The organism is Bacillus sp. N13C7 (assembly GCF_026790065.1).
GTDB lineage: Bacteria > Bacillota > Bacilli > Bacillales > Bacillaceae > Bacillus.
Genome location: NZ_JALAMO010000005.1, coordinates 171865 through 229535, shown reverse-complemented (window position 1 = coordinate 229535; position 57671 = coordinate 171865). Strand labels below are relative to the sequence as shown.

Sequence of the window (57671 nt, the reverse complement as noted above, 5' to 3'; positions counted from 1 at the left end):
TGTAACGAATTCTATATTCCCATGTTCCATTTGAATGTTTGCGAAAACTTGCCATAAAAACGATCACCTCTTATAAGAATATACGTTCGGTTTGATGGTTAAATTTTTTTATTCAGAAGTCTAAAACAATTCAATAACCCCTAGTGGTTGAAAGCATAGTGTTACTTCTCCCACCTTCTTAAATAACCCGTATTCCTCAATGTATCTTTTAATCGCTTCATCCAAAAATTTTTCAGTTACGTTCAAAAACTCAGCCAGCTCATAACGATTTCTGACACCCGATTTATGAGCTTGAACAATTTTATTTAATGGTACTAATTTTTTGTAAGCCCAGTTTCTTGCTCTCAATTCTTGTTTCCTGTTTTGAACAGTTGTTTGATCGAGAATATGTCCAGCTGTCGTATAATGGTGTCCTAATTCCTCAGCTAGAATGACTCGTTTTTCTGTATTGGATAACTTTTTATTTATCCAAATGATTCCATCTGCATATAAACCTTTTATACCTCGACTAAGTTTTTTTTCGTATACTGATACGGCTGCTTCTTCTGATTCTATTAAAAGGTTCTCATAACTCATTTGTAGATTACTCCTGATTGTTCTTTCTTTTTGATTTAACAAATTCTTTAAATCGGCGAATTTCTTCTAACTCTTCTTCTGTCCAATCTTCATCATCATGATGTGCTGCAATTGTTTCTATATTCCCTTGGTTTTTTGATTGTAATGGTTTAATTTCCATATCAGATATACCAACTAAATAATCAGATGAGACATTAAAATAATCTGCAAGAATGCGGACCACTTCCATCTTCGGATCTGATTGTCCGTTCTCGTACCTAGAAATCATACTTTTACTGATATTTGTTTCATATTTCTTATTCAAATCTACGACCAGCTCATTTATACTCTGTTTGTTCTTGTCCCGTAACGATTTCAACCTTTCGCCAAATATGTTCATCCTTTTATCTTCTCCTATTCGATATTCCTCGTACGGGAATATTTTATATTATATGTTCCTTAAATGCAACAAGTAATCCAAAAAGGATTCCTAAATAGGAACATTTTTTGTTGACACAGGAAATAAAGTGTTTTATATTTGAGTTGTTCCTAAAAAGGAACGGAGGGGGTGAGGAATTGGAAAGAAGAAATAGACAGCCATACAATAAAATCAAAGCTTACTTTGTAGAGAATGAAATAAAACACAAAGATGTGGCTGTTCTTTTAGAGGTAAAGCCAAATACTATTAGTAAAAAGCTAAATGGATTTGGCGGAGATTTTTCTTTGGAGGATGCAAAAAAAATGCACTTTCACTTTGGCGTGCCAATCGCCTATTTTTTTGAACCTTCTGTTCCCAAAAAGGAACGAATGCTTATATCATGAGGAGGTGGGTACGTGTTCTCTGTTCAAGTAAATGAGGAAGAAATTAAGCAACTTTGTATTCGAAAAATCGAAGAAGCGTTGAATGAAGTAAGAGACTCATACACTTTTTGGGATATGAAAGAATTGTGCAGGCAAACAAATATGAGCCTGAATTTCATCAAAGAAACGTTTTTTTATGATGAAAGATTCCCGAAATATCGCGTAGGTAAGAAATGGTTGTTTCCTGAAAAGCAATGCAAAGAGTTTTTACTTAAATGGCTTTCGGAGCAGCCAAGAAACTAGAAGGGGAGAATGAAAATGGTGTATCAACTTCCAGTTAAATTAAAAAAGGGACAAGCACGAACTTCAGTCTGGCTTAAAGGATTTGAGATAAAAAACAAAAACTCTTTTGATGAGGGTGAAGAGAGAGAGTCAGCTCAAAATCGAACTGACCTTTCAAAGTAATGATTATTCCACAGAGAAATATAACTTGTTTCTGGATGATTTTAATAAGTTTCTTATTGAGAATGGATGGATTGAAGGGAAGAGTTATTAACTCAGACCAAGCTTTTTTTTCAGATAATCTTGAGCAATTCCGGCCAGCAAAGTCATGGATACACTTGTAAGTTGTTTGGTTTTTTCTTTAGTAGCTGCCCATACAGCTGTATCTCTAATATTATCGAGAAAAACATGTCCATCCCAAGTGAGGCTCGAAATACCAATACCATAAATCGAACCACCGGAGAATAAGGGTTTACCGTTTATAAAATTTGCTTCAATTAATTTTAAGATTGTGTAAAAAGTTGTTTCTTCTCCGTACTGTTCGTAAGTTTTAAGCTCTCGAATCTCACTAATATGTATATGGTCCGTTAAGGTGAGTTTCTCTTCTAGTTCTAAAAGAAGCTCCCTCACACAATTTTGATCGAGTTTCATTTATATTCACCTCCTATTATTTGATAGGAACATTATACCAGTAAATTGGAAGGGGAAAAACTATGAATCTTAATTACTTCCTTAAACAGGATAGAGAATTAGCGAAACGGAAATTGGGTTCTGCTCAGTTCTTGCTACAGGAACTTTTACCGGACGAAATCAAGGATAACAATTTCGATGAATGTATCGATCTCTGTTTGTCAGCTGCTGAAATGTTCAAGGAAATCAAACGGATGCATCATCCTGAACAAGTAGTTCAGCTACATGAAATTGCAACTCAATTTCTTAGTAAAGGTCTTGATGTCTCAATCGTAAAGAGGCCAGTATATGAATCTTGAGCATCCAATCATAACAGAAATTAACCGTTACGGTTATCCAAAAGAGTATCTCCAGTATGACCGGGATCGGGAAGAGGATGCCGATGAAGAAGTAAATAAAAAAAGCCCACACGGCAATGTGGACTAAAAACAAACAAGCAACTTCATTTTAAATGGAACTCTCAACAAAATCAAATAGAGGAAGGTGTCTCATATGAATCCATTGCAGGATTTTGAATTAAATGAAATTAACAACGGCGAACTGCCGGGGAACCGTCCACAGTTTGAAATCACTGATATGAACAGCCTGAACTGGGCTTTCCGGAAAATAGCTGCACTTAAGTCGCAGGAAAAAGAAATCAAAGCGCTGGCAGCCACAGAAAAACAACGTATCGAAGAATGGGAAAGGCAAGAGCTTAAGCCTTTAGCAGACAGTCTTTCATTCTTTGAAAACCTGGTGAGTGTCTATCATACAAAGCAGCTGCAGGAAGACCCGAAGGCAAAAACACTTTCCACACCTTATGGGAAATCTAAAAGCCGGAAAACAAAAGCAGCACCTAAAGAAGTGGACAAGGAAAAACTTCTGCAGCATGTGAAGGATGCCGGTATGGAAGAGTTTATAAAAGAGTCTGTGGCATGGGGGGATCTTAAAAAGACACTCACTGTCACCGAGCTTGAAGGTAAACCAATAGTAATAGATTCAAATGGACAAGCTGTCCCGGGCGTAGAAGTGCAGCCGGAAACAGTCAGCTTCAAAGTGGAGGTGTAAGGGATGTTTCAAGTAACAGACGCGCAGCGTGAAAAGGAAAAAGCAATTGTGGGTTTTATCGGTCCGAGTGGTTCCGGTAAGACGGCCGGCGCCCTTCTGGTAGCTTACGGAATGATGCGTGAGGCATATCCAGAAGCAAACGACGAGGAAATCTGGTCAAAGATCGGCGTTGTCGATACTGAGCACCGACGCGCAAAACTGTACGCTAATTTACAGTTTGATGAAATTCGCATCGGTAGCTTTAAGCATATTGATTTTACACCGCCGTATACAACTGAGCGTTATCAAATGGCTGTAGAAGCGATTAAGAACGCCGGTGCTGAGGTTGTCGTAATTGATTCACTCTCACACAACTGGCAGGGTGAAGGCGGAATAGTTGAAACACATGGCAGCATGTCCGGTAACTCTTTTCAAAACTGGGGCAAGCTTGCGCCGGAAACAACCAAACTCATTAAGACGTTAACGCAAAATGACGTTCACATCTTAGCGACATTGAGAACAAAAACAGAGTATGTAGTGGAGCCTGATAATAACGGCAAAATGGCTCCTCGTAAGGTTGGGACAAAACCTGTACAGAAAGATGAAATGGAATACGAGTTTATGCTCAACTTTAATATTGACATTGATCATATGGCTGAGACCTCAAAAGACAATACGCGAATGTTTGAAGGCTCTTCAATCAAGCTAAATCCGGAAGTCGGCCGCAAACTTTATCAGTGGCTTGAGCTCGGTATTGACGTAAAGGCGGAGGAAGAAACAGAACGCATCGGGTTGATTACTCACATCAAAATGATGATTGAGAGCAATGAAAAGGCTGCGCAAATGATTGAGGAGTTCCAGATCAAAGCGAATCAGAAGCTTGAACAATGGAATATCAAACTTGCTAATGCTGCTATTGATAGATTAAACAGCGTTTTGGGAGGTGTGCCAGGTGAAAAATGATTCAAAGCTAGAAGAGATTCGGGGGCATGCGACTATATCTGATGTGCCCTGGTTAATTTCAGAGATTGATAGATTGAATAGTGGCATAGACAGTGTAATTTATGATTTGCGAAATGAAGACATCACCGATCCGTATGTAGTGGATTCAATTACTCAAAATCTTGTAGCTGTACTAAACGGCAAATAAACAAAAATTGGAGGAATTAAATATGTTCACAGTAGACCACAGCAAAGGCGAAGCTTTTGAACCAATTAAACCAGGAGAATATGAGGCAACGGTTATTAATTTTGAGGAGAAAACAGCAGCTTCATCCGGAAATAAGCGACTTGTCGTAGATTATGAAATCCGTTCTGACGTTGAACAGGCATGCCAGGGCCAGAAAATCCTATACGACAATTTCACTGTTACAGATAATGCAATGTGGAGATTTCATCAAGCATCAAAGGCCGCGGGCTTCCCGAACGGAATGAAATTTAAGGATCATATTGAATGGGCCAATGCTTTCCTCAATAAACCGATCCGCCTAGTTGTCGGAGAAAGAGAGCATAACGGCAAAAAATATCCAGAAGTCAAAGCGTTTAAGCCGTCAGAAGCGCCGGCGCCCGATACCGGCTCAATTACAGTGAGCGATGAAGATGTACCATTTTGATCACAAGAAATACATTTGAGGGAGTGTATAGCTCCCTCGTTTTTAAAGGGGAGTTAATACATGTACTACGACTTTAAAAATATACCGCAAGAGCTAAAAAACGCCCCTCAGTGGATTCTATGGCGTTCGGAAGAGCGTAACGGCAAAAAAACGAAAGTGCCATATCAGATTGACGGCAGCATGGCTCAATCAAGCAATAAGCGAACCTGGTCCACCTTTGCAACTATCATGAAGTTTTTCAATGAACAGGAGTATGACGGTATCGGCTTCATGTTTTCTAAAGATGATCCTTTCATCGGAATAGATATAGATCACTGTGTAAATGATGGTGTTCTGTCTCCTTTCGCTCAAGAGATTATCCAGACGATCAGCAGCTATACTGAATACTCTCCGAGTGGTGAGGGTGTTCATATTATCGCGAAAGGTAAGCTTCCATTACGCGGACCGGGCACAGGGAGAAAAAATATAGATAAAGGCCTGGAAGTATACAGGCATGGTCGTTATTTCACGTTCACCGGAAACAGTCTTGATGTTGGACCTGTGCAGGAACGATCGGAAGAGATCAAAACCATCTTTGATAAGTACCTGACAGGGAAAGAAGAAGCAAAACCGGTCAGCACCCGATCACAATCAACAAGCGATATGAGTAATCTTTCAAATAAAGAAATTTGGGAAAGAATGTTCAACAGTAAAAATGGAAAAAGCATTCAGGACCTTTTTAACGGCCAGCTGATTAATGGCGATCATTCTTCCGCGGATATGGCTTTATGTAATCACCTGGCATTCTGGACGGACAAGGACGCATCAAAAATGGATTCTATGTTTCGTGAATCAAATTTGTTTCGCGAAAAGTGGGACCGGCAGCATTCAGCTGACGGAGCTACATATGGAGAAATGACTATTGCTGAAGCTATCTACTCGACCGGCCCCACAATATCCGACCTGATAGAGCAGCAAGAGCAGCCGTATGAAGTGTATTTCTCGCAGTCGCAGGCCTCACAGGTTGCTGACACAGAGGAAATCATAGACACGCCACCGGTCTTTCACCTGACTGAGCTAGGCAACGCTGAAAGGCTTGTATATTACCATGGCAAGAATATCAGATACTGTAATGAGCTTGACTGGTTAATCTGGAACGGCAAGATGTGGGAGGAAGACAGCAAGAGGCAGATCGAGGCATTAACTGCCCAAACCCTCCGGGCCATTTACGGGGAAGCGAAAGCCACGGAAGACGGCTACAGAAAAAAGCAGCTTAACGATTGGGCTAAAAAATGTGAGCGTCGCAATATTCGAATGAACACCATCCTGGATACCCGGCCGATGGTTGCTGTTAGAAAACAAGAACTCGACTCTCATAAATATCTGTTTAACTGTGAGAATGGTGTGATCGACTTAAAGACTGGGGAACTGCTGCCACATGACCGTGATTTTCTTTTCACCAAAATTTCCTCTGTGGCTTATCAAAAGGATGCCGACTGTCCAAACTGGAAGGCATTTTTAGAAAGTATTTTTATAGATGAACAAGGTCAGCCAAACTATGAAATTATTGATTTTATGCAGAAAGCTATTGGCTATTCATTGACCGGGGATACTACGGAACAAGTCATGTTCTTTCTGTTTGGTAATGGCCGTAACGGTAAATCGACGTTTATCAATACAGTCCAGCAACTGCTGGGAGACTATGGCCGGCAGACAAATAGTGACACATTCATAAAAAAGAAGAATGATACCAGCATCAACAATGACATTGCCCGGCTCGACGGGGCGCGCTTTGTGTCAGCCGTTGAAAGTGAAGAAGGACAGCAACTGTCTGAGTCGTTGGTGAAGCAGATCACCGGGGGCGAAAAGATGTCCGCGCGTTTCTTGCGCCAGGAGTATTTTGAGTTTACGCCAGAATTTAAAGTGTTCTTCACGACAAACCATAAACCAATTGTAAAGGGCAGCGATGAGGGTATCTGGCGTCGTATCCGGCTTGTCCCATTCACTGTTACCATTCCGAAAGAAAAAGTGGACAAAAAGCTTCCGCAAAAACTTGCAGCAGAAATGCCGGGCATTCTCCGGTGGGCAGTTGATGGCTGCTTGGAGTGGCAGAGGGAAGGGCTTAAGGAACCAGAAGTGATCCGAAAAGCTACGGAGGGTTACCGTGAGGATATGGATATATTAGGGCCGTATATGTCAGAAAGATGTGTTGTTCATCCTTCCGCAAAAATTGAAGCAAAAGAGCTCTATAAGGATTACAAAAACTGGTGTTATGAAAATGATGAGATTGAACTCAAAAATCGTGCTTTTTATAGACAAATTGAAATTCGAGGGTTTAAGAAGGAAAACGGAGCGAAAAATAAAGTCTTCTTTTATGGTATAGGGCTAAACAAATATCAGAGCCACTTGAATTTTTCGGAAAGGGTTAACGAAGGGGTTAATGAATCAAATGCAAACAGTGACTCCAAAAAGGTTACTTCTATAAATAGAAAAAAGCTATAAATCCTTTAGTACCAAGGGGTTAAGGCTCTATCTATAGATTCTAATTATTTTTAGGGTTAATAAGGGTTAATGATTTTGTTTGTTCCCCTCACATGAAAATTAATTAATAAAAAAATAATATATATATAGGGCTTTAATACAAAATGCATTAACCTTCGTTAACTCATTAACCCGTTTTGATAAAAAGAGGTGAGAAAATTGCACCCAAAACAAATTTGTTCCGATTTAGAGGTATTAGGCTCTCGTTTGGTTCTTGATGGAAACGATCTTTATATTGAGAAACCAGAGAAAGTCTATCCGGAACTTGAGGCGTTTGTCCAATCTTATAAAAAGCGAATTATCCGGTATTTGAAAGGTGAATACTCGGATCATGAACATAATGTGAAACAGACAATAGATAAAATCATTAATTATTTCATGGGCATTGATCAAGATATAAATATAAAAATAGATGACTGGTTCAATCATGATTATGAATCAGTTATGAAGGTGATGAAATTGCTTGTTCTCTTTTGGGAGAACGGCTGGAGGGAGCTAAAGGAATCCGTTTCAAACTTTGAAAGTGAAGAAACGGACCGGCTTTCCATAGAAATCTATGATCGGGCCATGTCGTATTTTAAGGGGAAGAAAGCATGACAATTATTCACTATAACTATTCGGAAACTGAGTTAAAAGAGATTCTGGACAGCATAATCATTATTGTGGATACGAGGGAGCAAAAAAATCAGCATGTTCTTGATTATCTCCGTAAAAAGAAAGTGGCAATCAAGTTCAAAGGAATGAAAACCGGCGATTACTCGGCCATGATTCCCAAGAATGATGAATTTGGAATCAGCCGCGATATGTATTTGAATGCAGCTATTGAACGGAAAAACGGAGTGGACGAGCTGGTGCAGTCGATTAAAGATCGTTCCCGTTTTGAAAATGAATTGATTCGGGCATCCAGACATCCGTTCACCCTTCTTGTGGAAGACCTGGAAGGATACCAAAAGATACTCAACGGAAAATATCGTTCAAAGTATGAACCGAAAGCGTTGCTGGGCAGCTTGAAAACATTTGAGGTTCGTTACGGCTTTTCAACGGTTTTTATCAGTCCTAACGCTACCGGCAATTACATTTATCATCACTTTCATTACATGGCTCGGGAACTGCTGAAAGGCGGGCTTGTGTAAATCTAATAAAACAATCAAAGGGAGGAAGCAACATGGCATTTGTAGGTTTTGAAGAATCGAAGGAAGTACGGCAGCTGGCTGAAAGCATAATTGACGAGCACCACCCACATTTAAGAGACGCTAAACAGCAAATAGGTTTTTATCTCCGTGAGGGTAACAGCAAATGGGCAGGAAAGGCGAAGAAATGCACGGCTTTTGAGCGCCATATGACCGATTACATGCTTTTCGTGTTTATCAATAAGGCTGCATGGAAGACGATGCCGGAGGAACAACGCGCTGCTCTGGTAGATCATGAGCTTTGCCATTTTACTCGAGAAGAATGGGAAGAGCCTGACCCGCAAGACCAAAGTAAATGGGTGACTGTATACGGCGCTGCCACTGATCCAGACAGCTGGGGAATTCGCGAACATGACGTTGAGGAGTTTTCGGAAATCATTGAGCGTCACGGCCTTTGGGAAAAAGGGATTGAATCATTTGCAGCGGCCGTCCGAGAGGCTGACTATCAAATGAATTTTGATGATGTGAATAGACTTCAAAGGGTGAAATGATGGGAGGCGACGGAATGAGAGAGATTAAATTTCAGGCATGGGATTTAGATGCTGAACAAATGTATAACTGGGAGAGTATTAAACAGCTTTTTCATGAGCATTTAGCTCATCCAAGGGTAAAGGTTAGAGTATACACTGGGTTAAACGATAAGAATGGAAAAGAGTACTATGACGGAGACATTCTAAGAAATGACAGAGGCGCTATTTTGGAAGTCGTGTTTGTTGAAGGTGGTTTTTATGCTGAAGGTTACGATCCCCTCTGTCGACGTGTTGTACGTGAACCATTATCCGCATTTGCAAGTTGGTCCGAAATTATTGGAGACAAATATAGAAAACCTGATCTATTGAAGGAGGCGGAAGCCGGGGAGGGGGAGTTATGATTTATCTATTTATAGGGTTCATCATTATTGCCGCTCCGTTCATCTGGATGGAAATTGCGGAAAGACGGATTCAAGAATGGGAAAAAGAAAAATGAACGAATGGAGGGAAAGGGTGTCAAAGGAACAGCTATCTTTTCTAGATGATGTGGATGAAAAAGCCGTCCGAAAAATAGTCATCAAAGAACTGAAAAATTACCGCGCTCTTAAAGTCCAATTAGAGAATAAAAAAGAATGTTCGTCTGCCGGCATAAACATTTTCCCTTCCCTCCGGGATTCATTTACTGTTAATGAACTCAAAGTCAAACAGATGGAACGGGCTTTACAAAACAGTTTGGACGATGAGGAACGTTTGATTATCGAAAAGAAATACCTGACGGCTGCCAGGGTGAAAGACATCAATATTTATATGGAACTCGGCATGAAAAAGGATACCTATTATGAAATAAAGCAACGGGCAATCTGCCGTATAGCAACAGCACTCGGAATTATCTGAGTGCTTTTTTCATCGAGAAAAACCCGACAAAAACCCGACAAAATCCCGACATTTTTCCGATAATCGGGAGGATAAAGAGGGGGAATTTTTATGTGTGATTTATCGATAAGATTTAATTATCAAGAAATAACGGGATACGCACCATTCCCTTATCAAGGTGAATTCGGATACTCAAATTAAGGCGATGAAGAATGAAGCCACACGGGAGGAACATTCTGAGCCGGATCGCGCTAGTCTTGCGGCTTTGGTATCGGGAGATTGTAAAAAGTATGTTCTTTGGACATGCCGCCTTACAATACTTGGCTTCCTCCCGGAGTATGTGTAAGGTGCAATTTCAATGAGTGTTTAGCGTAAGGGGGAATCATTTCATTACTTTTATAAACTATTCATTATCACTCTCCTTGTCCTTTTCATAAATTCGGGTATGTAGTGTATAAAGAAAAATCTTTATTTGAAATAATATTGACTTACCCAAAATTGTGATATTATGGATGGAAAGACTATATAAAAGGAGTGTGAAGAATGGATCAACAAGGATTACAACGTCCTAGGTTAAAAAAGTTAATTATAAAGAACTTTCGAAGCATTGGTAGGGTACCAGTAGAAATCGAATTAGATGAAATTGTGGTATTGGTAGGTCCAAATAATGTGGGAAAAAGTTCGATATTACGAGCGTATGAAGTAGTTATGAGTGACGGCTCTAAAAAATCTCAACTAACTTTAGATGATTTTCCAAATGGGGAAGTTAATTCTGAATTTCTTCCAGAAATAGAATTACAGACAATAGTATACGATAACACCCCAGGGGAAAAATGGATTGATGATTCTAGCGGGGAGAAATTAGTCAGGGAATGTTGGACGTGGTCAGAGCCAGGAAAACCTAAAAGAAGAGGTTTTAATGTTATAAAAGGTGATTGGGATGATGATTCTGTTCCTTGGGGAGCTGCAAATGTAGCCAATTCAAGACGTCCACAACCTCATAGAGTAGATGCTTTTCAAGACCCTATTGATCAAACAAATGAATTGGTAAAAATGATAACCTCGATATTACAGGACCGAGTTAAATCTTTAAAAGTTTCCAAAGAAGAAAGTGATTATGTTAAATTATTAAACTCTATTAAAGAAATTCAGAGAAAAATAATTCAAGATTCCCAAGAGGAAATAACAAGAGCTCAGGACGGAATATCAGAAATATTAAAAGAAGTCTTTCCTGGTTATAAGGTTATATTCGATGCGAGGCCAGAAGAAGATCTGGATAAAAGTATTAGTTTATTTAAAGCAGGATCAAAACTTCTGATAGGTCCAGAAATAGGATATAGAAGTACAGTTGACAGGCAAGGAAGTGGAGCAAGAAGAACGCTCCTTTGGGCATCACTTAGATATATTTCTGAATCATCAACAAAAAATGACCGTCCCCATGTATTATTATTAGATGAACCCGAATTATGTCTACACCCAAATGCAGTCCGAGAAGCATGTAAGGTACTATATGATCTTCCTAAAAAAGGGAATTGGCAAGTCATGGTTACTACTCATTCACCTGCTTTTATTGATTTATCTCGTGATAACACGACAATAATAAGAGTCGAAAGAAATACGGAAGGGGATGTTGAAGGTACTACAGTTTTTCGACCAAGTAAAGTACAATTACATGATGAAGATAAGAAGAGACTAAAACTCCTTAATATTTGTGATCCTCATGTCACAGAATTCTTTTTTGGGGGATATTCAATCATAGTAGAAGGAGATACAGAATACACGGCATTAAAGCAAGTAATAGCTAGCAATGATAGCTATAAAGATATACATATAATCAGGGCGAGGGGAAAAGCAACAATTGTTTCATTGATGAAAATTTTAAATCATTTTGGTTCAAAATACTCTATCCTACATGATAGTGATTACCCGACATTAGAGTCAGGAAACCGTAATTCAGCATGGACCGTTAATCTAAACATTTTAAATGAAAAAAACAATCATATTGATCCTTCAAAAATTCGATTAATTGCATCAATGAAAAACTTTGAGAGTGCTTTTTTAGAGAAAGAGGTTAAAGAGGATAAACCCTATAATGCTTTGGTGCAACTAAATCAAAACCCTAAAACTTTTAGCGAGGTAGAATTGTTATTAAAAGCTTTAATTGATCATGAAGAACCAGTGCCTTCAAATTGTTTGGAGTGGTCCGAGATCGAACAGCTTGAGAGATTCTATCTAGAGTGGGAGCAAAAAAGGTTATAAAGAGAAATTGAATAAATATAAATTCCAAGCGCTTTTCCAATCGGGAGGCGCTTTTTGTTCAAACAAATTTTGCAAATGGTTCCCCTAAGACACTCCTTATCCGATAATAGATTTGGAGGAGATCAGTTATGGATGATAGAAATGAAATCATGAGAGAAACAATTATTAATTGGGGTTTGCCTGATGCACTAAGTGAGAAATATAATGTTGATTTTAAATTTGATGATGAAGTCTTTAACAATGATAATACTAAGGGTGAGAGAGGCTATCATTGTGAAGATGGAGATGTGAAGTTTTGTCTATTTGATAAAGATACAAAAAAGATTTTGTTTTCTATGCATTTTTTCAAAGTGCATAATCGGTTAAGGAATGAGAAATATATAAAATTAGAACTCCTTTATGTTCATGATGAAAAACTAAGGAACAAGAAAATTTCCACTTATTTTATTGACAAGCTTATTGAATATGCAATTAACGACGAGGAAGTTGAGTCTATAAAAGTCCTTGCAAATGCAAATGCGAAAAACTTTAAAAAAGATAGAAAGAAGAATGCGTTAAATCAGAAAGAACTAGAGGAATTTTATAAAAAGAAAAGTACTCTGGAGATGCCTATAAAATTATTAAAGCACACTCTGTAGGGTGTGTTTTTAATTTCTCTGTAAACTGATCCGATAAATCGTTCGACAAATTTCGCCTTACCTTTCAATTGGTTATTCAATACCGATAAAAATAGGTGGGGTGATTATATGCAAAGCGTATCTGAATATTTAGCTGAAAAATATGGAGAAAGCTATAAAGAAAGCATGGATATTCAATGTTTATTTAAAGAGGCAGTTAAAAGGGATCATAGCATTGATCAATTAGAGCAAATGATTAAAAGATTAGATTATGAGGTGTCAGCCTCGAAAGATAAATCTTATTTAAGCACAGTACCGTTTACGATTTATACATCTATACTCACTTCTATTACAACCGTTATAGTTAGTTTTTTTACCTTTTTTTATAGTACTGCTAATGCTTTTTCTAATATGGCAGTATCTAAAGATGATGATGGTAAAATTAATCCTTCCGAACTTCTGATTGATATAACAGAAGGTGCGGAAGGAATAATTAATATGATTATTTGGACTATATTGATTATATTTTTTTCTATGATTGGATTGTGGATTATCATTGATAAAAAGCATAGTAATTTTTATATTAGACATCATGGTTATAAGCTTTTGTTAGAAGAAGCTTTATTGGAGTTGGAAAAAGAAAGAAAGAGTAAATTTTCTCAGCATCATTCTATATGAATGATGTTTTTTATGTTCTTTGTAAACTGCTTGCGGTAAATCTCAGGATAGACAATTGGCGGTTAACGGCTTGAGTGTGGCGGCAAATATGACAGGAGGAAACATCACGCATGAATCGATTAGGTGAGCTGGTAATCAACACTAATATTGAAATTGAAGGTGGTAAGAAACGTACTATGTCAACACGTGTGAGTGATCGGGATGTAGTGAGAATCAGTGCTAAAGAACTTGAGGAAGACACTTGCAATGATTCAGTAACGAAAGAATCAATAAAGGATGAGGTTTATGCCCCTTAAGCCTCTAAGAATATGCGCCGCCCCTGGGTGCCCCAGCCTCACCCGTGGTCGGTACTGTGATGCACACAAGACACAGCAACAAGAAGAAACAAAACATTACAACAAACATTCAAGAAATAAAACAATAACAAGATTTTATAAATCAACAGATTGGAAACGAACAAGACAACTTGCTTTGATAAGAGACAATTATCTTTGTCAGCATTGTTTGAAAGGTCAATGCTTCACTCCGGCTGACATGGTGCATCATATTGTGGAAGTAAAGGAAGATTGGGCGAAAAGATTAGACTTGGACAACCTTGTAAGCCTGTGTAACGCCTGTCACAACAAGGTTCATGGCGGTAAGGGAAAGTGACCCTCCCCCCTATCCAAATCTCTGGAAAGGAAACGCTTGGAGAACGGCGCCCCCTCTTCTGCAAACAAACACCGCTTTTCAAAGTTCCGGAAAAACAAAATACCCTCCCGGCGAAATTGCCGAGAGGGCTTGGTACGACTGGTTTTGTTGTTAATTCCATCGTATCACGATTGGTGAAAAAAACAAGCAAAAAATGCAACTTTTTGATGTGAAATGAGGTGAGAACATGCCGAGACCTGCAAAATCCGCGACGCTTCAATTGATACAGGGCAACCCAAATAAAAAGAATACGGAAGAGCTGGCCGCCCGGGCTGAGCACGAGAAGAAAATGAAAATGCGATCCGATAATATAAAACCGCCATCGTGGTTGGATAAGGTCGGGAAAAAAGAATTCAAACGGGTTGCTGCTCTATTAACAGAAGTTGAAATCATCACGGAAGCGGACATCAGCATGTTGGCTGCCTATTGTAATGCATATTCGCAGTATGTATCAATTTCTAAAATCATTGAAGAAGACGGGATCATGGTCCATACAGAAGGAAAAGACAAAGACGGCAACCCAATAAAGCTTGTTGGTGAAGAGCATCCTTTGTTAAAGCGGCAAAAGAATTATTTTGATCAAATGAAATCAGCAGCGAATGACTTTGGCCTTACACCGTCTGCTCGGGCAAAACTTGCTATCACCCGTACCCAGGAAGAGCGGGAAAAGACGGCTGCGGAGAAGGAGTTTAAAAACGTATGAAGACAATCAAACAATTTCTCATTGATTACTCGCGCGATGTGATATCGGGTGAGATTGTGGCGTGTGAAAAACACATATGGGCCTGCGAGCGTTTTTTAAATGATGTGAGTCGGGAAGGCACAAGGGAGTTTCCTTATGTGTTTGATGATGAAAAAGCCCGCCGATTTCTATACTGGATGACCCAGTTTAAACATACAAAAGGCCCTTTGCAGGGTGAAAATATTGTACCTGAGCCTATTCAAATATTCATCTTTGGCAATGTGTACGGCTGGGTGCATAAGGATACCGGCTATCGCCGATTTAAAAAAGTCTATTGGCAGGTAGGTCGTAAAAACACCAAAACGCAGAGTCTGGCTTGTGTCGGTTCTTATGAGGCAATGGCAAACGATGAATATATGTCCGAGGTTTACATTGGTGCCACAAAAACGGAACAAGCAAAAATCTGCTGGAATGAAATTAAGGCGCAGATTATGCAAGCTGACCTTTTGAACAAGCCGGAGAAAAAATATCGAATTGCATATGGAAAAATCGAGCATCCAAAAACTCAATCTAAAATCGAGGCGCTTTCCAAGGATGCTGGGAAAACAGGGGATGGTTTTAACCCGCAATGCGGCATTATCGACGAATACCACGCGCATAAAACCTCAGAGATTTATGACGTCCTGGCTTCCGGTATGGCTGCCCGTGCTCAGCCATTGATGCTGATTATTACTACAGCCGGATTTGAATTGAACAACCCTGCTTATCGTGTTGAATATGATTATGTATCCCGCATATTGGACCCGAATAAGGTGGAACAAAATGAACAGTATTTTGTAATGATCAATGAGCTTGATAAAGGTGACGACGTCAAAGACGAAAAGAATTGGATTAAAGCAAATCCGATTGTTGCGGCCAATGAACACGGTTTGAATTATTTACGAGGAGAGTTGGAGGTCGCGCTTGCCGTCCCGGAGAAAATGCGAAATTTCATGACAAAGAATATGAATATCTGGGTTAACATGCGGGAGAATGGCTATATGGATATGCAGGCATGGACAGACTGCGGATCTGATCAACTTCCAGACTTGAAAAACCGAGAGTGCTATGTCGGCATCGACTTATCAAAAACGATTGATTTGACGGCAGCCTCTTTTATCTTTCCGTTAGATGACGGCAGTTTTGCTGTAGAAAGTCACGGCTTTATGCCAGAGGATACATTTCATGAACGAATGAAGACTGATAACGTTCCATATGACTTGTGGAAGAAAAGGGGATGGTTAACGACAACAGACGGTGCAGTTGTTGACTATGACTATATCAGAGCCTACATTAAAAAAATGGAGAGAGAAAACGGCTGGCGAATCAAGGAAATAGGTTATGATCCATACAACGCCACACAGTTTGCTCAGCAAATGGAAGCGGATGGATACACAATGGTTGAAATACGGCAGGGCGTAGCGACGTTGTCCGAACCAACAAAAGATTTTAGAGCTAAAGTGAAGGCGAAAAAGATCATTCATCCTAAAAATGATTTGTTAACATGGGCGATGGGTAATGCGGTAACAAAAGTGGACGCCCAGGAGAATATCATGCTTGATAAATCCAAATCAACTCAGCGTATTGATCCGGCAGCAGCTTTAATTAATGCGTATGTGCGCGCTTCTCAGATTAATAATGAAGTTGATTTAAATGCTTATATTCAGTCAGCTTCTTTCTCTTTCTAAAGGTGGTGTAAGAGTGAAGAAAATATTGAAGAGCTTTCTACTCTTTTTGAATGATTTTCTATTTATCATTGGAGCTGCTTTTGTTCTGACTGCCGCATATCGTTTAAACGCAAACACCGGTCTTATTCTGACGGGTGTCTTTTTTATGTTTTATGCTGCGCTTTTAAGCAAGAAAAGGGGGTGATTAATTGTTTTTAGAAGGATTGTTTTCAAAAAGATCAAACGAATCTGACCCCTGGAACCTTGCTGATCCACCAGAGTGGATAGTTGATATGTTTGGCGGGTCCAAAACAGCAAGCGGTGAGCGTGTAAGCGAAGCTACTGCACTGGTTCATCCTGATGTGTTTTCCTGTGTGAATGTCTTATCCGATGATATTGCTAAACTTTCGATTCATACATTCCAGAAGGTTAATGGAAATATCGAAAGCGGGATGCATCATCCTATTGCTTCATTACTTTATCTAAAACCGAATCAATACATGACTGCTTTCACTTGGAAGAAGCTCATGATGACCCATGTTTGTACTTGGGGCAATGGATATTCGTATTTAAAGCCTGATAAAAATGGTTTTATTACTGATTTGCTGCCGTTAAATCCGGCCAATACTCATCCCTATGTGGACCCGAATACAGGAATTTTGTGGTATGAAACCATCATTAATTCAAAAAGAGTGGAATTGTATGCTGACGAGGTTTTGCATTTCAAAGGTATGACTGAGGACGGGATTAACGGTAAAAGTCCAATAGGCGTTATAAGAGAGCAAGTCGGAGCTCAATCAGCTGCTACAAAATTTAACGCGAAGTTGTATAAGAATGATGCTACTCCCAGGGGCATTCTGAAAGTGCCTACCTTGTTAGAGGAAGGCGCAAAGGACCGAGCAAGGAGAGAATGGGACAGGGTAAATGCTGGGAGAAATATTGCCATTATTGATGCCGGGCTTGATTATCAATCAATTTCAATGCCTTTGCAAGAGGCACAGTTTGTAGAATCAATGAAATTTAATAAGGCTCAAATTGCCTCTATTTTTAAAGTTCCTTTGCATAAGATCAATGAGCTCGATCGGGCGACGTTTAGCAATATCGAACACCAGTCTATTGAATATGTAAAAAATACACTTCAGCCGTGGTTAGTATCGTTTGAACAAGAGTTCATTACTAAGCTGTTTACCGATGACGATATTAAAAAAGGGTACTATACCAAATTTAATGTTAATAGCGAATTACGCGGTGATGCAAAATCAAGGGCTGAGTATTACGAAATTATGGAACGCATCAGCGGTTTGAATATTAATGAAATCCGAGCATTAGAAGAGAGAAATGCCATAGAAAATGGAGACCGTCATCTTGTTTCTCTCAATTACACGTTCTTAGATACGCTTGAGCAATATCAAATGAGTAAAGTAAAATCAGTTAAAGGGGGTGAAAACAAAAGTGAACAAGGAAGTACGTCATCTGACAACGAAAATTGAGTTACGCTCTGCCGGTGAAGGCGAAGAGAAAAGGCATTTTATTGAGGGGTACGCTTTGAAATTCGAAAAATGGTCCGAGCCGTTGGGAGGATGGTTTAAAGAAATCATCAGCCGGAACGCCCTGGATTCTACAGACCTTTCTAACGTAGTCGCGCTTTTTAATCATCGTCAGGATTATCCCTTAGCGAGAAATACCGTTTCTGAGGACGTTGGGAGGCTTGAACTAGAAACAGATGCAATAGGTCTCAAATTCCGTTTTATCCCTACAGACACGTCGTATGCGAAGGATTTAATGGTGAATGTTAGAAGCGGAGTCGTTAATCAGTGTTCTTTTGCTTTTTCTTTGGATTACAGAAATGGAGAGCCGGATGAGTGGCAGCATAATGATGAAGAAGGAGTTTATGAACGGCGAATCAATGCTATAGATAGAATCTTTGATATATCTCTGGTCACAACACCTGCATATAGCGATACGGAGGCCGTTGTTAGTGAACGAAGCTTGGCTAAAGTGGAGCAGTTAAAAGAAATGCGTGCTGCCCCAATGGAAAAATTAAAAATGGAGCTTGAACTTTTAGACCTGACAATTTAGGTCTATTTTTTATGTCCAAATTCAAGGAGGAAATACGAATGACAGTTGCTATGACGAAAAAAGAACGTGAATTGAGACAAAAATTCACACAGAAAAAACAAGAGGCATCCAATCTTTTAAATGAAGGGAAGTCGGAAGAAGCCCGCAGCATGCTTGATGAAGCCAAGGCGCTACAAAAACAAATCGAGCTTATGTCAGAAGAGCGTGGCTTGGAACTGCCGGCATTGGGTGAAGAACGAAACTTTGTACCAGAATTCGAACGAAAGCCCGATGAAGAACCCGAACAGCGCGATATTTTAACAGCTACAAAAGAGTACCGGGATGCTTGGTTTAAAGTGCTGACCGGACGTAGCCATGACCTTGGCGAAGAAGAAAGAAGCATGATGCAGCGTGTTCTAAAAGAAAATCGCTCTTTGTCTGCTGGAAGTGATAAAGACGGTGGATATACTGTTCCGGACGATATTTCAAAAGAGATTTTAAAATCCATCAAGGAATTAAACTCTGTTCGGAATCTGGTTCGCGTTGTGCCAAAAACTGCCCCATCAGGGAGTTATACAGTCCGAAAAGGTGTGGCTGGAAAACTCTATAATACAGCCGAGAAAGAACAAATTAAAGAACTGAAAAACATGGAATTCGAACAAATCTGGTACAACGTCAAAAAGTTCGCCGGATTTATGCCTGTTTCTAGCGAGCTATTAAATGATTCATTTGTAAACTTTGTTCGTGAGATCGTGGACTGGCTCTCTGAATCTGCTGTAGTGACAGAAAATGATGAAGTCTTTTATGGAAAAGGCGGCGAAACAAATGTTGAGGGGATTATCACTAGTGAAAAATATAAAACCCTTAAAGCGCCTTCTGTAATTACGATTAAATTTCTACGTAAGGTTAAAAACCAGATTAAACGCGGATATCGTAAAAATGCAAAGTGGGTTATGAATACTGAAGCGTTTGAAACCCTGGCAAACATTGAAGATAAAAACGGCAGAGGAATCTTAGCTCAAGATCCTAGAGACGAAGACAGCTTCCTTTTGTTCGGACGACCGGTTGAGGTTTATGACGAAATTGTAACTGACGACAAGACACAAAAGACTCATATTCTTTTCGGTGATTTTGAACGTGCTTATTTCATGTTTGACCGTGAAAAATTTGAAATTAAATCAACTGACGTGGGCGGAGACGCATTCCTCACTGACCAAACATATTTCCGAGGTATTGAGCGTTTCGACGGGAAAGTTGTCGATCCAGAAGCTGCCGTCATCGTTACTGACCTTGTTGTTGGAGAAGAGGCACAAGTGGAAACACCGTCGACTGAATCTGCGGACTTAGGTAAATAAAAAACGAAAGGATTGATTTAACATGGCAGATTTTTTAAATGAAAGTAACGGAGCAAAAACATCAGCAAGAGACAATGGATCAGGGGAACCAATTACAGATGTCTCTATCGCGGACAACAGCGAACAAAATCCTCTCTATGTAAAAGGCCTTCAAGGCGAACCCGGGCCTCAAGGTCCTAAAGGGGATACCGGTCCGCAGGGACCAAAGGGAGACAAAGGAGATACTGGTCCTCAAGGTCCAAAAGGAGATGCTGGACCACAAGGTGAGCCAGGTCCCCAAGGTCCAAAGGGTGACAAGGGTGATCCTGCTGTTATCGGTGAACAATCCATCTCGCATGAAATGCTGCAGGAAAAATCAGTCCGTAGCATTAACATTGGAACGGGCAGCGTTATGATGGACCACTTAAATAGTGAAGTGAAAAACGTATTAGATGGGCTTCAAAAACAAATTGATGAGCTGAAACCTTTAACTTCTGCTGAATGAAAGACAGGTGATGTCGAGTGACAGAAGAAGAGAAAGTTGAATTAGAAAAGGCAAAAAAGTTCCTCCGGGTTGATGGTGACCTGGAGGATGATTTGATTTTAGACTTTATTGCATCCGCAAAAGAATACATTGCTTCGGCTACCGGTCTTACATTCCCGAATAAATCAGCCAGGGCGGCAATGTGTGTGAATGCATTCGTTGCTCACTGGTATGAAAATAGAGAAATTGCCGGTACAACTTCTAACTTGGACGGCGTGCTGACTACCATGGTCAATCAGCTAAAATATACTTTGCCGGAGGCTGCTCCTAATGCTGAATGATATGAGATACCGGATTCAATTTCAGAAAAAGAAGCCTACTGGCCGCCTTCCTGTGGATGGAAAGGACAGCTGGCAAACGGTAATTGAATGCTGGGCTAAAGCTGAAGGTTTAAAAGGCCGAGAGTATTATGCTGCAGCTGCGATCCAGAAGGAAAAGACAGTGGAATTTACAATTAGACATCGCGAAGACATAGACGAGCATATGCGAATCATCTTTCGTGAAAAAGCTTATGAAATAGAGTCGATCTTGCCTAACTATTCGCGTCGGCACTTCATTACAATTAAAGCAAATGTGGTGAGCTGATGAATTTTGAGCTGGAATTGAAGGGTTTTAAAGAACTGGAATCTACATTCGCGGACTTAGCCCGCAAGGACGAAAAAATCCATAAAGCAACTGTTAAAGCAGGCGGTGCTGTATTGGCGGAAGTAATTAACGATAATGCTCCGCGGTCAGCTATCGGGGGGAGGCACCCTCACATAGACGAGGACATTATTGTTGGAAATAGGATAAAGCGAGATGAAGACGGAGAAATATATGCGGTTGTCGGCCCAACAAAGGACACTAAATTCCGTGTTCACTTGCCGGAGTTTGGGACCATTCATCAGGCAGCAAATCCTTTTATTCGAAACAGTATGATTCAGGCAAATGATAAGATGCTTGATGCTATGGAAAAGGTCATAAAGGCGGGGTATAAGCTATGAGTCTTTTAAACCTCATCGAAAGATCAATGCAATTAAAGGACAAGGTATTTGAAGCGCTGGAAACCAATCCGGCGCTTTTAGCGTTGATAGAGCCTGCAAATATTTATGAGCTGGCTGTACCGGAAGGAGTAGAAAGTAATCCGCCTTATATTGTGGTCCAAGAATTGGACTATAGAACAACTAAATGGGCCGATGGGAAGCCCATACAAGACAGCGCTGCTTATCAGATTGATGTGTACCACAATAGCTCATGTGATCCTATTGTGGCACCTATTGTGGACGTAATGAGCGGCATGGACTTTCAGACAACTGTCCCCATCAATGAATTTTTACAAAAAGAACGTCTTATTCGAAAAGGATATCGGTTCGAGGCGAACATTTTACTATAATTGGAGGTTTTAAGATGCCTGAATACAGTTCGGTTACAGGTTTGAAGAATGTAAAATTCGCACCTTTAAAAAAGGTGGGTAAATTTTTTGTTACCACGGAAATTCTTGACTATGAATTTGCAATCAATATGAAAGTTGAAACAGAAACATCCACAGAAAAACAATATGCGGATGACAAACTTGTCGATCTTGCAGTTTCAACCGGTTCAACTAAATTGGACATTGAAATGCGAGACCTGCCAATGGAGATTCTCTCTAAATTACTTGGAATTGAACAAGATGAAAACGGATTGTACTTGTTTAAGAAAAATATCATTCCTCCATGGGTTGCGATGACGTTTCAAGGGCCTAAAGCAAACGGTAAGTCACGTCATGTGGGCTTGGTAAAAGGAAGATTCTCTTTGCCGGGTGATGAATGGAAAACAAAACAAGATAAAACGGATTTCCAAACAATCAAACTTTCAGCGGAATTTGTAGATAGAGAGCAGGACGATGTGTTCAAGATTGTTGCGGACGAAGATGGAGAAAAATTCAATCTAGATCATTTTTATAAGGCAGTTTTTGGTGATGCCTATCAAAATGAACAAGGCTCAGAAGGAAATGTAAGTGCTGATCTTGGGAAATAAAAGGGGAAGCTGAAAAGCTTCTCTTTGTTCAGACAAAATCCATTTAACTAAAAGGAGGAGTCATCATGGCTCAAAAACATATTTCAATAAAACTGTGGTTTGAAGACGAAAAAAAGTTTAAAACATTCATTGCACCGCGGACAAACACGAAAGCACTTATAGAAGCGTTAAGGCTTAATGCAGAGGCTGAAAAAACGGCAGATGATCTTGAAAAAAGCATTAAGACACTTGAAAAACAAATGCAGTTCATCGTAAGTATTTTCCAAAATCAATTCTCATATGAAGAATTGTTCGAAGGACTTGAGTCTTTTGAAGTCGGTAAAGAAGTCAGCCGCATTCTCTCAGAGATAGCAGGTTATAAGGAAATAGAGGCCTTTGACCAAGATTTTTTGCAGGAGAAGACGGAGAAGAGTACACCTACGAAAGAGGAATCCAGCAAATAAATGAAATTTATTCTACTCTGCTAGAACAAGGGTGGACAATGACTGAAATAGATAACATGGACATTTACCATTACTTAGAGGTTTTGGCTGAAAAGAATAAACCAAAAATTAAGACGGTAACAATTGATCAAATCTTTTAGACAGGTACTCACCTGTCTTTTTTTATTGAGTTTATGCCAGGAAAGCGGGGTGTTTACATATGGCTCAACCAATAGGAAACATGGTTGTCAAAGTAGGTCTTGATGATACAGGTTTTAATCGAGGTATTGAAGGCCTAAAAAGGCAAATGCGCCTGGCAAACTCAGAAATGAAGGCGGCCGGCAGTATTTATAAAAATACCGGTGACCAAACGAAGCTCCTTCAGTCGCAAATGGAAGGGCTAAACAATAAATATAAGATTCAAGGCCGTTTAGTTCAAGAACACCGTCAGAGATATGATGAATTGGCCCGTCAAAAAGGAAAGGACAACCGCGAGACACAAATCCAAGCTCGGCGGTTAAATGATGCAATAGCTGTTCATCAAAATTTAGGAAGAGAACTGCAGCAAGTCAGCAAAGAATATGATACCTTGTCAGGAAACACTAGCCGGGCTGCAAGTGTTTTCTCTGTCTTTAAAAAGGATTCACAAGAAGTATCAAAAGAATTAAAGGCTGTCTATAATTCAGCGACTGAAACAGGGAAGGCGCTGACAGCTATAGGGGCGGTTGGAGCCCTTGGCATTGGGGCAACTGTTAAGGCTGCAGCCAGCTTTGAAAAGGAAATGAGCCGGGTTGCAGCGTTAGCAAATGCAACAGATGACCAAATGGCCGCGCTTACTGAAACTGCCCGTCATCTTGGGGCCGTAACACAATACACAGATGGGCAAGTAGCCGAAGGGATGCAGTATTTAGCCATGGCTGGCTATAAAACCAATCAAATCATCGGTGCAATGCCTGGTTTATTGGCAACTGCAGCAGCTGGACAAACCGATTTAGGTGTTACTGCTGATATTGTCTCAGACATCTTAACAGAGTTTCATATAAAAGCAGAGGACACTAACCACGTTGCTGACGTTATGGCTTATACGTTTACCAATTCGAACGCTAGGCTTGAAGAAATTGGGCAAACTATGAAATATGCGGCTCCGGCAGCAAAAACCGCGGGCGTGAGCATGGAAGAATTGGCCGCCGCAACCGGGATCATGGCGAACAGCGGGATTAAAGCTGATATGGCCGGAACAGCTTTGCGATCAACATTAACTCGTTTGGCTGCGCCTCCAAAGCCAGCAGCATCGGCAATCGAAGAGCTCGGGCTTAAAGTGACGGATTCAACTGGGAAAATGCGTCCGTTAGCAGACATCATAGGGCAAATAAACGAGAAAACCAAAGACTATACGGAGACAGAACAAATCAGGATTGCCAAACAGCTTGCCGGACAGCATGCTCTATCAGGATTTATTACCTTAATGCACGCTGGAAAGGATAAACTCCAAGACTTCACAAAAGAGTTGGAAAACAGCGGCGGCACAGCTGAGAAAATCGCTGATAAGCAAATGGATAACTTAGCCGGTTCATTTGAATACCTAAAGTCGGCCACAAATAATGCTGTTATTACACTTGGAAATCAATTTATCCCAGTGATACGTGCTACAACAGACGTCATAACAAGTGCTGTGACATGGTTTGATTCCTTGCCTTCTTCAGTGGCGAGCACAATTGCCATTACAGGTGCAGCGGTCACTGTATTCTCGCTCTTGGGCGGTGCGTTCCTGCTCACATTAGGTTCTATTCCTAAAATGGCTGCAGGGTGGAATATGCTTCGCACAGCTGGTGCGTATTTAACTGGAAATGTGAACCGTGCTTCTACGAGTTTAACCGTTTATTCTGCTGAGGCGATTGCGGCCGGCACAGCTTCAAGAACAGCGGCAGCGGGGATGACTGTCACTTCAACAGCAGCGGCAGCAGCATCCACAAGGATGGATCGATTCCATCAAACCTCTGCACTTGCCACAACCAGGGTAGGCCGGCTTGAACAAACGACAACCAGAAGCGCAAGAGCGATGAGTGGTCTTAGCGGCGCTTCACGTGTGGCTGGTCTTGGCCTGAGCTTGTTTGGCGGACCAGTTGGAACGATCGCCGGATTAATCCTTTCTTTTGCTCCTGAACTGCTCAAGTTCGGTTCAGGGATCATCAAAGCTGGAGTGAATGCAGTAAAAGGCGCTGGCGGTTTTATGCAGCTTGCGAAAAGTGGGTTTGGTCTATTTAACATTCTAAAAAAAGGTGCCGGGATTGTTGGTCTTTTGCGCGGTGGACTTAGTTTACTTGGGGGACCGATCGGAATAGCTGTTACTGGTGTCACCCTTCTAGCTGATGCGGGATTTAAGTATTATGATAACTTGAAAAAAAGGGTGCTGCCGGCGACTATCGACTTTGGCGATAAGGTGTCTGAATCTACTTCAAAAGCGATTAATGCTTATGAAGATATGAACACCAAAGTCGGTGCCAAGCTGAATTATTACTATTTAACCAACAAAAAGATTACGAAAAAAATCGCTGATAACATGTCCAGTGAGTATGAAAAGATGGGCCAAACCATCCTTGATGGCTATCAAAAGAGCACTGATAAATCTTTGAAAGTGTTAAGTGATTTTTATGCTTCTAATAAAGAAATGTCAGAGAAAGAGAAGACAGAAACATTACAGAATATCAAAGACAACAATAAGGACAAGCATAAAGAAATATCCGGGTATACCAAGCGCATCAAAAAGATTTGGGAAAATGCTGCTAAAGATCACCGAGATATTACAGATGGCGAACGTAAGGAAATAGAACAGATTATAAAGAAAATGAATAGGCATGTTGAATCTGCTCTTACTAAAAGTAAAGAGGAGCAGACAATTATCGCTGGAAAACTAAAAGACAACAAAACTCAACTTTCTGCAAAAGAAGCAGCGGCCACAGTTAAAAACAGCAAAAAAGCAAAAGACAATGTGGTCAAGAATGCTGAAAAGCAATATAAAGAAGTGGTGAAAAACGCTGATCTAGAGTATTACGTCAAGGGTTCTATCACTAAAAAACAGCATGATGATACAGTTAGCTCTGCGAAGAGCCAAAAAGATCAGGTTGTGAAACAGGCTGAAAAAACTCATAAAGGCGTGGTCAGTGAAGCGAAACTGCAGGCTGCTGGGCATTTAGAAGAAGTAGATTGGGAGACAGGGGAAGTGCTAGGGAAATGGGATACTTTTCTCGTTGATCTAGCAGGAGTTGTTAATAAAATTACCGGCGGGATCAACACTGTTCTTGAGTTCATGCACATTCCTACCATTCCTGATTGGAAGCCTAAAGGATACAGCGGAAACTCTGAAATGCAAGTAGCGCCAGGCAGGGCCTATGCAAAAGGGACAGACTTTCACCCAGGCGGAAGGGCGTTAGTCGGTGAAGAAGGATTTGAGCTTGCTCATACACCAGGCATCGGAACGTATGTGGTTGGAATGGGCGGCCCGCAGGTTTGGGATTTACCGCGTGGTACATCGGTTCTTCCACATAGTCAGTCAAAAGAAGTAATGGCAACCGGTCTTCCTGGTTATGCAGGCGGTGTCGGGAGCTTCTTCAAAGACGCCCTTAATGGCTCCAAGAAGCTTGTAAAAGGAGCCATTTCAGCAGGGAAGGGTGTTGTCAATAAAGCGAAAGATGTTGCATCGGGTGCTATGGAAATGATCTTGAATGGCCCCGAGAAAATGATTAAGAACTTGTTTAAGGGCTTTATCCCTTTTAAGTCAGGCAAAGGTGTAGACTCATTAGGAACTGGAATCCTCCAAACATTAAAAAATGGGGCTGGTCAGTTTTTAAAAAGCATTCTTCCGGATGCCGGGCTTTTCACAGCAGATGCCTATAAGGGAGCGACAGGGTCTGCCCAGGTTCAAAAATGGGTAGCGGAAGCTGTGGGCATTGCTGGTGTACCATTCTCATGGGTTCCTGGCTTGATCACCATTGCAATGAAAGAGTCTGGCGGAAATCCCAATGCCATTAACCTTACTGACTCAAATGCAAGAGCCGGTCATCCTTCTCGTGGGCTGATGCAGACTATCCCGAGTACATTTTCATCTAATGCGTTTCCTGGACACAATAACATTCTTAATCCAGTTGATAATATACTGGCTGCAATCAATTACATTAAAGGTCGCTACGGGGATATATCCAATCACCCTGGATTGAAGTCAATGGCTCGCGGCGGCCCGTATGTGGGATATGCAAAAGGAGGGACTTCACCAGGGCGGGGCGGCTCTAAATGGGCAATTCTAAACGAACGGGGCTTTGATGAAACCACAATTACAACAGACCCGACGTATCGGGAACGCAACATCGGTTTATGGGCGCGTGTAGGACGTGAGCTTGGTGTTCTTCCGTCACTTCAACAAGGGATGATTTCAAAGGCCCTTGTACTGCTTCAAAAAGCTTCAATGGGTAAAGCTGAGGCAGAGCCGCAAACCAATGTGAATGTGGACATGAGCCGTGTGGTGGAGAATCAAGAGAAGCAAATCAGCATGATGAGCCAGCAAATTGATGCTCTACAGCAAAACATTCAGCTTTTGCAGCAGCTTGTTTTGAAAGACAATCACACGTATATAGACGGGACTAGACTGGATCAAACCAGTGCGGACCGATATAACAAAAAACGTTATAGAAACGGGGGTAAGCCTGCATGGTAAAACTGTTTATTGATTTCAATAACGGATTAGGGGAGCAAAGCCTTGACAGCTTACTCCCTCAATTTGAAGTATTAAGCTTTGTGCCGGAAGCTCCGAATATTAATCGGGAAACAATTACGATCCCTCGGCGGCACGGTTTGATTTTACCGCAGCATCCACGCGATGTGACTTACGGGGAAAGAAAAATAAATGTTGAGTTTTATTTGAATGCGCTCAAGCATGAAAATTTTTATATGTACCGGCATCAGCTATATGCCCTATTGGTTAAGCCGTTTCCTTATTACATTTCTTCTGATCTTTGGCCGAATCGTCGTTTCCTTGTCACTTGTGACGGGAATTTCAGCATCCAAAAAGAGAAGGAGAAAACCTATAACGATTTCTCTGTTGAGTTCACTAATATTACAGGGATCGCGGAATCAACTTTTACAACAAAAGATAAGCAGTATTTCACTAGAGCAAAGCGGACTTTTGGAATGAACATCCCGCCTAATGATCAATTGAACTATTCTTTTAAGAATCAGAAACGTTTCTATGTGTTTAATCCCGGTGATGTGCAGATAAATCCACTGGATCATGATTACAATGTCCTGTTAAATGCTGCAGGTAAAAATGTAATATTGATCAATCATACTAATGACGAAAAGCTTACGATTGAACAGGAACTAAAGAAAAGTCAGCAGGTTTCTTTTCTCAAACAATATACAATCATTAATAACACGCCGATTAAAACATCTGGCCGGCTGCCGAGTCTTGAAATAGGATGGAATGAGTTTGAAGTTCAGAACACAAGTGACTTCACCATCCAATTCGATACTCGGCTTTATTATTTGTGAGAGGTGGTGGTTTTTTGGCTAAAGAAGATTTCATTAAACAAATAGCCGCCGACGCTCAAAGAGTTTATAAAAACCATCAAATTCTTGCTTCGTTAATCATTGCCCAGGGCTGTCTTGAGAGTGCATGGGGAACAAGTGAACTTGCAACAAAAGGACACAACCTATTCGGAATGAAAGGCGAATACAAGGGACAATATGTCACTATGATGACATGGGAAGTCATCAACGGTGAAAATGTTCAGGTTCCGGCAAAGTTTAGAAAATATCCCTCTTGGAAAGAGTCAATTGATGATTTAGCTAACCTGTATCTCAATGGCGTAAGCTGGGATAAAAATCATTACAGGGCCGTTGTCGGAGAGACGGATTATCAAAAAGCCACAGCTGCCCTCGTAAAAGCTGGATATGCAACTGATCCAAATTATGCAACAAAGCTCAATAGCATTATTTTCACGTATAAATTAACCAAATACGATACAACTGAGGGGCTGCCCGACAATCCGGATGAACCTAGTAATCCTGATCCGATCGTAGACCTGCCGAGCAAAGAGTATGACGGAAAAGATATTACGCTAAATCAGAGCCTTCCTAAAGATGTATATTTTCCAAAGCTGCATGTGGCGAGTCAGGACGATTCACAAGCTATTGAAGTCATCGGAGCAGACCCGGACTTATTAGACGATACGACAGGGAAAAAGGACATTGAATTTACGATCACAAGGACAGCAGATAATGGCACAGAATACGACTTGCTTGTGAATGACAATATTCTTTATCTTGATGAGAAAAAATTCAATCATCAAAAGTATTTCATCACAGATATTGCAATTAACCAGGAAGGAACACTTTCTAAAAAAGTAACAGCAAGCCACGTTTATGTTGTGACACTAAACAACCACTATGTAGAAGATACGATCAGCGGGACGTTTACCGTCAGGAAGATGCTTGATTTTGTTTTTAAAGGCACAAAATTAAGGTACATCTTTATGGACAAAGAAAGTGAGTTCTCTAGCGTTGAACAAGAGAATTTCGGTGACAGATTCGGAAATGATCTGATGGATGAAATTGTGGAAGACTATGGCTTAGAATTAGATGTCGATAATTATAAAGTCTACGTGTATAAGAAAATGGGCAAACGAATAAATCATACACTTGATACTCGATATAATATGCCTGGTATCACAATCAAAACCTCTACTCAAGGGTGCTCCACAAGGGCGAGGGGATTTGGTGCCATTAAAGAAAACAGCAGCACAGACAGCAAAAAAACGGAATATGTTTTTGAGCCAGTTTTGTACAAGCATCCTGATGAAGATAAATTCCTCATTGATGGCATGCCGAGATGGGCAGAACCATTGAGGGATGAAAAATATAAAAAAGCATCCAGTATGTTGGCGGCTTTGAAAAAGTATGTAAACCCATATCCACAGACAGAAATAGAAGTGGATTATGAATACATCTACGAGCCGAAGCTTTTAAAGATACAAGAGGATTTCTGGAAGGGTGACACACTGCATATTTTGGCTGACACATCATATGGCGTAACGTACGAAGATGATGTCCGTCTTTTGGCCATTCAATATAAACCATTAAATCCTTACGCAAAACCGACACTGACTTTTGCTAATTTCCGAAAAGATATTCAAGACATACGGATGGAGCAAGAGAAGAGATTGAAAGATCAAAAGCGATATATGCAAAAACTAAGAATGATGATATGAGCACTCTTACCAGGGTGCTTTTTGTGTTGTTCTTGAAAGGAGAGTGATCTCATGGTGATCAGATTAATAAAAGATTATGATTCTACAAAAGATTCACTATATCTTGCGCAGCAGCGGGATGACCTGGAAAGCATTGAAAATGGATTAAATGGACTATCCAATTCCATTGCCAATCATAAATCGGCTGTCACTGCTCATACGTCTTCTCAAGTCGCTCATGGCGGCGGGCTGACAGTTTATGAGGAAATTGAAATAGCGAAAGCTCGACTGCGAAACATTATTTTAGAAGCAGATGGGACCAATATAAAAGAAACCTTGGATGCTCGTGTAGACAAAAGAGGGAAAGTCTATCCATCTTTACGTGATCACCTTGTCGCAAACGAAACTGATCTCGAAAACTTGGATTCAATGATTCAGAAGGAATTGTCTTTTGACTTTACAACCGTTACGCCGGTTTATCATACAAACTTGAATTTAGCAGATAAAACGGTGCTTCAGTGTTTTGTCATTGATGAATTGACAGGTGACATCTACGCCACACAGGTTGCCAGCGGTAATAAAGATAAAAGTGAAAGTTTCACCATTACCCGGATGAATCAAAACGGGGTGATGCTGGACAGCATGACGCTCATTCACGGTGGTCACGGCACCACAATTGGATTGGAACGGGAAAACGGGAAAGTGTATATCTGGTCCAACTATAATGTTGTCGATTCAAACGGAAACACTGTTGGCAACGATCTTGTGCGTTTTCCTTATACGGCAGGGGTCACATTGAACGGCGGCAGTGGAGGCATTAAACGCTATAACAAATTCAACGATTATTATACGATTCCTGTGATTGATAGAGAAAATGGCTTTATTGCATTCCGAATCAGATTACAAGACGATAATAGTTTGGTAGAGCTCAGGAAATTAAGTGATGTAAAAAACGGCGTAAATAAAGTGCTGGGGAAGGTAATCATTCCGAGTGACTTGTTTTATCTCCAAGGTTTCACAATAGATGGCTATGATTTGTACTGGTACACCGGAGATACAAACAACAAAACATATCCATGTGAAATCACTCAATTTAGCTTTAAGGATGGAAGCTTGAAAAAGCGTATCTCCTGTAATTTTGGCTATGGGCCAGATGGCAAATACGAAGATGGTTTCCGAGAGCCTGAGTCAATCTTTTTATATAAGGACCCGAAGACAGGGAAGAAATCGCTATTCGCAGGTGTGGCTACGGGAGCCGTCGGAAAAAGACTTGCCAAGGTTTACGCCTACCATTCTAAAGAGAATGCAGCCAAATTTGGTATTGATTTAGCCCAAGGATATCAAGGGTATAAACTTACTCAAAATAATGGCTATTCAAAGCGGCTCCCGGACGGCTTAAAGTCTTTAAAAGAATTCAGGCAGCCCGGTTTTTACTATATGCTGACGACAGAAACAAAGACCCTTTCGGATCATCCGGACAGCGGTAACGCCGGATGGTGGTTAAACATTGCGCCGGCCGATCGCGCCGGATCAGTCATTCAAACGTTAACCAGAAACGCAACAGCCCGGCCAATTAAAATTTTAACCCGAGTTGTTACAAATACGGGTAATGTAGGCGATTGGTCAGAGATTTCAGCAAGTGGAAAGCTGCCTTGGGCAGACCTGCCTTTAAAGAATGGTGCAAAGAATCCTGACAGCAACTATCGTCTACAATTTGCAGTACAGGGAGGATTTCTTTTTGTAAGGGGCCGAGTTACCATTCCGCAGAAAGACGGCGTTGATTTTGCGACATTGCCTGCCAGCGCCCGGCCTAAAAAGAATACCTATAAAAGCTGCCCTGTAGCCGGTACAACAGGAGATAGAAAGATTGTTTTTCGATCAAATGGAAATATCTCTGCACTCGGGCTGTTTGCAAAAAGCGCATCGAATGCAACATACACCTATATTGATGAAATCATCAAGCTGGATTAAAAAGGGGTGTCTCATATGGAATATAAACAAATGTGGGCTTATCAATATGATGAAAACTATATTTATGATTGCCCGGTTGAAATTCAATACATCGAAGATGATGACGGAAACGTAAAGCATGTTGTTCCGGAAAATGCAACCGAGATCAGTCCGGGTGACTTGGTGCAGGCCAAATGGACGGGAACAGAGTGGATAGAAAGCGCATCGGCTGAATACATTGAGTCGCTTGAGACAGCTGATTCAGCTGAAGAAAGCGATGGGACAAAGGCGCTGAAAGCTGTTGCCGATATACTTGAAACGATGGTAAGGGGTGATGCGGGATGAGCAGCCCTTTTTATAATGCCATCAAGACGTGTTATCTATCAGGGTATTGGGACAGCAAGGAGGAGCTTCTTTCTATGGCTGTGGATCAAGGCAAGATAACAGAAGAGGAAATGAATGAGATCAAAGGGCTCCGACAGGCTGACAAAGGATCTCCTTCTATAGAAGAGTAAAGGAGGGACACTATGCCATACAAAGATGAATCACTTACTTTTACGATCAATGGCCGGCGCAAAAGCCCGGTACAAACAAACATCCAATATACAACTCAAGACAAAGGAACAGCAAAACTGTCATTCCAGCTTATGAAAGACGGGGTTCCCCTTCCGTTATCCGCGGCAGTGGTGAAGCTCGTCCTTTTAATGTCTGACGGCAGCCGATTTGTTCGAAATATTGAAATCACTGATAAATTGAACGGCAGGCTGTCGTATGTTCTATCTGATGAAGAAATCAGACACGTTGGGACCGTTCAAGCTGAGCTTGATGTCTCCTACACAAATCAGCAGACCATGTCGATCCATGAGTTTTCATTTGAGATTAAGAAAGCACTTATTGACACTGATATTCTGCCGAGCGTGGAGTACTATATAGATGATTTTGAGTCCTTAAAAAATAAGATCAACGAGCTTTATAACGAGACCATCCAGACGGTTGAAGAGCTGCGAAAAAAATTTGAGGATTTAGAGAACATTGAAACGAAAGACGGTGCACAGAAAAAGGCTGATGCTGTTCAGGCTAATTTAGATACCCATAAAAATAATAAGTCCAACCCTCATGGTGTTACAAAAAGTCAGGTAGGCTTAGGGAACGTCGAAAACGTAAAACAAGCGTCAAAGACTGAATTTGATAACCATGTAGATAATACATCAAACCCGCATAAAGTGACTGCTGATCAAGTAGGCTTGGGAAACGTTGATAATGTCAAACAGGCTGATTATTATGAGTTTCGACAACATAATTTTAACAACGAGCGCCATGTCACAAAAAACGATAAGGACAAATGGAATGCCGGGCAGCTCTATAAACTAACCCAAGATAATGGGAGGGTATTTTATAAAGCCAGCAGTGAAACAACGGATTATAATGAATTAACTGATACCGGGATGTATCTAATATACAATGCTGGTTTACACGGGCCAGGCTTGACCCAATGTTTTCTTCTGGTTATGAGTTACGGAAATACGCTCGTTCAAACTGCGTATGATGCCACGAATGGTTTGAAATCCTTCAATCGAATCCGTAAAAATGACTGGGAAACTTGGACACCTTGGATTGAGATAGAAACTGTAGAAGGAGCCCAAAAGAAAGTTGATGCGCATGCCAATAGAACAGATATCCATTTATCAAAAGCCGAAAAAGATAAATGGAATGGGAGCCAAATTCATAAGCTCACAGCAGATGCGGGACATCATCTTGTTGGATTAGCCGATAAGGACTTATTTACGGAACTGGCAACGAAGAGAACAACAACTTTTTACTCGAATTACACAACAATAAACCAACCGCCTGTTAGTAGTTCATTCCGCGGTCTTCAAATCGGGCAGGATGGTTTTGGTGAAGTTTTAGCGATGGGAAACGATGGTTCTACTTGGAGAGTATCCAATGTTGACGGATGGAAGACTTGGAAGCGGCTCATTACGAATGAGGATTTTGAGTTGGTAACATGGCAAAATGTCACATTAAAAAATGGTGCAGCGAATGGAGACAGGCCGTTTCAATATGCCAAGTGGGGGAAACTGCTTTTACTAAGAGGTCACATCACAGCACCTCGGGAGGTTGTAATTGGTTCAATTCCTTCTTCTGTGGTGCCAAGTAATGGAGCAGTTGTATTGGTATCAACATCAGGAATAACAGGGATTTGCAAGCTCATTGTTTATGGCACTGGAGATTTAAAATTGACCGGTTTAATGTCCAATGATAATAGCGCGGTAACAGGCTATCATATGGACGTTAACCCGATCCCGTTAGATTAAGGAGGGGGAAAGTTGAAACAGGTTTATAAGTATGATGAAAATTTTATGTTCGTTGAGCCGGTTCTGGTTTACGAAAAAGACGACGTCGGTAATTATGTTATTCCGGGCTTTTGCACAGAAATTGAACCTCCGGCCACTCCTTCCCTTTTTAAACCGAAATTTGATCCGGTCTTACGGGGGTGGATTGAGGGTGCTACACAAACAGAAATAGATGAAATTCTGAATCATGCACATAGCGTGGAAGGTCAATCCCCTATTGAAGTGTTAAAAGCTCAGAATGCCGCAATCATGGTCCAGCTGGCAGAATCGCAAAATCAGGCTGAGACTCAGGCGAAAATGATCGCGGACTTATTAATGATGCTGGCCGAAGGAGGGGAAGTGTAATGGATTGGTTTGCAAATGTAAAAACCATCTATGGATGGGGCAGACAGTATTACACAAACGCTGATGTCGCCCGTTTTGTTATCTTAAATAGAATTACAGAAGAACAATATAAAGAAATCACCGGACTGACCTATCCAGCTACAGAGCCGGTTGTCATAGATTTAGGAAGTTAACCAACACCCGTGGAGGTGTTTTTATTTTGCCTCTAAGGAGGTGATTAAAAGAAATGGAGGAAACGAACGTGTTTATTAACTTTGAGACGTTGGATTTAGCGAGAGTTTACCTGTTTGGGGGTGTGAAGTACCTTGATTTACTACTAGTTCTCAGCATCCTTGACGTAATAACGGGTGTGATCAAGGCATGGAAATTTAAGAAGCTGCGGAGCCGGAGCGCTTGGTTTGGATATGTCCGAAAAATGCTCAGTTTTCTAGTGGTCATTGTGGCAAATATCGTAGATACAATCCTCAATCTGAACGGCGTCCTGACATTTGGGACCGTTCTTTTTTATATCGCCAATGAGGGCCTTTCTATTACGGAGAATCTGGCGCAGATCGGCGTTAAGATTCCGGCGGCCATCACTGACCGACTTCACGTAATCGAAAAGGACAACGAACAAACAAATGAAAAGGATGAACAGGCTGCTGGGTAACCCGGCGGCTTTTTCTATATCAAAAATAAAGGAGAGAATACTTATGACAATCACAGTGAAAAAGAATCTTGTATCAGAAGCTAAATACGGTTTGAAATGTTCGAACCCAATGACAGCGGAATACATTACTATCCACAATACAGCAAACGACGCGTCAGCTGCTAACGAGATCAGCTATATGATCGGGAACACAAGCTCGACAAGTTTTCATTTTGCAATCGATGACAAAGAGGTGCGGCAGGGCATTCCTACAAATCGTAACGCATGGCACACAGGAGACGGCACAAACGGCACCGGGAACCGTAAGTCTATTGGCGTTGAAATCTGCTACAGTAAGTCAGGAGGCCCTAAATACAAGGCAGCAGAAAAGCTGGCAATCAAGTTTGTGGCGCAGCTGCTTAAAGAACGAGGATGGGGCGTTGACCGTGTCCGCAAGCATCAAGACTGGAACGGTAAATATTGTCCGCATCGAATTTTATCAGAGGGAAGATGGGACGAGGTTAAGGCTGCCATTGAGGCAGAATTAAAGGCGTTAGGAGGAAAGGCAACATCTAAAACGTCATCATCTGCGCCTAAAGCTTCTGGGGGCACTTACACAGTTGAAAAAGGCGATACTCTTTCCGCAATTGCAAAAGAGCACGGGGTTAGTGTGACAACCCTGCAAAGCTTGAACGGTATCAAAAACCCGAACTTGATCAAGGTCGGCCAAGTATTAAAGCTCACAGGATCAAGCACTCCCAGCACGAAACCAAGCAGTAAAAAAACGTCATATGCTCTACCTTCCGGGGTTATTAAAGTGACAAGTCCGATGACGAAAGGCACGAAAGTAAGGCAGGTTCAAAATGCTCTGGCTGCTCTTTATTTCTACCCGGATAAAGGGGCAAAGAATAACGGCATTGACGGCGTGTACGGCCCGAAAACAGCAAACGCGGTCAAACGGTTCCAGTCAGTAAGTGGCCTGACTGCTGACGGCATTTATGGACCTAAGACTAAAGCGAAAATTGAAGAAAAATTGAAGTAATAAAAGAGCCTCTCATATATTGAGGGGCTCTAAAATGCAATCCTTCTGACTTAATCGTCCCAGTCTTCATCTTCTTCCCAGTTTTCTTTAGATTCCTCAAGATCCTCCATTAAAAACTCTAAAAAGTTACGGGCCACAGTTCGACCGTAACCCTCTTGATTGTCCCAAAGGATAACCGGACATTCTCCATCATCATCCATTCTGTTTGTATCAAGGCAATAAGAAAATTCATCTATATATTCGATAACCACAATTCCATCAATTAAATCATAGTACTTCCTGTATTCTTCAGTCACTGTAACCACTCTTGCAGTAGCTTTACCATGACCTAGTATATTTACTCCATAAACTCCACCAGATCCATATTTCTCAAGAAACCATTTATAACTGTTGGGTAACTTAACGTTTAGTTTTTCCTCTATAGCATTAATTTTATCAATGCTAATTCCACCCGTAAAATCGTCATCTTCTGCATTCTCTTTAATGAATTGCTCAATTTGTGAATAGTTCATTAAAATCACCTCTTACTCTTGATTCTCGAATTGTCTAGCTCTCCATTTCCAATATCTCTTTCTAAAATTATTGTACTGTTTTTCAAGTATTGGATCATTTCTAAAGCTCTGTCCATTTCCCTTCAAGCCATGCAGCACTTTACTATATTTGTTGTGCCAGCTTTCAGGTATTTCAAGCATTGTACCACTCTCTTCTTGGATAAGGTGATGCAAATTAACTTTAGTTCCATCATTAGCGTAAGGAGCATCTCCTTTTTTCATTATCTGAAGATTCGTTTTCCCTGTATCTGGGTCTACTCTGTTAATATCAATGTCTTTCATTGTGTATACTCTTCGGCTTACATCTCTAGGTTGTCCTTTAACTTTTACTTTGCCGTCTATTTCAACAGCACGATACTTTTCTTTATTTAACCAAGGGAGATTTATTTCCTTACCTGTAAATGGTTTTCTTGTTTCATCTAATTTTTTAGCAAGCTGGAGCAGCCTGTCTTTTGCGCTCACATCGTTGATGACATTATAAGGCATGCCACCTGCTACAACAACATCTTCTCGCATGGCAAACGGTTTAATTACTGTTAATGGATCAGGAGTTTCATCCAGTTTTTTAGACACTTTTTTGACTGCAGCTTTTCCGGCTGTTTTCACTCCTATTTTAGCAACTGAACCAGCACCTTTTAAAGCAAAGGTGTTTACTGCTGCACATGTAATCCAGTGAGCCGTTGATTCTGCGTCTCCATTCTTTACATCTCTAACATAAGAGGTTATTATTGCATCTTTTATTGAGTTAAACGTGGAATCATAGTGATAAACTGCAACTGCAGAATTAATAAACATGTCGACAGGGTGATTGTGTGCCATATAGTCTAATGTTTCAGCTGTCATATCATAAAGGGCGGTAACAGTACCTTTGGCTCCAGCCATTAGTTCCCGTGTGTTTTCAATCTGTGTGAAATATCTTTGTTGATCTGATGTTAGATTTTCATACCCAATTGTTTTGGCCATTGAATAGAATTCATCGGCATCCGCATAATCATAATTCTTCAGTCTTTCTTTCAGTTTTTCAATCTCTCGTTCTTTTTCTTCCTTCTTCTTAATCGTCAAATAAGCTTCAGTATGTTTTTCAATATCGCCTTTTTTCTTATGTATGTCACTGTCACGGTACGCCTTGGCGTTGTAGTGAATGGGCGTAGCGTTTTTGCCTTTTCCTGTGGATTCCTCAAGCTTTTGGAAGTCCTTCTTGATGAATTGCTCGTTTGGCTCTGACTGGGCATATTCAGAAACAAGCGCTTCGTCTACGCTGTCTACTTTATTGATTGCTTTTTTGCGTTGGTTCTCCGCAACGGCGAGTTCGTCTTTAAAGGTTTCTGTCGAGAACAAATCAAGCGGAAGAATATCGTCGATATCATGTAAGATATCTTTCATCGCTTTCTTCTGTTCAGACATAATGGATTTTGATTTTGTGTAGGCGTTAGCCAGCTCGTGTTCTAAGAAGGATTCTTCTATATATGCATCAGATAAGCTGGCGTCTTCTAAAGTGCCTGAAATGCTCGTCAAGAAAGCAATTTTCATATCAAGTAAGTCAATCCAATTGTCAGCTACACCTGCGTGGTCTTGATAAAATGCTTTAATGTTGTCGGCACCTTTTCCAGAAAACTCTCTGTCATCTAAATCAGCTACAGCTTTAAAAGCCTTTTTTAGGTTGACCATCTGACTTCTTAATTCCTTGTATTCCTTTGCGCGTCTATCTGCTTCTGAAAGCAGTGATTTGGCTTCAAATACTTTCATGATTATATCCCTTCTTTTGGAATTTAACATCAAAATTTTAACACGAGGAAAAGAAGAATAATTGAAAAGTCATTGTATTAAAAGAAAATGATTCATTTGATCTGTGTCTTTATTCCTGTTGTGTAAAACAAAAAAGTCCCGACTCATTAGAGAGGGACTTTATATAACCCATATTTTATTTTCTTTATCCCAAGCAATCGTTCCTTGTCGGATGAGGCTTTTTATGGCCTCGCGTATCTCCTGTTCGCCTTTCCCGGTCTTTCTTTTCAATTCGTGAAGAGTCGGATTCTTTCCGTATAGACGCATATTAACAAAGATTTGATATAACTTGCGCTCAAAATCAGTCATACGCGATCAACTCCTGAAGTTAATAATGTAGGAATTTATTTGGCTTTATCATAAAAAAGCCCAGTTATTAGTGGTCCTCCATTTTCAGCTTTTTCTTTCTGAACTGATCCATAAAGGATAATGGTTTGGTTCTCCTTTAACTTTGTAGGGAATAGGGCAAAAACATTATAAACACCATACCCATTTTTCTCTTTAGATGAAATAATAAATTTTCCTCCAGCTTCGGCATTTTCGATTGCAGAAACTTTTCCTTTGATACGAACGATTTTGTCTGGAGGGTTATCAACATTGATTTCTTTGAAATCAGCATCTTCAGCTTCCTTTCTAATTTGTTGCTGCTTTTCCTCAGTTGAAATATCGTCCAGTCCATCTTGTTGAGAGGTGCTTGAGGTAATGGATTTTTTCTCAGTTGGCGAATCATCAGATTGAGCCATATAAGTAAATCCACAGATGGAGAGTAATAAGCTTAATGGCAATATCCATATTCCTTTTTTTCTTGTTCTTTTAAAGAATAAAAGAAATAAACCAATTACGATTCCGATTGCGGAAAATATAGAGAGAAATCCCATAAATAAAATCATAATATCCTCCATTTTTTAAAGGTAACATTTATATCTTAAAACAGATGAGTGTAATTTTCTATTTTATACAGCGGGCTTAGGAGGGATAACAAATATGGACCGAAAACGAAAGCGAAACTTGAAAGATTATTGAATTAATGAAAAACCCTCTCTAAATTAGAGAGGGTTATTCTTTATCTCTTTTGATATTAGTATTATGGAAGTAGTCTGGTAATGCTTCGTATAATATATGTCTACTTTCAAATTTTACATCTTTAATCTTATTGACGTTACTCTGTACTCCTCGGGAACCAAATCCTTTAGCCTTTTTAACTGTTGTTTTATCAACTGGTGTTTGTTTATTAACTGTTGTATGTTTGTTCCAACTGTCTTTATCTCCCATTAAAACCTTCCTCTCTTTTGGTTAAACCATTAAAAGAATGACTTGCTTAATCATATACACTAATACAATTCCGATTATTGAAATGTATATCTTCTCGATTCCTTTTTTATAAAGCTTTGCTTTCGTGTCGTTGGCATTACTGTTTTTTTTGACAATGTTATAGTATGAATCTGTTAAAGCATACTGAAGTTCATCTTTGGGTAGCCTTGCATTGTTATTTAAGCTTCCATCGTCCTCGTTAAATCCACTTAATCCGAGCGATTGATATTCGTATGTTTTAAGCACATTAATTAAGTGCTTAAATGCGATCAATTGCATAATAGCTGGAAAGATATATAACAGGGCGATGATTGCAAAACATAGCATTTCAATTGGGCTATGTGCTTTCTTGAAGAAAGAAAAATCTAGCGCTGTTGCATAAAATCCTATCAATGCTCCTAATAAAGCAATAAGGACACCAGCTCTAGTTTCAATATCTCGTTTTCTATTAGCCTCAGCATCATATTCTCTAGATATTGTATTGAGTAATGTTTCAGAACTAGGGTATTCAATATGGTGTTGTTCTGAATTTTGTTGACTTTCCTCTGAATTTAGCTGTCTTTCATCCGAAATTTCAGTCTGTTCTGTAGCCATCGTATAGCCCCTTAGTATTAAATAATTCTTCTCCTAATTGTATATAAAAGGATTATGACTTTACAAGAAAAAATTCACTTAAAAAGAAATATTTTTCGGTAACCTGTTTACAACGGGAAATAGGTATAGTATAATAAGAGTATAGAAAGGAGGTGCTGAAGTGGACGAGGTAAGAAACTGGATTCTTGCTATCGCTGGCATCGTGACCATCATAAAACACATTTACGACATATGGCAGAAGGAAAGCGAAAGACATAGCAAGAAAAAGAAAAAGCGCTCCCGCCGGGTAAGCAGAAAGCGCTGATACTAGTGAGACAAGGGGAGAAATCCCCTTGCTCTATACAGTATACTGCAAAATTGAATTACAGTATACCGTAAAAGCCCACGTCCACGATAGTATGAAAAAATATTTTAAGCAGTACAGCACAGGTGACTTTGCCGTTTTGCTCATATTGGTTGCCGGGATCGTCGCAATTGATTTGACCGATGAGGGTATGTCAGGGAAGATTGCGCATACTGTATTGATGATAGCCGTTGTTGTTACCTTGTTAAAAGGATTCATTATGATGTGGAGAGAAAGCCGACATGAAAGAAAGCGAAAAAATTAAGTTTATCCAGGAAGAAGTTTTGACGGCAGCGGAAGCGGGGGAGCTGCTTGGAATCACCCGGCAGCGCTTGAGCACTCTTGTAACCTCCGAGAAGCTTAAACCGGTTAAAAAGGTGGGGACAGTTGCATTGTTCTTACTAGATCATGTTTTATCCTTGAAAAAAGAATTAGAAGCCGGCCGAAAGAAGTACCGTCCTTATGATTAATGAAGCCCACTCATATGAGCAGGGCTTTTTACTTTTCTAGGAATCGCGTGGTACTTTTATCCCCTTTATCTCGAAGTGAGAGTTTTTTAATTGTTTGAGAACGAACGTTCTGGTATCTTCTTTTTGAGGTGATAGGTGTGAAAGAGCTACCAAAAGAGCTACTTGAAGAACTTGAAAGAACTACCTTCCTACTAAATGAAGTTATAGAGATATACGAGCAGCACGAAGGAGAGCCAGAAGAAAAACCGGCTATCACTTGCCCATCCTGCCACAAAGAATCAACTAATTATGTCTGCGATTGGTACGGTAACAGACATGTCCATTTTCATTGTGAGTGCGGCTGCCGAGTCCATCAATAAATAAAAGGCCTTCGACATGCGAAAGGCCTTTTTACTTACGCTCCTACTCTTATTTCACGACCTAATTCCATTCCTACAGGTGGGTCATGGTGTGTCCCTACAGGTAACTCGCGTTGTAATTTCATCTTGATCACTCCTCTCTATAATGACAAATACTACATCTTTTCTAATTCTCCTTTTTTATTTAAATAGATTCTGTTCCCTTTATATGTATATCTTTAGATTACAATAAAAATCTAAAAATAAATCGATGTGGGCACCCACAAATACACCCACCAAACACCCACAAATATAGTATACTTGATGATTTCTTATTCGAAGAGAAATAACAAAACCTTTTTAATTCAACGTTTATCATGCACTATGACATTGAAATATTGCCTAGACTATATTCCGCACACAAGTTCACCCTTGGGAGCGCGAACAGTATATGTCTCAGTATTAATCTCTCAATCCCTTGGCACTATTGGTGTCAGGGGATTTTTGAATTTTGGTCAAAAGATTAAGAGAACAATATTTTTAGTCCTTGTGACCAAAATATGACCAAAAAAATTTGAAGTTATGAATCTAACTCCATAATTGCTGTAAACCTTTCTTTAAAAGCTAAAGTCTCCTTTATGTATTCTATATTCTTTTCCAAACTTCTAAAAAATTGTACTAGTAAAAGATAGAATCTGAACTCTCGTTTATTCCTGGATGGAACGACCTTTATATTGAAAAATATGAGAAAGTCTATCTGTATCTTGAGGATAAAAGCGAATTATCCGGTATTTGAAAAGCGAATACTCGGATCACGCACATAACGTTGAACAGACAATAGATAAAATCATTAATTATTACATGGATGCTTGCAATCATTAGTAAACCCAGAAGTTATGATGCTAAAAAAAGTGCTAAGAAAAGAGCGCAATATAGATGATGATTTCATCGCCATTTATGAACAGGATGGCGTTGAAAAAGAGGCGGAGCGTCCAGAAACGTACCCCTACCTTGGTGCATCTTTAAAGCTGGGCTTGGTTGCAGCAAAAGAGCAGCGGAATTTACATGCATTGTATGTGAAAAACTTTAATGTTTAGCGGCAAGTGAGTGAGGAAAGCTTCATCTCTATTGACGATTGGAATGCCTGTGCGGTTAAAGAAAAACCTGACCTTGTGGGCAGGAAAGTTTATATTGGTTAGACATGCCGGGTCCGATGACATAACGGCTATGGCTTGAATTTATCCGTTAAACGACGATGCACAAAGATATTCGTGAACAGTCACTCCTTTGTCGCTACGGAAGGCGGCCTGGACCAAAAAATAAGCGGGGGTTCGAAAAATACCTAGAATTGGGAGGCAAATCGTCTGTTGCCACCTTCTAAAGATTTCAGACTATGCGTCTAATAAACATTTTCCGCGAATCAGATGAGTTGTCGACAATGCCGCTGATTGTCCAATTTCCCCTACAGTCATTACCGAAGCGCCACTTCCCTCGCTGAGCTCGTGATATAACTGCCTGCTCTGGCTAATTTGGTGAAGCGGAACTTACTTCGTTCTGCATGTGGCAACCCAGCTGCAGTTCCATCGGGATAGGCGAGAAGGGGTTTTATATCCTTCTTGGTGTAGCCGGTGTTTATTAATTTCATAAGGGAGTCAGCTTTCTTGGGTACGATACACTCTGAATTTTTTTCTTTGGTCAAAGCAAAGTAAACTAGTCCGTTTCCTTGAATTCCTTCGATAACAAGGACAGTAAGATCATCCAGTTCAAGTGATTCAAAACTTCTTACGCATAGTGAGCCGCTTAGAGGCAATGGACTGACCGTCTTTGTAGACAACAACAAAGACACAGTAAACAATCTTATGAGCTGATTTTTTGGACATGAAACGTTCCCTCGAAGTCAGGAGCGCCACTTGGGGAAGCTAAAACGACCTCGCAGTCTAATATTCCCTTTTTTTGAAATAGTTCAAAGGTGGTTCATTACGGATATTTCTCCATCAGAATGGTGGAATAAAATCACTAATATTATAATCTTTTGGGTATTTGTAATTAAGTTACAAATATTCTTAATGTTAACTCATAAATTCGTGGTATTATATTGAAGGGAACGATCAAAATGTCAAAGTCAGAAAAATATGATAGGAGGTAACATATGTTTAAGTTTAAAAAGAATTTCTTAGTTGGATTAACGGCAGCTTTAATGAGTATTAGCTTGTTTTCGGCAACCGCCTCTGCAGCTAGCACAGACTACTGGCAAAATTGGACTGATGGGGGCGGGATGGTAAATGCTGTCAATGGGTCTGGCGGGAATTACAGTGTTAATTGGTCTAATACCGGAAATTTCGTTGTTGGTAAAGGTTGGACTACAGGTTCGCCATTTAGAACAATAAACTATAATGCTGGAGTTTGGGCGCCAAATGGCAATGGATATTTGACTCTATATGGTTGGACGAGATCACCTCTCATAGAATATTATGTAGTGGATTCATGGGGTACTTATAGACCTACCGGAACGTATAAAGGTACTGTACACAGTGATGGGGGTACATATGACATATATACAACTACACGTTATAACGCACCTTCCATTGATGGCCCAAGCACTACTTTTACACAGTACTGGAGTGTTCGTCAGTCGAAGAGACCAACTGGAAGCAACGCTACAATCACTTTCAGCAATCATGTTAACGCATGGAAGAGTCATGGAATGAACCTGGGTAGTAATTGGTCTTACCAAGTCTTAGCGACAGAGGGATATAAAAGTAGTGGAAGTTCTAACGTAACAGTGTGGTAACAGATCCTCTTTCATCAGGGAGGAGCTAACGGGCTGCTGATCGTTCCTTGAGAAATTAATAATCATTGTAATTGTGAGTTAGTAAGAGATGACGGTCTCTTAGTTGAAATCCCAATATATGCCTTAGTCATGGTTAAAGGTCATTTCTACTAGGCGAACGGCCTTGGCATTGCAGGAGGTAGGCTAGTCTCCATCAGGTTTATAACTTTCCCTATAAATTTAATGGAGTCGTATTAAAATGGGAATGTTTGAAGACTTAAAACCATTTGCATTGTAGACTATTGAGGATGATGGAGCGAAATATCATTTGCTAACTATTGATGATTATCTAAAGTTTATAATGAGTCTTTATGAGATGGTTATAGAAGAACAAAGAAGAATCATAAAGATGTAAATAAAATTAGCATATTGAATACACTTATACAGAATGAATTTCTGTATTCTCTTTTGTTCAATTTTAAAACAAGCGTAAGAAAAAACACAACATAGAATTTGCCTGGATTCCTAATTTTTATATATATCAGTTTTTAAAGAAACACATTTGAAAAGATAATTTATGTTTTACACAGTTATTAATTTCTTGATCAGCCACATCATTCTTACTCTAAAGATTGACACACTGAGTGTATAGAAAGAAGTCAAAAATCAATATTTATTTCACCCTTGTTGAAATTCTCTGAAAAAACGTATTGAAATAATCAAGAGGATTTTATAATATTAAGTCAAGTTAGTTTGTCTAAGCAACAAACTAAAGGAATGAACTTTTATTGCCCATAAGATTTAAGCTCTAACAAATATGGATGAAAGGGGGGAAGAGAGGCTTTATTTTTTTAGGCATATAAGGTATGGCGAAAAAAGATGAATTTCCTGCTTGCTGATTACCATTTAAACGATGGAATACTCTGTGGAAGTAAACCACTATAATCTTTCTCGCTTTTTTGAAAGCGTTTTCTTTCTGTGCGTTTGAGGAAATTTTCATATCGTTTCACATTGTTCCATATTAAAGGGTTGAAAAGGGGAGAAATCATGCTCAGTGAAAATGTAAAGAAGGTTAGCATGGTTGAAAAAGTTGGATATGCGTCTGGAGATTTTGCATGTAATTTAATTTATGCAACAGTGTCTACTTATCTTTTGTTCTTCTATACAGATATATTTGGTTTACCGGCAGCAACAGCCGGTACTATGTTTTTAGTGGTTAGAATAATCGATGCTCTCGCTGATCCTTTTATTGGAACAATAGTTGACAGAACGAATAGCAGGTTTGGGCGCTTTAGACCGTATCTCTTATTCGGAGCATTTCCATTTGTCATACTGGCAATACTCTGTTTTACAACCCCGGATTTTTCGGATATCGGGAAATTAATATACGCCTATTTGACCTATGTTGGCTTATCGCTTACATACACAACGATAAACGTTCCATATGGCGCGTTAACTTCTGCAATGACCAGAAATAATCAAGAAGTTGTTAGTATAACATCTGTGCGTATGTTATTTGCGAATCTAGGGGGTCTTGTCGTTGCATTTTTTGTTCCCTTACTGGCTGCTTATTTAAGCGATACTTCCGGCAACGAATCTCTTGGGTGGCAACTAACCATGGGTATTTTGGGAATAATAGGCGGGTGCCTTTTAATCTTTTGTTTTAAAAGCACAAAAGAGCGTGTCACTCTTCAAAAATCTGAAGAGAAAATTAAATTTTCGGATATATTTGAGCAATTTCGTGTTAATCGTCCACTTGTTGTGTTAAGTATATTCTTTATTATTATTTTTGGAGTGAATTCAATCAGTAATTCGGTGGGCATTTATTACGTAACGTATAACTTAGAAAGAGAGGATTTGGTGAAGTGGTACGGTTTGATAGGAAGTTTGCCCGCTTTGGTCATTCTGCCGTTTATTCCAAGGCTTCATCAATTATTGGGGAAGAAGAAATTACTAAACTACGCATTATTACTGAATATGATCGGCCTCTTAGCTTTACTGTTTGTTCCGCCAAGTAATATATACCTCATACTTTTCTTTCGATTAATTGCTGCTGCTGGGAGTCTCACTGCCGGGGGATATATGTGGGCGCTCATTCCTGAAACAATAGAATATGGGGAGTACAGGACTGGGAAAAGAATGGGTGGGCTCATATATGCTATTATCGGATTTTTCTTTAAGTTTGGCATGGCCTTGGGAGGGATTGTCCCGGGGCTGGTTCTAGATAAGTTTGGATATGTAGCAAATCAGGCACAAACTCCGGAGGCATTAACGGGAATCTTAATTACAACAACCATTATTCCCGTGTTCTTGCTGGCTCTAGCTTTAATTGATATTAATTTCTATAACTTAGATGAGCAAAAATATAAAAACATGGTTCGAGAATTAGAGAATAGAGACAAAGTTTATTTGGATCATATTGATGATTTCAAGGCTTAAAAAAAATAACTGAGGAGGAATCCCAAATGAAGATTACCAATCCAGTACTTAAAGGTTTCAATCCCGATCCAAGTATTTGTAGGGTAGGAGAGGATTATTATATCGCTGTATCTACATTTGAGTGGTTTCCGGGAGTTCAGATACACCATTCAAAAGATTTAGTAAATTGGCACTTAGTTGCACATCCATTACAGAGAGTTTCACAATTAGACATGAAAGGAAACCCTGATTCAGGTGGGGTTTGGGCACCATGTTTAAGTTATAGCGACGGAAAGTTTTGGCTGATCTATACGGACGTTAAGGTAGTAGATGGCGCTTGGAAAGATTGTCACAATTATTTAGTTACTTGTGAAACGATTAATGGTGATTGGAGTGAGCCGATTAAATTAAATAGCTCAGGGTTTGATGCTTCTTTATTCCATGATACGGATGGAAAAAAATATTTATTAAATATGTTATGGGATCAGCGGATTGATCGGCACTCATTTGGAGGAATTGTCATACAGGAATATTCTGATAAGGAGCAAAAATTAATTGGCAAACCGAAAGTTATATTTAAAGGAACGGATAGAAAGCTAACAGAAGCTCCGCACCTTTATCATATCGGGAACTATTATTATTTATTAACTGCAGAAGGAGGAACACGGTTCGAACATGCCGCTACAATTGCCCGTTCTACAACTATTGAAGGCCCATATGAAGTTCATCCCGATAATCCAATCTTAACATCATGGCATGATCCAGGAAATCCATTGCAAAAATGCGGGCATGCATCCATTGTTCAAACACATACTGGTGAGTGGTATTTAGCTCATTTAACGGGACGCCCGATTCATCCGGACGATGATTCAATTTTTCAGCAGAGAGGATATTGTCCTTTGGGGAGAGAAACAGCTATTCAAAAACTTTATTGGAAAGATGAATGGCCTTATGTAGCAGGCGGAAAAGAAGGGAGCTTGGAGGTAGAAGCGCCTTCTATACCCGAAACAGCGTTTGAAGCAACGTACCCGGAAGTTGATGAATTCGAGGACTTAACATTAAATATTAACTTTCAAACTTTAAGGATTCCGTTTACAAATGAATTAGGTTCATTGACTCAAGTGCCAAATCATTTACGATTATACGGCCATGAATCATTAACCTCGACATTTACTCAGGCATTTGTAGCCAGACGTTGGCAAAGTTTCTATTTTGAAGCAGAAACTGCTGTAGCGTTTTATCCGGAGAATTTTCAACAAGCCGCTGGATTGGTGAACTATTACAATACAGAGAACTGGACGGCTCTTCAAGTTACGCATGATGAAGAACTTGGCCGTATTCTTGAATTAACAATATGTGATAACTTTTCTTTTTCACAGCCATTAAAAAATAAAATTGTTATTCCTCGTGAAGCAAAGTATGTATATTTGCGAGTAAATATTGAAAAAGAAAAGTATTATTATTTCTATTCTTTTAACAAAAAAGATTGGCACAAAATTGACATTGCATTGGACTCGAAAAAATTATCTGATGACTACATCCGTGGAGGAGGGTTCTTCACAGGGGCGTTTGTAGGGATGCAATGTCAAGATACCAGTGGTAATCATATTCCGGCCGACTTTAAATATTTTCGCTATAAAGAAAAATAATGTGCACATGAAAAAGGAGGCTTCTATTTTAGAACTCCTTTTTCATTTTAGAAGATGACCAATGGAATGTTTCCTTCAGAACGTCATTAATATAACAAAACAAAAAACTCATCTCGAAAGATGAGCTTAGAACACAGGGGGTGTTTACATTTTAAATTGATTACATTGTGACCATATCTAGAAAATGTTCAATCACAATGGAGGACATTCCTAATGCCGGTGCATTCTTTCCTAAGGAAGATGGCAATAATTCATAGCTATTGCCTAATTGAGGATAAACCCTGGATGATACTTCACTTCTAATTGAATTTAAAACCATAGGGTGTGATTCAATTATGCTGTTTCTTAAAATGACGGCTTGAGGGTTGAAAGTATTTAGAATATTGGTAAGGCCAATTCCTAAATAAAATCCAAAATTCTGTAATGCATTTAAAGTTTCAATATCATTCAGATGGGCGAGGTCTATGATATCTTGATAGGACACTTTTTTCTCTTTCGTCTGAAGAGATTTTAATAAAGCTTTCTCTGAAGCGTACAATTCCCAGCAGCCTCGGTTTCCACAGCTGCATTTAGGACCATTAAAGTCTATTGTCATATGTCCCATTTCCCCAGAGAATCCGCTTACTCCCCTATATAAATCATTGTTGATAATAACACCGATCCCTATCCCTGTACTGACACTTGCATAAATAATGTTATCGTAATTTTTTGCAGCACCAAATACTTTTTCTCCATATGCCCCAGCATTTGCCTCATTTTCAATAAAAACAGGCACATCGAACTTCTCTTGAATGGATGATTTTAAGTCAATATCTCTCCAGTTGGAGTTCGGTGTGAAAACAATTTTTTGATTTTTATCAATAAGCCCAGGCACGCATATGCCAATACCTATAAGCCCGTACGGAGATTGTGGCATATGCGTAATAAAGTGATGAATCATATCAATTAAAATGTCTTTAGTTATATCGGGAGAATTGCATTCCAAATGGTGGTGCTGATCAAGAATGATCGTGCCTTCAAGGTCTGTTAAAATGCCATTAATATAGTCCACACCAATATCTATTCCTACGGAGTATCCTGCTTTTTTATTAAAAACAAGCATGACAGGTCTTCGTCCGCCGCTTGATTGTCCCTGACCTATTTCAAATACAAGATTTTCTTTCATTAACGTGTTTACCTGTGATGAAACAGTTGATTTATTTAATCCAGTCATTTCAGATAATTTTGCTCTTGAAATAGGTGACTTCTTAAGTATTTCTTTTAATAATAACTTTTGATTTACTTTTTTGACAAAGGTTTGATCAGCGCTATCCACTTAATCCACTCCATTTGTATGATCTTTAAATTAAGTTAAATCTTTGTTTTCTATTACAAACATTGTACATAGCTAATCTTACCTTTATTATATCTAATGTGCTCATAAAAAACGAAAAAAATATTGAAAATACTGAAGAGTTTATATAAGATGAAAATAAGTTAGTTTGTTTAGGCGACAAACTAATATAAAACTTACTTACAATATGAAATGAAATGCTGCTGTATTTGTATGCTCATGTTTTGAATTTATTTTTAAGGGGGAAATCACATGGCTCAATCTCATTCTAGTTCAGTTAATTATTTTGGAAGCGCAAACAAAGTGGTTTACGAAGGGAAAGATTCCACTAATCCTTTAGCATTTAAATATTATAATTCTCAAGAAGTAATCGGCGGAAAAACGATGAAAGAGCATTTGCGATTTTCTATTGCCTATTGGCATACATTTACCGCTGATGGCACAGACGTTTTTGGAGCAGCTACGATGCAAAGACCATGGGATCATTATAAAGGCATGGATCTAGCGAGGGTGAGAGTAGAAGCAGCATTTGAGATGTTTGAGAAACTGGATGTACCATTTTTCGCTTTCCATGACCGAGATATTGCACCAGAAGGAAGTACGTTAAAAGAGACGAATCAGAATTTAGATATGATCGTTGGCATGATTAAAGAATACATGAGAAAGAGCAACGTTAAGCTATTATGGAATACTGCAAACATGTTTACGAATCCCCGTTTCGTCCATGGTGCCGCGACTTCTTGCAATGCAGATGTGTTTGCGTATGCTGCAGCACAAGTAAAAAAAGGGTTAGAAACAGCAAAAGAGCTTGGCGCAGAGAACTATGTATTTTGGGGCGGCCGTGAAGGATACGAAACATTGTTAAATACCGATTTGAAATTGGAGCTTGATAATTTGGCGAGGTTTTTGCATATGGCAGTAGATTATGCGAAGGAAATCGGTTATACAGGACAGTTTTTGATTGAACCAAAACCAAAAGAGCCGACCACTCATCAATATGATACAGATGCAGCAACAACCATTGCCTTTTTGAAGCAATATGGCTTAGACAATCATTTTAAATTAAATCTCGAAGCCAATCATGCCACATTAGCCGGGCATACATTTGAACATGAATTACGCATGGCAAGAGTACATGGCCTTCTGGGCTCTGTTGACGCGAATCAGGGTGATCCCCTTTTAGGCTGGGACACAGATGAATTTCCGACGGATTTATATTCTACGACATTAGCAATGTACGAAATCCTGCAAAATGGCGGTCTAGGAACCGGCGGATTAAACTTCGATGCGAAGGTCAGAAGATCTTCTTTTGAAACAGATGATTTAGTATATGCCCATATTGCAGGGATGGATGCATTTGCAAGAGGATTGAGAGTCGCCCACAAATTAATCGAAGACCGTGTGTTTGAAGATGTGATTCAACATCGTTATCGCAGCTTTACTGAAGGGATTGGTCTTGAGATAACAGAAGGAAGAGCCAATTTCAAGACACTTGAGCAATATGCGCTTCATAATGATTCAATTAAAAACGAATCTGGAAGACAGGAACGATTAAAAGCTATATTGAATCAATACATTTTAGAAGTATAACAGATGAAATGGATGCTCCAGATCCTTATATAAAAAAATATAGCAGGATAGCCAGGTCTCCCCTACTGCCCGTCATGATTCCTTTCCTTTGTTGTTATGACGGGAATTGGGGATTTATTTAGAGGGTAAGGAGTGAAAAAATGAAGTATGTCATTGGAATAGATCTTGGAACCAGTGCTGTTAAAACCATTTTAGTTAACCAAAACGGCAAGGTTTGTGCAGAAACATCCAAAAGTTATCCGCTCATCCAAGAGAAGACAGGATATAGTGAGCAAAATCCTGAAGACTGGGTGCGGCAAACAATTGATGCATTGGCTGAATTGGTTTCTATATCCAACGTTCAAGCCAAGGATATTGACGGGATAAGCTATTCAGGACAAATGCACGGGTTAGTGCTGCTTGACCAAAACCGGCAGGTGTTACGCCATGCAATTCTTTGGAATGATACCAGAACGACGCCTCAATGTATCAGGATGACCGAGACATTTGGCGGCCATCTGCTTGACATCACAAAAAACCGTGTTCTAGAAGGGTTTACATTACCTAAAATGTTATGGGTGAAGGAACATGAGCCTGAACTTTTTAAAAAAACGGCTGTTTTTTTGCTCCCAAAAGACTATGTGAGATTCCGTATGACTGGTGCTATTCACACTGAATACTCCGATGCAGCAGGAACTTTACTTTTACATATTACCCGCAAGGAGTGGAGCGAGGAGATTTGCGATCAATTTGGCATTCCTGCAGATATTTGTCCTCCGCTTGTTGAATCTCATGATTGTGTAGGATCGCTGCTACCGAACGTTGCGGCCGAAACAGGGCTATTGGAAAAAACAAAAGTGTACGCTGGGGGAGCAGATAATGCTTGCGGTGCTATTGGAGCCGGTATTCTTTCTTCCGGAAAAACACTATGCAGTATTGGGACGTCAGGGGTCATACTTTCCCACGAAGAAGAAAAAGAAAGAGACTTTAAAGGGAAAGTGCACTTTTTCAATCATGGAAAACAGGACACTTTTTATACGATGGGAGTCACGCTGGCAGCAGGATACAGCCTGGACTGGTTTAGGAGAACGTTTGCACCAAACGAATCGTTTGAACAATTATTGCATGGGGTGGAATCTATTCCGATAGGAGCAAATGGATTGCTATACACTCCTTATTTGGTTGGTGAAAGAACGCCGCATGCTGATTCTTCTATTCGGGGAAGCTTGATCGGAATGGATGGAGCCCACAAAAGAGAGCATTTTTTGCGGGCAGTAATGGAAGGCATCACATTCTCTTTGCATGAATCAATTGAGCTATTCCGCGATGCGGGAAAATCAGTCAATACTGTTGTTTCTATTGGTGGGGGAGCTAAAAATGAAACGTGGCTTCAAATGCAAGCTGATATTTTCAATGCAAGGGTTATTAAGTTAGAAAATGAGCAAGGTCCAGCCATGGGGGCTGCTATGCTAGCTGCTTTTGGAAGCAGGTGGTTTGAATCCCTTGAAGAATGTGCAGAGCAGTTCATTCGTGAGACTGCTGCATATTATCCAAAGGAAGAAAATGTTCAAAAATATAAAACGCTATTTGATTTGTACAAAAAAATTTACACGCACACAAAGGATTTAAATTCAGCTTTGAAGAGCTTTCGAAAAAACTATTGATAAGTGCTTGTTAGGATTTATTTTTTTGACAGGAGATCAACGAAAGAACAATTAACGACGAGGCATCAAAGGCCTTTCATGACATCACGACAGTACGGTAAGGACCAATTACAAACTACAAACAGGAGGAATGCCAGTTGAAACAAAAAAGAATGAAGTTTTTCTTAGCCGTTTTATTTAGTTTAGCGCTAACATTGCCCGCATGGTCCGCACAGGCGGCAACTACAATTACCTCAAATCAAATTGGCTCCCAGGATGGCTATGACTATGAATTGTGGAAAGATTATGGAACCGCCAGTATGACGATCAATAGCGGCGGCGCGTTTAATGCTCAGTGGAGTAACATTGGGAATGCTTTATTCCGAAAAGGCAAGAAATTCGATACAACCAAGACTCACTCAGAGCTTGGAAACATATCAATTTATTACAACGCAACCTTCAATCCGGGAGGAAATTCCTATCTGTGTGTGTATGGATGGACAAAGGACCCGCTCGTAGAATATTACATCGTTGATAATTGGGGCACTTATAGACCAACCGGAACGCCAAAGGGTACTTTTACTGTTGATGGAGGTACATACGACATTTACGAGACCACTCGAATCAACCAACCTTCCATTATAGGTAACGCAACCTTTAAACAGTATTGGAGTGTCCGGCAGACAAAACGAACGAGCGGAACCGTATCTGTCAGCGAACACTTCAAGAAGTGGGAAAGCTTAGGAATGCCAATGGGTAAGATGTATGAAACCGCGCTTACAGTAGAGGGATATCAAAGTAATGGCAGTGCTAATGTAACGACTAATGTACTGACTATTGGAGGGGAAAGTAAATAATCCTTTTTTAAATTTTGATTCAAATCCTGATTGGGCATCCGTCCAAACTCTTGATTTAATATGAAATTGGGAGTATGTTTACACAAAAAATCCCCCCTCACATTAACGTGGCGGGGTGTTTTTGATTATCTACACGATCTAATAGCTGTTTTATATCATTCTACAAGATTCGTATGTAAAAAAGTACGATCAACGCTATCTATTAGGAGTTACTAAAACCGAAAAAATATAGGATACATCGAGTTGACGCTGGCAGAAGAGATTTCATTTGTATTGGAAGTTTCCCTCAATTCTTTGGGGATGTATTCTGATACGTTGATGATTTTTTACCCTTAGTGTTTGCCGGTTTCACACAGCCGTTAAATCCTCTGTCAGTCACATAACCATTTCTACTCCAAATTGAAAGTTTTTCTGATTTTGCTTCTTGTTCATCTTTCGTAAATAGGTCTATGTATTTGGTGTTAAGCTCATATACATACGCTACTCTGGCCAATCCTTCTTTCAATAATGTCTCTTGAACAGACGTGCCATCGACATAAACGTAAGCTAACAGTCTTCCATACTTATCTCTGCGGTCACCTTTATCAAACTCCAGCTGCAGCTTACCGCTGCTAACCAACTCCTTGTTACGCTTAGATGCATCTTCGCCATACGGTAGAACACATGAATTTGGTTTCTTCGTCTCAGGTGTGTCTATGAGCAAGTAGCGCACTGTGTCTACATTTCCGTTGTAACTAACCTTAATTGTATCTCCATCAACTGCTCTATCTAATGTCACATCGACCAATTTCTTATGATCTTTTGAGTGAATTGTGCCAGAATTTTGTTCTGGCTGTTTCTTTTCATTAGATGGAGTATCTTGAGCGGCTTGCTGTCTCATTTGAATCTGAATGGCTTTTTTCTGCGTGATTTGATCCGCAAGCTGCCATAGTCATACTTAAACTGCGATCATACTGGCTAAAACTTTCTTCATATTGAACCCCTTTTTAAAATGTAAGTTCATGATGCTCTCCTTTTGATTCATTGAACATCATCATTATACGATATGGACATTTTTTGTGAATGAAAAATGTCCATATCGCGAAGGGAGATGAATACACTGAAATTGCTTACAGCCGAAATGTAAACCTTACAATAAAATGACTAAAACATACCTATGATATTACAAAAACAAAGAATTCCGAAAATAATATTGACTGAAAATGCTTTTAGAATTATGATAATATCAGAAATGACAATAATGTGACAAAAATATTACTACAACATAACAATGGATAGCTTATGTTTATCTTTTTGGTTAGAAATGTAAACGATTACAATTTTCAGGGTGTAAATCTAAGATAGAGATGACTTTAGTTTTTTTGCCAATATCCACACTGAAACAACTTATTAAGTATTCTTAATAAAGGCAGGGGAAATGGATATGAATGAACATCGAAATCGTAGATTGAAATTAATAATGATTTCAGCAACATTTGGTGGACTTCTCTTTGGATATGATACTGGAGTTATAAATGGTGCTTTACCTTTTATGGCAAGACCAGATCAGCTTCATTTAACACCGGTTACAGAAGGGCTTGTAACAAGTATTCTTTTATTAGGTGCTGCGTTTGGAGCATTGTTATGCGGCAGATTAGCTGACCGCTATGGCCGCCGTAAAATGATCCTTAACCTTTCTTTTTTATTCTTCCTGGCATCTCTTGGAACAGCATTAGCACCAAATGTTTCAATAATGGCACTCTTTCGTTTTTTGCTCGGGCTGGCTGTTGGGGGAGCTTCAGCTATGGTACCGGCCTTTTTGGCAGAAATGGCACCGCATGAGAAGAGAGGCCGAATGGTAACTCAAAATGAGCTAATGATTGTCGGCGGGCAATTTTTAGCATATGTCTTTAATGCGATACTTGGTGTTACAATGGCAAATACCGGACATGTATGGAGATACATGCTTGTCATTTGTGCCGTACCGGCTATACTGTTATTTGCCAGTATGCTCAAGGTTCCGGAAAGCCCGAGATGGCTAATCTCCAAAGGCAAAAAAAGTGAGGCGCTGCGTGTTCTTAAACAAATTAGAGAAGAGAAACGTGCAGAAACTGAATGTAGAGACATTCAAGCTGCGGTAGAAAAAGATACGGAATTGGAAAAAGCATCACTTAAGGATTTTTCGACACCATGGCTGCGCCGTCTGTTACTGATTGGAATTGGTGTTGCCATAGTGAATCAAATTACAGGTGTTAACTCAATTATGTATTATGGCACTCAAATCCTTAAAGAATCCGGTTTTGGCACAAAAGCAGCTTTAATCGCTAATATTGGGAATGGATTGATATCAGTCATTGCCGTTATATTTGGGATTTGGCTGGTCGGAAAAGTAAGAAGGCGCCCAATATTATTGATTGGTTTGGCGGGAACAACGACAGCACTTTTATTCATTGCAATATTCTCAATAGTGCTTGATGGATCCGCAGCACTCCCTTATACTGTACTTTCTTTGACCGTTTTATTTCTTGCCTTTATGCAGGGATGTGTAGGGCCTGTGACTTGGCTGGTCATAGCGGAAATATTCCCTCAAAGATTAAGAGGGCTTGGTTCTGGGATAAGTGTTTTTTTCCTTTGGATATTAAACTTTATGATCGGCTTTGCATTTCCGATATTGCTTAGCTCTGTAGGTTTATCTTTTACATTCTTTATATTCGTGGCTTTAGGTATATTGGCAATCGGATTTGTGTATAAATTCATGCCGGAAACAAAAGGACGGACACTTGAAGAACTGGAAGAGCATTTCCGATCTCGCCATCATCAAAATACCCCTGAAAAATCGGTTGCTGAGGTATAATGATTGATCATAGAATCAGTTCATTATTAAGCCTCTCTGTTTTAAACAAAGATAACATCCCTCTGCATAAAAGAGGGATGTTAGGATGCTGAAAAGGAAATCCAGTTCAAATCTACACGTATAATACAGGAGTTGATACCTTAAAAATTTCGCCATCTCTTATATAAAAACGAGGGATGCGGCGGCTTAATGTAGACACCACTTCATAGTTAATCGTATTAAGCATTTCAGCAACTTCATCAACGGAAATCTCAGCTCCCTTTTGCTGACCGTAAATCACGACTTCTTCTCCTTGCTTACCTTTACCGTTCTCTCCTAAACTAACCATTATCATATCCATGGTCACTCTTCCTGCCACCGGCACTCGTCTTCCGCGATGAAGAACGAATCCGCGATTGGAAAGTGCGCGAGAATAACCGTCAGCATATCCGATCGGGATCGTAGCGATTACTTCATCGGGTTCGGCGATATATGTAGCACCATAGCTAATGGTTCGGGGTTCTGTCTTCATGGTTTTTACATAAGCGATACGCGCCTTTAAACTTAATGCAGGTTTTAGCCTAACGAGGTTAAGTTCTTTTATATATGCTGAAGGATATAAACCATATAAGCCTATACCTAAACGAATCATATCAGCACTAA

Annotated in this window: 67 protein-coding genes and 3 pseudogenes (2 of these 70 only partly in view); 56 read left to right on the top strand and 14 right to left on the bottom strand. The window is 39.9% G+C overall.

The window, feature by feature from the left end; all coding sequences use genetic code 11:
- From MOB98_RS06015 to MOB98_RS06005, 3 genes are all read right to left on the bottom strand, one after another.
- Positions 1 to 55: the start of a site-specific integrase gene (locus MOB98_RS06015; protein WP_162101712.1), read on the bottom strand. The gene continues 1091 nt to the left of window position 1, outside the view; only the first 55 of its 1146 coding nucleotides appear in the window; the start codon lies at positions 53 to 55; the stop codon falls past the left edge of the window.
- 65 nt (positions 56 to 120) lie between these two features.
- Positions 121 to 576 (bottom strand): ImmA/IrrE family metallo-endopeptidase, encoded by a 456-nt coding sequence (locus MOB98_RS06010; RefSeq protein ID WP_159357115.1) that lies wholly within the window; start codon positions 574 to 576, stop codon positions 121 to 123.
- A gap of 7 nt (positions 577 to 583) precedes the next feature.
- Positions 584 to 955 (bottom strand): helix-turn-helix domain-containing protein, encoded by a 372-nt coding sequence (locus MOB98_RS06005; RefSeq protein WP_159357116.1) that lies wholly within the window; start codon positions 953 to 955, stop codon positions 584 to 586.
- 176 nt (positions 956 to 1131) lie between these two features.
- Here MOB98_RS06005 and MOB98_RS06000 point away from each other — a divergent pair, with 176 nt between their 5' ends.
- From MOB98_RS06000 to MOB98_RS05990, 3 genes are read left to right on the top strand one after another with little or no spacing between them, the layout of a single operon-like run.
- Positions 1132 to 1377: a helix-turn-helix domain-containing protein gene (locus tag MOB98_RS06000; protein WP_159357117.1), complete on the top strand. Its 246-nt coding sequence runs from the start codon at positions 1132 to 1134 to the stop codon at positions 1375 to 1377.
- Positions 1378 to 1389: 12 nt separating this feature from the next.
- Positions 1390 to 1659 carry a group-specific protein gene (locus MOB98_RS05995; RefSeq protein ID WP_268360838.1) on the top strand — a complete coding sequence of 90 codons (270 nt, stop codon included), beginning with the start codon at positions 1390 to 1392 and terminating at the stop codon, positions 1657 to 1659.
- 9 nt (positions 1660 to 1668) lie between these two features.
- Positions 1669 to 1821, top strand: coding sequence for a hypothetical protein (locus MOB98_RS05990; RefSeq protein ID WP_162101220.1), 153 nt, complete (start codon positions 1669 to 1671; stop codon positions 1819 to 1821).
- Positions 1822 to 1908: 87 nt separating this feature from the next.
- Here MOB98_RS05990 and MOB98_RS05985 read toward each other — a convergent pair whose 3' ends face one another.
- Positions 1909 to 2289, bottom strand: coding sequence for a DUF2513 domain-containing protein (locus tag MOB98_RS05985; RefSeq protein ID WP_159357119.1), 381 nt, complete (start codon positions 2287 to 2289; stop codon positions 1909 to 1911).
- 62 nt (positions 2290 to 2351) lie between these two features.
- Here MOB98_RS05985 and MOB98_RS05980 point away from each other — a divergent pair, with 62 nt between their 5' ends.
- The 41 genes from MOB98_RS05980 (at position 2352) to MOB98_RS05780 (ending at position 36565) form a co-directional block, all read left to right on the top strand.
- Positions 2352 to 2627: a YqaH family protein gene (locus tag MOB98_RS05980; RefSeq protein WP_159357120.1), complete on the top strand. Its 276-nt coding sequence runs from the start codon at positions 2352 to 2354 to the stop codon at positions 2625 to 2627.
- Entirely contained in the window at positions 2617 to 2754 is a 138-nt protein-coding gene (locus MOB98_RS05975; protein WP_164906783.1) for a hypothetical protein, read from the top strand. Before MOB98_RS05980 ends, MOB98_RS05975 begins: the two co-directional genes overlap by 11 nt.
- Positions 2755 to 2820: 66 nt before the next feature.
- Positions 2821 to 3375, top strand: a complete 555-nt coding sequence (locus MOB98_RS05970; RefSeq protein ID WP_159357121.1) for a host-nuclease inhibitor Gam family protein — start codon at positions 2821 to 2823, stop codon at positions 3373 to 3375.
- A 3-nt stretch (positions 3376 to 3378) separates the two neighbouring features.
- Positions 3379 to 4317: an AAA family ATPase gene (locus MOB98_RS05965; RefSeq protein ID WP_268360839.1), complete on the top strand. Its 939-nt coding sequence runs from the start codon at positions 3379 to 3381 to the stop codon at positions 4315 to 4317.
- Complete coding sequence (locus tag MOB98_RS05960; RefSeq protein WP_268360840.1) at positions 4307 to 4504, top strand: hypothetical protein; 198 nt, start codon at positions 4307 to 4309, stop codon at positions 4502 to 4504. The genes MOB98_RS05965 and MOB98_RS05960 overlap by 11 nt, the downstream gene beginning before the upstream one ends.
- Positions 4505 to 4526: 22 nt before the next feature.
- Positions 4527 to 4967 carry a DUF669 domain-containing protein gene (locus MOB98_RS05955; RefSeq protein ID WP_072692603.1) on the top strand — a complete coding sequence of 147 codons (441 nt, stop codon included), beginning with the start codon at positions 4527 to 4529 and terminating at the stop codon, positions 4965 to 4967.
- A gap of 60 nt (positions 4968 to 5027) precedes the next feature.
- Positions 5028 to 7448 carry a phage/plasmid primase, P4 family gene (locus MOB98_RS05950; RefSeq protein ID WP_268360841.1) on the top strand — a complete coding sequence of 807 codons (2421 nt, stop codon included), beginning with the start codon at positions 5028 to 5030 and terminating at the stop codon, positions 7446 to 7448.
- A gap of 198 nt (positions 7449 to 7646) precedes the next feature.
- Positions 7647 to 8084 carry a hypothetical protein gene (locus tag MOB98_RS05945; protein ID WP_159357124.1) on the top strand — a complete coding sequence of 146 codons (438 nt, stop codon included), beginning with the start codon at positions 7647 to 7649 and terminating at the stop codon, positions 8082 to 8084.
- Entirely contained in the window at positions 8081 to 8620 is a 540-nt protein-coding gene (locus MOB98_RS05940) for an ERCC4 domain-containing protein (protein ID WP_159357125.1), read from the top strand. Before MOB98_RS05945 ends, MOB98_RS05940 begins: the two co-directional genes overlap by 4 nt.
- A 32-nt stretch (positions 8621 to 8652) precedes the next feature.
- A complete protein-coding gene (locus MOB98_RS05935) occupies positions 8653 to 9168 on the top strand; it encodes a putative metallopeptidase (protein WP_159357126.1) in 516 nt (171 codons plus the stop codon).
- Positions 9169 to 9182: 14 nt separating this feature from the next.
- Positions 9183 to 9548 (top strand): YopX family protein, encoded by a 366-nt coding sequence (locus tag MOB98_RS05930; protein WP_268359383.1) that lies wholly within the window; start codon positions 9183 to 9185, stop codon positions 9546 to 9548.
- Positions 9549 to 9660: 112 nt separating this feature from the next.
- A complete protein-coding gene (locus tag MOB98_RS05925; RefSeq protein WP_003185369.1) occupies positions 9661 to 10041 on the top strand; it encodes an ArpU family phage packaging/lysis transcriptional regulator in 381 nt (126 codons plus the stop codon).
- A 522-nt stretch (positions 10042 to 10563) separates the two neighbouring features.
- A complete protein-coding gene (locus tag MOB98_RS05920) occupies positions 10564 to 12279 on the top strand; it encodes an ATP-dependent nuclease (protein ID WP_169037522.1) in 1716 nt (571 codons plus the stop codon).
- A gap of 128 nt (positions 12280 to 12407) precedes the next feature.
- Positions 12408 to 12917 carry a hypothetical protein gene (locus MOB98_RS05915; protein ID WP_268359384.1) on the top strand — a complete coding sequence of 170 codons (510 nt, stop codon included), beginning with the start codon at positions 12408 to 12410 and terminating at the stop codon, positions 12915 to 12917.
- A 108-nt stretch (positions 12918 to 13025) separates the two neighbouring features.
- Entirely contained in the window at positions 13026 to 13574 is a 549-nt protein-coding gene (locus MOB98_RS05910) for a hypothetical protein (protein ID WP_169037523.1), read from the top strand.
- A gap of 110 nt (positions 13575 to 13684) precedes the next feature.
- The gene (locus MOB98_RS05905) at positions 13685 to 13870 is read left to right on the top strand and encodes a hypothetical protein (RefSeq protein ID WP_159357131.1); all 186 of its coding nucleotides are present in this window, start codon (positions 13685 to 13687) and stop codon (positions 13868 to 13870) included.
- Positions 13860 to 14225, top strand: a complete 366-nt coding sequence (locus MOB98_RS05900; protein ID WP_159357132.1) for an HNH endonuclease — start codon at positions 13860 to 13862, stop codon at positions 14223 to 14225. The genes MOB98_RS05905 and MOB98_RS05900 overlap by 11 nt, the downstream gene beginning before the upstream one ends.
- A gap of 226 nt (positions 14226 to 14451) precedes the next feature.
- Positions 14452 to 14967, top strand: coding sequence for a phage terminase small subunit P27 family (locus MOB98_RS05895; RefSeq protein ID WP_268359385.1), 516 nt, complete (start codon positions 14452 to 14454; stop codon positions 14965 to 14967).
- On the top strand, positions 14964 to 16673 hold the full coding sequence (locus MOB98_RS05890) for a terminase large subunit (RefSeq protein ID WP_268359387.1): 1710 nt from the start codon (positions 14964 to 14966) through the stop codon (positions 16671 to 16673). The genes MOB98_RS05895 and MOB98_RS05890 overlap by 4 nt, the downstream gene beginning before the upstream one ends.
- Positions 16674 to 16686: 13 nt before the next feature.
- The gene (locus tag MOB98_RS05885) at positions 16687 to 16857 is read left to right on the top strand and encodes a hypothetical protein (protein ID WP_268359390.1); all 171 of its coding nucleotides are present in this window, start codon (positions 16687 to 16689) and stop codon (positions 16855 to 16857) included.
- 4 nt (positions 16858 to 16861) lie between these two features.
- On the top strand, positions 16862 to 18142 hold the full coding sequence (locus tag MOB98_RS05880) for a phage portal protein (RefSeq protein WP_268359391.1): 1281 nt from the start codon (positions 16862 to 16864) through the stop codon (positions 18140 to 18142).
- Positions 18105 to 18731, top strand: coding sequence for an HK97 family phage prohead protease (locus tag MOB98_RS05875; protein WP_041057326.1), 627 nt, complete (start codon positions 18105 to 18107; stop codon positions 18729 to 18731). The genes MOB98_RS05880 and MOB98_RS05875 overlap by 38 nt, the downstream gene beginning before the upstream one ends.
- A 38-nt stretch (positions 18732 to 18769) precedes the next feature.
- Positions 18770 to 20065: a phage major capsid protein gene (locus MOB98_RS05870; protein WP_032725456.1), complete on the top strand. Its 1296-nt coding sequence runs from the start codon at positions 18770 to 18772 to the stop codon at positions 20063 to 20065.
- Between the two features lie 22 nt (positions 20066 to 20087).
- Positions 20088 to 20549 carry a collagen-like protein gene (locus tag MOB98_RS05865; protein ID WP_268359393.1) on the top strand — a complete coding sequence of 154 codons (462 nt, stop codon included), beginning with the start codon at positions 20088 to 20090 and terminating at the stop codon, positions 20547 to 20549.
- A gap of 17 nt (positions 20550 to 20566) precedes the next feature.
- On the top strand, positions 20567 to 20869 hold the full coding sequence (locus MOB98_RS05860) for a head-tail connector protein (protein WP_268359396.1): 303 nt from the start codon (positions 20567 to 20569) through the stop codon (positions 20867 to 20869).
- A complete protein-coding gene (locus MOB98_RS05855) occupies positions 20859 to 21173 on the top strand; it encodes a phage head closure protein (protein ID WP_041057204.1) in 315 nt (104 codons plus the stop codon). Before MOB98_RS05860 ends, MOB98_RS05855 begins: the two co-directional genes overlap by 11 nt.
- Positions 21173 to 21571, top strand: coding sequence for an HK97-gp10 family putative phage morphogenesis protein (locus tag MOB98_RS05850; protein WP_032725460.1), 399 nt, complete (start codon positions 21173 to 21175; stop codon positions 21569 to 21571). The genes MOB98_RS05855 and MOB98_RS05850 overlap by 1 nt, the downstream gene beginning before the upstream one ends.
- Positions 21568 to 21960: a tail completion protein gp17 gene (gp17, locus tag MOB98_RS05845; RefSeq protein ID WP_268359398.1), complete on the top strand. Its 393-nt coding sequence runs from the start codon at positions 21568 to 21570 to the stop codon at positions 21958 to 21960. Before MOB98_RS05850 ends, gp17 begins: the two co-directional genes overlap by 4 nt.
- A gap of 14 nt (positions 21961 to 21974) precedes the next feature.
- Complete coding sequence (locus MOB98_RS05840; RefSeq protein ID WP_268359400.1) at positions 21975 to 22586, top strand: major tail protein; 612 nt, start codon at positions 21975 to 21977, stop codon at positions 22584 to 22586.
- Positions 22587 to 22651: 65 nt separating this feature from the next.
- Positions 22652 to 23029: a phage tail assembly chaperone G gene (gpG, locus tag MOB98_RS05835; RefSeq protein WP_063695019.1), complete on the top strand. Its 378-nt coding sequence runs from the start codon at positions 22652 to 22654 to the stop codon at positions 23027 to 23029.
- A 199-nt stretch (positions 23030 to 23228) separates the two neighbouring features.
- Positions 23229 to 27716, top strand: a complete 4488-nt coding sequence (locus tag MOB98_RS05830; protein ID WP_268359401.1) for a phage tail tape measure protein — start codon at positions 23229 to 23231, stop codon at positions 27714 to 27716.
- Entirely contained in the window at positions 27710 to 28549 is an 840-nt protein-coding gene (locus MOB98_RS05825) for a phage tail family protein (protein ID WP_268359403.1), read from the top strand. Before MOB98_RS05830 ends, MOB98_RS05825 begins: the two co-directional genes overlap by 7 nt.
- A gap of 14 nt (positions 28550 to 28563) precedes the next feature.
- Entirely contained in the window at positions 28564 to 30267 is a 1704-nt protein-coding gene (locus MOB98_RS05820) for a phage tail spike protein (protein ID WP_068947599.1), read from the top strand.
- A 51-nt stretch (positions 30268 to 30318) separates the two neighbouring features.
- Complete coding sequence (locus MOB98_RS05815; RefSeq protein ID WP_268359404.1) at positions 30319 to 32217, top strand: teichoic acid biosynthesis protein; 1899 nt, start codon at positions 30319 to 30321, stop codon at positions 32215 to 32217.
- 15 nt (positions 32218 to 32232) lie between these two features.
- Positions 32233 to 32541: a hypothetical protein gene (locus MOB98_RS05810; RefSeq protein ID WP_268359407.1), complete on the top strand. Its 309-nt coding sequence runs from the start codon at positions 32233 to 32235 to the stop codon at positions 32539 to 32541.
- The gene (locus MOB98_RS05805) at positions 32538 to 32711 is read left to right on the top strand and encodes an XkdX family protein (RefSeq protein ID WP_116777210.1); all 174 of its coding nucleotides are present in this window, start codon (positions 32538 to 32540) and stop codon (positions 32709 to 32711) included. Before MOB98_RS05810 ends, MOB98_RS05805 begins: the two co-directional genes overlap by 4 nt.
- A 12-nt stretch (positions 32712 to 32723) precedes the next feature.
- Positions 32724 to 34511, top strand: a complete 1788-nt coding sequence (locus MOB98_RS05800; RefSeq protein WP_268359410.1) for a BppU family phage baseplate upper protein — start codon at positions 32724 to 32726, stop codon at positions 34509 to 34511.
- A gap of 12 nt (positions 34512 to 34523) precedes the next feature.
- On the top strand, positions 34524 to 34895 hold the full coding sequence (locus MOB98_RS05795) for a hypothetical protein (protein WP_268359411.1): 372 nt from the start codon (positions 34524 to 34526) through the stop codon (positions 34893 to 34895).
- On the top strand, positions 34895 to 35068 hold the full coding sequence (locus MOB98_RS05790; protein ID WP_268359414.1) for an XkdX family protein: 174 nt from the start codon (positions 34895 to 34897) through the stop codon (positions 35066 to 35068). The genes MOB98_RS05795 and MOB98_RS05790 overlap by 1 nt, the downstream gene beginning before the upstream one ends.
- Positions 35069 to 35121: 53 nt before the next feature.
- Positions 35122 to 35544 (top strand): phage holin family protein, encoded by a 423-nt coding sequence (locus MOB98_RS05785; RefSeq protein WP_268359415.1) that lies wholly within the window; start codon positions 35122 to 35124, stop codon positions 35542 to 35544.
- A 43-nt stretch (positions 35545 to 35587) separates the two neighbouring features.
- Positions 35588 to 36565: an N-acetylmuramoyl-L-alanine amidase gene (locus MOB98_RS05780; protein WP_268359418.1), complete on the top strand. Its 978-nt coding sequence runs from the start codon at positions 35588 to 35590 to the stop codon at positions 36563 to 36565.
- 50 nt (positions 36566 to 36615) lie between these two features.
- Here MOB98_RS05780 and MOB98_RS05775 read toward each other — a convergent pair whose 3' ends face one another.
- From MOB98_RS05775 to MOB98_RS05750, 6 genes are all read right to left on the bottom strand, one after another.
- Positions 36616 to 37077, bottom strand: coding sequence for an SMI1/KNR4 family protein (locus tag MOB98_RS05775; protein WP_268359420.1), 462 nt, complete (start codon positions 37075 to 37077; stop codon positions 36616 to 36618).
- Between the two features lie 12 nt (positions 37078 to 37089).
- The gene (locus tag MOB98_RS05770; protein ID WP_268359422.1) at positions 37090 to 38862 is read right to left on the bottom strand and encodes a T7SS effector LXG polymorphic toxin; all 1773 of its coding nucleotides are present in this window, start codon (positions 38860 to 38862) and stop codon (positions 37090 to 37092) included.
- A gap of 159 nt (positions 38863 to 39021) precedes the next feature.
- Complete coding sequence (locus tag MOB98_RS05765) at positions 39022 to 39210, bottom strand: hypothetical protein (protein ID WP_069837932.1); 189 nt, start codon at positions 39208 to 39210, stop codon at positions 39022 to 39024.
- Between the two features lie 35 nt (positions 39211 to 39245).
- Positions 39246 to 39791, bottom strand: coding sequence for a hypothetical protein (locus MOB98_RS05760; RefSeq protein ID WP_268359424.1), 546 nt, complete (start codon positions 39789 to 39791; stop codon positions 39246 to 39248).
- Positions 39792 to 39957: 166 nt separating this feature from the next.
- Entirely contained in the window at positions 39958 to 40173 is a 216-nt protein-coding gene (locus tag MOB98_RS05755; protein WP_167559396.1) for a hypothetical protein, read from the bottom strand.
- Between the two features lie 21 nt (positions 40174 to 40194).
- Positions 40195 to 40806, bottom strand: coding sequence for a hypothetical protein (locus MOB98_RS05750; protein WP_167559397.1), 612 nt, complete (start codon positions 40804 to 40806; stop codon positions 40195 to 40197).
- 160 nt (positions 40807 to 40966) lie between these two features.
- Between MOB98_RS05750 and MOB98_RS05745 the strand changes: the two genes are divergently transcribed.
- The 4 genes from MOB98_RS05745 to MOB98_RS05730 all read left to right on the top strand — a co-directional run bounded on the left by MOB98_RS05745 (position 40967) and on the right by MOB98_RS05730 (position 43054).
- Entirely contained in the window at positions 40967 to 41110 is a 144-nt protein-coding gene (locus MOB98_RS05745) for a hypothetical protein (protein WP_167559398.1), read from the top strand.
- A 28-nt stretch (positions 41111 to 41138) separates the two neighbouring features.
- Positions 41139 to 41414 (top strand): hypothetical protein, encoded by a 276-nt coding sequence (locus tag MOB98_RS05740; RefSeq protein WP_167559287.1) that lies wholly within the window; start codon positions 41139 to 41141, stop codon positions 41412 to 41414.
- Positions 41392 to 41619 (top strand): DNA-binding protein, encoded by a 228-nt coding sequence (locus MOB98_RS05735; protein ID WP_167559399.1) that lies wholly within the window; start codon positions 41392 to 41394, stop codon positions 41617 to 41619. Before MOB98_RS05740 ends, MOB98_RS05735 begins: the two co-directional genes overlap by 23 nt.
- Positions 41620 to 42826: 1207 nt before the next feature.
- A complete protein-coding gene (locus MOB98_RS05730; RefSeq protein ID WP_268359426.1) occupies positions 42827 to 43054 on the top strand; it encodes a hypothetical protein in 228 nt (75 codons plus the stop codon).
- A gap of 413 nt (positions 43055 to 43467) precedes the next feature.
- Here MOB98_RS05730 and MOB98_RS05725 read toward each other — a convergent pair.
- Positions 43468 to 43901: pseudogene (locus MOB98_RS05725) on the bottom strand (ATP-dependent DNA ligase); the annotation flags it as partial.
- Between the two features lie 205 nt (positions 43902 to 44106).
- On the opposite strand from MOB98_RS05725, the gene xynA reads away from it, so the two are divergent.
- From xynA to xynB, 4 genes and pseudogenes are all read left to right on the top strand, one after another.
- A complete protein-coding gene (xynA, locus tag MOB98_RS05720; RefSeq protein WP_268359428.1) occupies positions 44107 to 44748 on the top strand; it encodes an endo-1,4-beta-xylanase XynA in 642 nt (213 codons plus the stop codon).
- 247 nt (positions 44749 to 44995) lie between these two features.
- Positions 44996 to 45177: pseudogene (locus MOB98_RS20805) on the top strand (hypothetical protein); the annotation flags it as partial.
- Positions 45178 to 45774: 597 nt separating this feature from the next.
- Positions 45775 to 47166 (top strand): MFS transporter, encoded by a 1392-nt coding sequence (locus MOB98_RS05715; protein WP_268362595.1) that lies wholly within the window; start codon positions 45775 to 45777, stop codon positions 47164 to 47166.
- Between the two features lie 26 nt (positions 47167 to 47192).
- On the top strand, positions 47193 to 48794 hold the full coding sequence (gene xynB, locus MOB98_RS05710) for a xylan 1,4-beta-xylosidase (RefSeq protein ID WP_268367293.1): 1602 nt from the start codon (positions 47193 to 47195) through the stop codon (positions 48792 to 48794).
- Positions 48795 to 48954: 160 nt separating this feature from the next.
- Here the strand turns inward: xynB and MOB98_RS05705 are convergent, their stop codons facing one another.
- On the bottom strand, positions 48955 to 50109 hold the full coding sequence (locus tag MOB98_RS05705) for an N-acetylglucosamine repressor (RefSeq protein WP_268361019.1): 1155 nt from the start codon (positions 50107 to 50109) through the stop codon (positions 48955 to 48957).
- Between the two features lie 270 nt (positions 50110 to 50379).
- On the opposite strand from MOB98_RS05705, the gene xylA reads away from it, so the two are divergent.
- The 3 genes from xylA to MOB98_RS05690 all read left to right on the top strand — a co-directional run bounded on the left by xylA (position 50380) and on the right by MOB98_RS05690 (position 54196).
- A complete protein-coding gene (gene xylA, locus MOB98_RS05700) occupies positions 50380 to 51717 on the top strand; it encodes a xylose isomerase (protein ID WP_268361018.1) in 1338 nt (445 codons plus the stop codon).
- 140 nt (positions 51718 to 51857) lie between these two features.
- Positions 51858 to 53360, top strand: a complete 1503-nt coding sequence (gene xylB, locus MOB98_RS05695; RefSeq protein ID WP_268361017.1) for a xylulokinase — start codon at positions 51858 to 51860, stop codon at positions 53358 to 53360.
- Between the two features lie 137 nt (positions 53361 to 53497).
- Complete coding sequence (locus MOB98_RS05690) at positions 53498 to 54196, top strand: glycoside hydrolase family 11 protein (protein ID WP_268361016.1); 699 nt, start codon at positions 53498 to 53500, stop codon at positions 54194 to 54196.
- A 286-nt stretch (positions 54197 to 54482) separates the two neighbouring features.
- Here the strand turns inward: MOB98_RS05690 and MOB98_RS05685 are convergent.
- Positions 54483 to 55169 (bottom strand): annotated as a pseudogene (locus MOB98_RS05685) (thermonuclease family protein).
- Positions 55170 to 55613: 444 nt separating this feature from the next.
- Between MOB98_RS05685 and MOB98_RS05680 the strand changes: the two are divergent.
- Positions 55614 to 57029: a sugar porter family MFS transporter gene (locus MOB98_RS05680; RefSeq protein WP_268361015.1), complete on the top strand. Its 1416-nt coding sequence runs from the start codon at positions 55614 to 55616 to the stop codon at positions 57027 to 57029.
- 112 nt (positions 57030 to 57141) lie between these two features.
- Here the strand turns inward: MOB98_RS05680 and alr are convergent, their stop codons facing one another.
- Positions 57142 to 57671, bottom strand: partial view of an alanine racemase gene (alr, locus tag MOB98_RS05675; protein WP_268361013.1) — the end only. The gene runs 655 nt beyond the window's last position; only the last 530 of its 1185 coding nucleotides appear in the window; its start codon lies off the right edge, out of view; the stop codon is at positions 57142 to 57144.

Coding starts and splice junctions, on each gene's coding strand:
- MOB98_RS06010 (WP_159357115.1), bottom strand. CDS start 576: ATGAGTTATGAGAACCTTTTAATAGAATCAGAAGAAGCAGCCGTATCA.
- MOB98_RS06005 (WP_159357116.1), bottom strand. CDS start 955: ATGAACATATTTGGCGAAAGGTTGAAATCGTTACGGGACAAGAACAAA.
- MOB98_RS05990 (WP_162101220.1), top strand. CDS start 1,669: ATGAAAATGGTGTATCAACTTCCAGTTAAATTAAAAAAGGGACAAGCA.
- MOB98_RS05985 (WP_159357119.1), bottom strand. CDS start 2,289: ATGAAACTCGATCAAAATTGTGTGAGGGAGCTTCTTTTAGAACTAGAA.
- MOB98_RS05980 (WP_159357120.1), top strand. CDS start 2,352: ATGAATCTTAATTACTTCCTTAAACAGGATAGAGAATTAGCGAAACGG.
- MOB98_RS05975 (WP_164906783.1), top strand. CDS start 2,617: ATGAATCTTGAGCATCCAATCATAACAGAAATTAACCGTTACGGTTAT.
- MOB98_RS05970 (WP_159357121.1), top strand. CDS start 2,821: ATGAATCCATTGCAGGATTTTGAATTAAATGAAATTAACAACGGCGAA.
- MOB98_RS05965 (WP_268360839.1), top strand. CDS start 3,379: ATGTTTCAAGTAACAGACGCGCAGCGTGAAAAGGAAAAAGCAATTGTG.
- MOB98_RS05955 (WP_072692603.1), top strand. CDS start 4,527: ATGTTCACAGTAGACCACAGCAAAGGCGAAGCTTTTGAACCAATTAAA.
- MOB98_RS05950 (WP_268360841.1), top strand. CDS start 5,028: ATGTACTACGACTTTAAAAATATACCGCAAGAGCTAAAAAACGCCCCT.
- MOB98_RS05940 (WP_159357125.1), top strand. CDS start 8,081: ATGACAATTATTCACTATAACTATTCGGAAACTGAGTTAAAAGAGATT.
- MOB98_RS05935 (WP_159357126.1), top strand. CDS start 8,653: ATGGCATTTGTAGGTTTTGAAGAATCGAAGGAAGTACGGCAGCTGGCT.
- MOB98_RS05930 (WP_268359383.1), top strand. CDS start 9,183: ATGAGAGAGATTAAATTTCAGGCATGGGATTTAGATGCTGAACAAATG.
- MOB98_RS05920 (WP_169037522.1), top strand. CDS start 10,564: ATGGATCAACAAGGATTACAACGTCCTAGGTTAAAAAAGTTAATTATA.
- MOB98_RS05915 (WP_268359384.1), top strand. CDS start 12,408: ATGGATGATAGAAATGAAATCATGAGAGAAACAATTATTAATTGGGGT.
- MOB98_RS05910 (WP_169037523.1), top strand. CDS start 13,026: ATGCAAAGCGTATCTGAATATTTAGCTGAAAAATATGGAGAAAGCTAT.
- MOB98_RS05905 (WP_159357131.1), top strand. CDS start 13,685: ATGAATCGATTAGGTGAGCTGGTAATCAACACTAATATTGAAATTGAA.
- MOB98_RS05900 (WP_159357132.1), top strand. CDS start 13,860: ATGCCCCTTAAGCCTCTAAGAATATGCGCCGCCCCTGGGTGCCCCAGC.
- MOB98_RS05895 (WP_268359385.1), top strand. CDS start 14,452: ATGCCGAGACCTGCAAAATCCGCGACGCTTCAATTGATACAGGGCAAC.
- MOB98_RS05890 (WP_268359387.1), top strand. CDS start 14,964: ATGAAGACAATCAAACAATTTCTCATTGATTACTCGCGCGATGTGATA.
- MOB98_RS05870 (WP_032725456.1), top strand. CDS start 18,770: ATGACAGTTGCTATGACGAAAAAAGAACGTGAATTGAGACAAAAATTC.
- MOB98_RS05865 (WP_268359393.1), top strand. CDS start 20,088: ATGGCAGATTTTTTAAATGAAAGTAACGGAGCAAAAACATCAGCAAGA.
- MOB98_RS05855 (WP_041057204.1), top strand. CDS start 20,859: ATGCTGAATGATATGAGATACCGGATTCAATTTCAGAAAAAGAAGCCT.
- MOB98_RS05850 (WP_032725460.1), top strand. CDS start 21,173: ATGAATTTTGAGCTGGAATTGAAGGGTTTTAAAGAACTGGAATCTACA.
- gp17 (WP_268359398.1), top strand. CDS start 21,568: ATGAGTCTTTTAAACCTCATCGAAAGATCAATGCAATTAAAGGACAAG.
- MOB98_RS05840 (WP_268359400.1), top strand. CDS start 21,975: ATGCCTGAATACAGTTCGGTTACAGGTTTGAAGAATGTAAAATTCGCA.
- gpG (WP_063695019.1), top strand. CDS start 22,652: ATGGCTCAAAAACATATTTCAATAAAACTGTGGTTTGAAGACGAAAAA.
- MOB98_RS05830 (WP_268359401.1), top strand. CDS start 23,229: ATGGCTCAACCAATAGGAAACATGGTTGTCAAAGTAGGTCTTGATGAT.
- MOB98_RS05825 (WP_268359403.1), top strand. CDS start 27,710: ATGGTAAAACTGTTTATTGATTTCAATAACGGATTAGGGGAGCAAAGC.
- MOB98_RS05815 (WP_268359404.1), top strand. CDS start 30,319: ATGGTGATCAGATTAATAAAAGATTATGATTCTACAAAAGATTCACTA.
- MOB98_RS05810 (WP_268359407.1), top strand. CDS start 32,233: ATGGAATATAAACAAATGTGGGCTTATCAATATGATGAAAACTATATT.
- MOB98_RS05805 (WP_116777210.1), top strand. CDS start 32,538: ATGAGCAGCCCTTTTTATAATGCCATCAAGACGTGTTATCTATCAGGG.
- MOB98_RS05800 (WP_268359410.1), top strand. CDS start 32,724: ATGCCATACAAAGATGAATCACTTACTTTTACGATCAATGGCCGGCGC.
- MOB98_RS05790 (WP_268359414.1), top strand. CDS start 34,895: ATGGATTGGTTTGCAAATGTAAAAACCATCTATGGATGGGGCAGACAG.
- MOB98_RS05785 (WP_268359415.1), top strand. CDS start 35,122: ATGGAGGAAACGAACGTGTTTATTAACTTTGAGACGTTGGATTTAGCG.
- MOB98_RS05780 (WP_268359418.1), top strand. CDS start 35,588: ATGACAATCACAGTGAAAAAGAATCTTGTATCAGAAGCTAAATACGGT.
- MOB98_RS05775 (WP_268359420.1), bottom strand. CDS start 37,077: ATGAACTATTCACAAATTGAGCAATTCATTAAAGAGAATGCAGAAGAT.
- MOB98_RS05770 (WP_268359422.1), bottom strand. CDS start 38,862: ATGAAAGTATTTGAAGCCAAATCACTGCTTTCAGAAGCAGATAGACGC.
- MOB98_RS05765 (WP_069837932.1), bottom strand. CDS start 39,210: ATGACTGATTTTGAGCGCAAGTTATATCAAATCTTTGTTAATATGCGT.
- MOB98_RS05760 (WP_268359424.1), bottom strand. CDS start 39,791: ATGATTTTATTTATGGGATTTCTCTCTATATTTTCCGCAATCGGAATC.
- MOB98_RS05755 (WP_167559396.1), bottom strand. CDS start 40,173: ATGGGAGATAAAGACAGTTGGAACAAACATACAACAGTTAATAAACAA.
- MOB98_RS05750 (WP_167559397.1), bottom strand. CDS start 40,806: ATGGCTACAGAACAGACTGAAATTTCGGATGAAAGACAGCTAAATTCA.
- MOB98_RS05735 (WP_167559399.1), top strand. CDS start 41,392: ATGAAAGAAAGCGAAAAAATTAAGTTTATCCAGGAAGAAGTTTTGACG.
- xynA (WP_268359428.1), top strand. CDS start 44,107: ATGTTTAAGTTTAAAAAGAATTTCTTAGTTGGATTAACGGCAGCTTTA.
- MOB98_RS05715 (WP_268362595.1), top strand. CDS start 45,775: ATGCTCAGTGAAAATGTAAAGAAGGTTAGCATGGTTGAAAAAGTTGGA.
- xynB (WP_268367293.1), top strand. CDS start 47,193: ATGAAGATTACCAATCCAGTACTTAAAGGTTTCAATCCCGATCCAAGT.
- xylA (WP_268361018.1), top strand. CDS start 50,380: ATGGCTCAATCTCATTCTAGTTCAGTTAATTATTTTGGAAGCGCAAAC.
- xylB (WP_268361017.1), top strand. CDS start 51,858: ATGAAGTATGTCATTGGAATAGATCTTGGAACCAGTGCTGTTAAAACC.
- MOB98_RS05680 (WP_268361015.1), top strand. CDS start 55,614: ATGGATATGAATGAACATCGAAATCGTAGATTGAAATTAATAATGATT.